At 73.5% G+C, this 57,671-nt stretch carries 42 protein-coding genes and 1 rRNA gene (1 of these 43 running past the window's edge); 12 read left to right on the top strand and 31 right to left on the bottom strand.

The features are described 5' to 3' along the window. The 4 genes in view from ACZ6NC_RS22345 to ACZ6NC_RS22330 are tightly spaced (at most 15 nt apart) and all read right to left on the bottom strand, a layout consistent with a single transcriptional unit that may run on beyond the window. Positions 1–725 carry the start of an IucA/IucC family protein gene (locus ACZ6NC_RS22345; protein WP_465735358.1) on the bottom strand. 1,111 nt of this gene lie to the left of the window's left edge, so 725 of the gene's 1,836 nt are visible here — the first part of the coding sequence; its start codon is at positions 723–725; its stop codon lies off the left edge, out of view. Continuing rightward, positions 703–2,115, bottom strand: a complete 1,413-nt coding sequence (locus tag ACZ6NC_RS22340) for a lysine N(6)-hydroxylase/L-ornithine N(5)-oxygenase family protein (protein ID WP_465735356.1) — start codon at positions 2,113–2,115, stop codon at positions 703–705. The genes ACZ6NC_RS22345 and ACZ6NC_RS22340 overlap by 23 nt, the downstream gene beginning before the upstream one ends. Before the next feature lie 15 nt (positions 2,116–2,130). Further along, positions 2,131–2,841 carry a GNAT family N-acetyltransferase gene (locus ACZ6NC_RS22335; RefSeq protein ID WP_465735482.1) on the bottom strand — a complete coding sequence of 237 codons (711 nt, stop codon included), beginning with the start codon at positions 2,839–2,841 and terminating at the stop codon, positions 2,131–2,133. After that, positions 2,733–4,568 (bottom strand): IucA/IucC family protein, encoded by a 1,836-nt coding sequence (locus ACZ6NC_RS22330; RefSeq protein ID WP_465735354.1) that lies wholly within the window; start codon positions 4,566–4,568, stop codon positions 2,733–2,735. Before ACZ6NC_RS22330 ends, ACZ6NC_RS22335 begins: the two co-directional genes overlap by 109 nt. A 333-nt stretch (positions 4,569–4,901) precedes the next feature. Between ACZ6NC_RS22330 and ACZ6NC_RS22325 the strand changes: the two genes are divergently transcribed. Together ACZ6NC_RS22325 and ACZ6NC_RS22320 are read left to right on the top strand one after the other, a co-directional pair. Further along, positions 4,902–6,092 (top strand): hypothetical protein, encoded by a 1,191-nt coding sequence (locus ACZ6NC_RS22325; RefSeq protein ID WP_465735352.1) that lies wholly within the window; start codon positions 4,902–4,904, stop codon positions 6,090–6,092. A gap of 38 nt (positions 6,093–6,130) precedes the next feature. Further along, positions 6,131–7,285: a trypsin-like serine peptidase gene (locus tag ACZ6NC_RS22320; RefSeq protein WP_465735350.1), complete on the top strand. Its 1,155-nt coding sequence runs from the start codon at positions 6,131–6,133 to the stop codon at positions 7,283–7,285. A 79-nt stretch (positions 7,286–7,364) separates the two neighbouring features. On the opposite strand, the gene hflX is transcribed toward ACZ6NC_RS22320, so the two are convergent. The 5 genes from hflX to miaA all read right to left on the bottom strand — a co-directional run bounded on the left by hflX (position 7,365) and on the right by miaA (position 14,312). Beyond that, a complete protein-coding gene (gene hflX / locus ACZ6NC_RS22315) occupies positions 7,365–8,867 on the bottom strand; it encodes a GTPase HflX (protein ID WP_465735348.1) in 1,503 nt (500 codons plus the stop codon). A gap of 148 nt (positions 8,868–9,015) precedes the next feature. After that, complete coding sequence (locus tag ACZ6NC_RS22310; RefSeq protein ID WP_465735346.1) at positions 9,016–11,379, bottom strand: RelA/SpoT family protein; 2,364 nt, start codon at positions 11,377–11,379, stop codon at positions 9,016–9,018. Positions 11,380–11,552: 173 nt separating this feature from the next. Then, a complete protein-coding gene (gene dapF / locus ACZ6NC_RS22305; RefSeq protein WP_465735344.1) occupies positions 11,553–12,470 on the bottom strand; it encodes a diaminopimelate epimerase in 918 nt (305 codons plus the stop codon). A 158-nt stretch (positions 12,471–12,628) separates the two neighbouring features. Continuing rightward, positions 12,629–13,138, bottom strand: a complete 510-nt coding sequence (locus ACZ6NC_RS22300) for a hypothetical protein (protein ID WP_465735342.1) — start codon at positions 13,136–13,138, stop codon at positions 12,629–12,631. Positions 13,139–13,367: 229 nt separating this feature from the next. Next, positions 13,368–14,312, bottom strand: coding sequence for a tRNA (adenosine(37)-N6)-dimethylallyltransferase MiaA (miaA, locus tag ACZ6NC_RS22295; protein ID WP_465735480.1), 945 nt, complete (start codon positions 14,310–14,312; stop codon positions 13,368–13,370). A 209-nt stretch (positions 14,313–14,521) separates the two neighbouring features. Between miaA and ACZ6NC_RS22290 the strand changes: the two genes are divergently transcribed. Continuing rightward, on the top strand, positions 14,522–14,803 hold the full coding sequence (locus ACZ6NC_RS22290) for an antitoxin (RefSeq protein ID WP_465735340.1): 282 nt from the start codon (positions 14,522–14,524) through the stop codon (positions 14,801–14,803). A 63-nt stretch (positions 14,804–14,866) separates the two neighbouring features. Here the strand turns inward: ACZ6NC_RS22290 and ACZ6NC_RS22285 are convergent, their stop codons facing one another. Both ACZ6NC_RS22285 and miaB read right to left on the bottom strand, forming a co-directional pair. Further along, complete coding sequence (locus ACZ6NC_RS22285) at positions 14,867–15,565, bottom strand: class III extradiol ring-cleavage dioxygenase family protein (RefSeq protein ID WP_465735338.1); 699 nt, start codon at positions 15,563–15,565, stop codon at positions 14,867–14,869. 76 nt (positions 15,566–15,641) lie between these two features. Further along, positions 15,642–17,141 (bottom strand): tRNA (N6-isopentenyl adenosine(37)-C2)-methylthiotransferase MiaB, encoded by a 1,500-nt coding sequence (miaB, locus tag ACZ6NC_RS22280; RefSeq protein WP_465735336.1) that lies wholly within the window; start codon positions 17,139–17,141, stop codon positions 15,642–15,644. A 116-nt stretch (positions 17,142–17,257) separates the two neighbouring features. Here miaB and ACZ6NC_RS22275 point away from each other — a divergent pair, with 116 nt between their 5' ends. After that, positions 17,258–18,277 carry a TAXI family TRAP transporter solute-binding subunit gene (locus ACZ6NC_RS22275; RefSeq protein WP_465735334.1) on the top strand — a complete coding sequence of 340 codons (1,020 nt, stop codon included), beginning with the start codon at positions 17,258–17,260 and terminating at the stop codon, positions 18,275–18,277. Here ACZ6NC_RS22275 and ACZ6NC_RS22270 read toward each other — a convergent pair. Further along, positions 18,274–19,731 (bottom strand): sensor histidine kinase, encoded by a 1,458-nt coding sequence (locus ACZ6NC_RS22270; protein WP_465735332.1) that lies wholly within the window; start codon positions 19,729–19,731, stop codon positions 18,274–18,276. The two genes, ACZ6NC_RS22275 and ACZ6NC_RS22270, sit on opposite strands and share 4 nt — an antisense overlap. Positions 19,732–19,737: 6 nt before the next feature. Further along, positions 19,738–20,490, bottom strand: a complete 753-nt coding sequence (locus ACZ6NC_RS22265) for a response regulator transcription factor (protein ID WP_465735330.1) — start codon at positions 20,488–20,490, stop codon at positions 19,738–19,740. Between the two features lie 384 nt (positions 20,491–20,874). Here ACZ6NC_RS22265 and ACZ6NC_RS22260 point away from each other — a divergent pair, with 384 nt between their 5' ends. From ACZ6NC_RS22260 to ACZ6NC_RS22240, 5 genes are all read left to right on the top strand, one after another. Beyond that, positions 20,875–21,648: an amino acid ABC transporter ATP-binding protein gene (locus ACZ6NC_RS22260; protein WP_465735328.1), complete on the top strand. Its 774-nt coding sequence runs from the start codon at positions 20,875–20,877 to the stop codon at positions 21,646–21,648. Between the two features lie 176 nt (positions 21,649–21,824). Further along, entirely contained in the window at positions 21,825–22,730 is a 906-nt protein-coding gene (locus tag ACZ6NC_RS22255) for a glutamate ABC transporter substrate-binding protein (protein WP_465735326.1), read from the top strand. A 50-nt stretch (positions 22,731–22,780) separates the two neighbouring features. Then, positions 22,781–23,431: an amino acid ABC transporter permease gene (locus ACZ6NC_RS22250; RefSeq protein ID WP_465735324.1), complete on the top strand. Its 651-nt coding sequence runs from the start codon at positions 22,781–22,783 to the stop codon at positions 23,429–23,431. Next, on the top strand, positions 23,428–24,279 hold the full coding sequence (locus ACZ6NC_RS22245; RefSeq protein WP_465735322.1) for an amino acid ABC transporter permease: 852 nt from the start codon (positions 23,428–23,430) through the stop codon (positions 24,277–24,279). Before ACZ6NC_RS22250 ends, ACZ6NC_RS22245 begins: the two co-directional genes overlap by 4 nt. Positions 24,280–24,446: 167 nt before the next feature. Then, positions 24,447–26,201 carry an FAD-dependent monooxygenase gene (locus ACZ6NC_RS22240; protein WP_465735320.1) on the top strand — a complete coding sequence of 585 codons (1,755 nt, stop codon included), beginning with the start codon at positions 24,447–24,449 and terminating at the stop codon, positions 26,199–26,201. Here the strand turns inward: ACZ6NC_RS22240 and rny are convergent. From rny to ACZ6NC_RS22205, 7 genes are all read right to left on the bottom strand, one after another. After that, positions 26,182–27,636 (bottom strand): ribonuclease Y, encoded by a 1,455-nt coding sequence (gene rny, locus ACZ6NC_RS22235; protein ID WP_465735318.1) that lies wholly within the window; start codon positions 27,634–27,636, stop codon positions 26,182–26,184. The genes ACZ6NC_RS22240 and rny overlap by 20 nt on opposite strands. Before the next feature lie 187 nt (positions 27,637–27,823). Further along, positions 27,824–28,813, bottom strand: coding sequence for a recombination regulator RecX (gene recX / locus ACZ6NC_RS22230; RefSeq protein ID WP_465735479.1), 990 nt, complete (start codon positions 28,811–28,813; stop codon positions 27,824–27,826). Between the two features lie 7 nt (positions 28,814–28,820). Further along, positions 28,821–29,936 (bottom strand): recombinase RecA, encoded by a 1,116-nt coding sequence (gene recA, locus ACZ6NC_RS22225; protein WP_465735316.1) that lies wholly within the window; start codon positions 29,934–29,936, stop codon positions 28,821–28,823. Between the two features lie 154 nt (positions 29,937–30,090). After that, positions 30,091–31,509 (bottom strand): AI-2E family transporter, encoded by a 1,419-nt coding sequence (locus ACZ6NC_RS22220; RefSeq protein ID WP_465735314.1) that lies wholly within the window; start codon positions 31,507–31,509, stop codon positions 30,091–30,093. Between the two features lie 49 nt (positions 31,510–31,558). Then, positions 31,559–31,753, bottom strand: a complete 195-nt coding sequence (locus ACZ6NC_RS22215) for a DUF3046 domain-containing protein (protein ID WP_396323813.1) — start codon at positions 31,751–31,753, stop codon at positions 31,559–31,561. A gap of 31 nt (positions 31,754–31,784) precedes the next feature. Next, positions 31,785–32,339, bottom strand: a complete 555-nt coding sequence (locus ACZ6NC_RS22210; RefSeq protein ID WP_465735312.1) for a GNAT family N-acetyltransferase — start codon at positions 32,337–32,339, stop codon at positions 31,785–31,787. 43 nt (positions 32,340–32,382) lie between these two features. Then, positions 32,383–33,975, bottom strand: a complete 1,593-nt coding sequence (locus ACZ6NC_RS22205) for a S8 family serine peptidase (RefSeq protein ID WP_465735310.1) — start codon at positions 33,973–33,975, stop codon at positions 32,383–32,385. Positions 33,976–34,204: 229 nt separating this feature from the next. Here ACZ6NC_RS22205 and ACZ6NC_RS22200 point away from each other — a divergent pair, with 229 nt between their 5' ends. Further along, on the top strand, positions 34,205–38,971 hold the full coding sequence (locus ACZ6NC_RS22200; protein ID WP_465735308.1) for an ATP-dependent helicase: 4,767 nt from the start codon (positions 34,205–34,207) through the stop codon (positions 38,969–38,971). A gap of 185 nt (positions 38,972–39,156) precedes the next feature. Here ACZ6NC_RS22200 and ACZ6NC_RS22195 read toward each other — a convergent pair whose 3' ends face one another. The 9 genes from ACZ6NC_RS22195 to ACZ6NC_RS22155 all read right to left on the bottom strand — a co-directional run bounded on the left by ACZ6NC_RS22195 (position 39,157) and on the right by ACZ6NC_RS22155 (position 52,455). Next, positions 39,157–39,441, bottom strand: a complete 285-nt coding sequence (locus ACZ6NC_RS22195; protein ID WP_465735306.1) for a hypothetical protein — start codon at positions 39,439–39,441, stop codon at positions 39,157–39,159. A 54-nt stretch (positions 39,442–39,495) separates the two neighbouring features. Continuing rightward, a complete protein-coding gene (locus ACZ6NC_RS22190; protein ID WP_148642736.1) occupies positions 39,496–39,864 on the bottom strand; it encodes a helix-turn-helix domain-containing protein in 369 nt (122 codons plus the stop codon). Positions 39,865–40,214: 350 nt separating this feature from the next. Then, positions 40,215–40,691 carry a CinA family protein gene (locus tag ACZ6NC_RS22185; RefSeq protein ID WP_465735477.1) on the bottom strand — a complete coding sequence of 159 codons (477 nt, stop codon included), beginning with the start codon at positions 40,689–40,691 and terminating at the stop codon, positions 40,215–40,217. Positions 40,692–40,777: 86 nt separating this feature from the next. Then, positions 40,778–41,416: a CDP-diacylglycerol--glycerol-3-phosphate 3-phosphatidyltransferase gene (gene pgsA / locus ACZ6NC_RS22180; RefSeq protein ID WP_465735304.1), complete on the bottom strand. Its 639-nt coding sequence runs from the start codon at positions 41,414–41,416 to the stop codon at positions 40,778–40,780. After that, positions 41,413–42,897, bottom strand: coding sequence for a 30S ribosomal protein S12 methylthiotransferase RimO (rimO, locus tag ACZ6NC_RS22175; RefSeq protein ID WP_465735302.1), 1,485 nt, complete (start codon positions 42,895–42,897; stop codon positions 41,413–41,415). The genes pgsA and rimO overlap by 4 nt, the downstream gene beginning before the upstream one ends. Before the next feature lie 107 nt (positions 42,898–43,004). Continuing rightward, the gene (locus tag ACZ6NC_RS22170) at positions 43,005–43,862 is read right to left on the bottom strand and encodes a helix-turn-helix domain-containing protein (protein WP_465735300.1); all 858 of its coding nucleotides are present in this window, start codon (positions 43,860–43,862) and stop codon (positions 43,005–43,007) included. Between the two features lie 264 nt (positions 43,863–44,126). Further along, the gene (locus ACZ6NC_RS22165) at positions 44,127–46,856 is read right to left on the bottom strand and encodes a DNA translocase FtsK (protein WP_465735298.1); all 2,730 of its coding nucleotides are present in this window, start codon (positions 46,854–46,856) and stop codon (positions 44,127–44,129) included. 127 nt (positions 46,857–46,983) lie between these two features. After that, positions 46,984–47,619: a response regulator gene (locus tag ACZ6NC_RS22160; protein WP_465735296.1), complete on the bottom strand. Its 636-nt coding sequence runs from the start codon at positions 47,617–47,619 to the stop codon at positions 46,984–46,986. A gap of 321 nt (positions 47,620–47,940) precedes the next feature. After that, positions 47,941–52,455, bottom strand: a complete 4,515-nt coding sequence (locus ACZ6NC_RS22155; protein WP_465735475.1) for a HAMP domain-containing protein — start codon at positions 52,453–52,455, stop codon at positions 47,941–47,943. A gap of 574 nt (positions 52,456–53,029) precedes the next feature. Here ACZ6NC_RS22155 and ACZ6NC_RS22150 point away from each other — a divergent pair. Both ACZ6NC_RS22150 and ACZ6NC_RS22145 read left to right on the top strand, forming a co-directional pair. Continuing rightward, complete coding sequence (locus tag ACZ6NC_RS22150) at positions 53,030–55,591, top strand: SpoIIE family protein phosphatase (RefSeq protein WP_465735294.1); 2,562 nt, start codon at positions 53,030–53,032, stop codon at positions 55,589–55,591. A 383-nt stretch (positions 55,592–55,974) separates the two neighbouring features. Further along, positions 55,975–56,538 (top strand): acetate uptake transporter, encoded by a 564-nt coding sequence (locus ACZ6NC_RS22145; RefSeq protein WP_465735292.1) that lies wholly within the window; start codon positions 55,975–55,977, stop codon positions 56,536–56,538. 102 nt (positions 56,539–56,640) lie between these two features. Here ACZ6NC_RS22145 and ACZ6NC_RS22140 read toward each other — a convergent pair whose 3' ends face one another. Together ACZ6NC_RS22140 and rrf are read right to left on the bottom strand one after the other, a co-directional pair. Then, a complete protein-coding gene (locus tag ACZ6NC_RS22140; RefSeq protein ID WP_465735290.1) occupies positions 56,641–57,489 on the bottom strand; it encodes a phosphatase PAP2 family protein in 849 nt (282 codons plus the stop codon). A gap of 95 nt (positions 57,490–57,584) precedes the next feature. Then, positions 57,585–57,671, bottom strand: a 5S ribosomal RNA gene (rrf, locus tag ACZ6NC_RS22135); the annotation flags it as partial.

Here is a 57,671-nt window from a genome sequence, read left to right as displayed (position 1 = left end):
TCCCACTGCCAGGGGTGGACGGGCAGCAGCAGGTAGTCGTCGGCGTCCAGGCCGCGGGCGCGCAGGCCGGCGCGCAGCGCGTCGGGGTCGTCGAGTTCGCGGGCGTACAGCTGGCCGGGCTCGGTGAGGCCGGGGACGCCGCGGTACTGGGCGAGCCGGCGGTGGACGGCGATCCAGGGCAGCGGGAGCGGGGTGCGTGCCTCCGGGGCCCAGCGCGCGGTGTCGGAGGCGGAGAAGCCGATCCGGCCCTTGTTGGGGACGATCCAGGGGTGGCCGCCCTGCCGGCCCTCCAGCTCGGTGTGGCCGAGGTCGGCCAGTTCGGCGGCGGTGAGTGCGGTGGCGAGCTGGTGGGTGTCGGAGATCAGGGTGGCGGTGAGCTCGCGGACGAGGTGGCCGGTGGTCTCGCCGTGCAGCCCGAGGGTGTGCCGGGCGTACGGGAGGAAGCGCAGCGGGTCGAGGCCGTCCGGCCGGGAGCAGCGCACCGAGTCCTCGGCGACCTGCCAGCTGCCGTAGGCGCCGCGGCGGGCGGTGAAGCGGTATTCGGCCTCGGGCAGCGGGAGCAGGTACTCACCGTCGGTGGCGCCGGCGACCGGGGTGATCAGTTCCTCGTAGGCGAACTCGCCGAGCATCTTGGCCAGCAGTGCGCGGCCGGCCCGCCGCCAGTGCCCGGCGGTGAGCTGCGGGGGCAGGTACAGCGGCGGTTCAGCGGCCGGCGGTTGCGGCACGGGACAGCTCCTGGGGGCGAGGGACGGTGGTGGTGGCGGGGCCGGTGGGCGGAGCGGGGGCGGGGGCCGCCGGCTCCGGCGGGGCGAAGGCGGTCCACACGGTGCGGGCGGGCAGCCGGTGGACGGTCCGGCCGGTCACGGCGTTGAGGATCACCGCGGCGCGGTGGGCGCCGAGGCCGAGGTCGGGGGTGCCGACGCCGTGGGTGTGCAGTTCGGCGTTCTGTACGTACAGCCCGCCGGTGAGCTCGGGAAGGGTCGCGACCCGGTGGTGGAGGTCGACCCGGTAGCGCCCGGCGCCGTCCCAGTCGATCAGCTCGGCGAGCGGTTCCAGGGCGGCCGGGCGGGCGGCCCGGTAGCCGGTGGCGAGCACCACGGCGTCGGTGCGCAGTACGTGCTCGGCGCCGGAGTCGGTGTGCCGGCAGCGGAGTTCCAGCCCGCCGCAGGGCCCGGGCCGGGCGTCGGTGACGGCGGTGCCGGGGGTGATCTCGACCGGGTCGGCGTCGATCCGGCGGCCGATGGTCCGCTCGTACAGGTGGTCGTGGATCTCGGCGAGGGTCTCGGCGCTGGCGGCCTTGTGCAGCTGCCACTGGGCGTCGACCAGGCGGTCGCGGACCGGCTCGGGCAGGCCGTGGAAGTAGCGGGTGTAGTCGGGGGTGAAGTGCTCCAGGCCGAGTTTGGAGTACTCCATGGGGGCGAGGGCCCTGGTCCGGGTGAGCCAGCGCAGCCGGACGCCGTCGCCGGCGTGGCGCCGCAGCAGGTCGAGGAAGACCTCGGCGCCGGACTGCCCGCTGCCGACCACGGTGATGTCGCGGGCGCCGTCCAGGGCGGAGCGGCGGTCCAGGTAGTCGGCGGAGTGGAAGGCCCGCGGGTGGCCGGTCAGGCCGGCGAAGGCCTCGGGCAGGACCGGCCGGGTGCCGACGCCGAGCGCGAGATTGCGGGCGTGCACCTCTTCGCGCCGGCCGGTGGCGGTGTCCAGCAGCTCGGCCCGGTACCGGTCCCCCTCCCAGTGCAGGGCGGTGACGACGGTGGCGAACCGGCAGTTGGCGAGCCGCTCGGCGGCCCAGCGGCAGTAGTGGTCGTACTCCCGGCGGGGCAGCTGGAAGCGCTCGGCGAAGTAGAACGGGAAGAGCCGGTCCTGTTCGCGCAGGTAGTTGAGGAAGGACCAGCGGTTGGTCGGGTCGACCAGTGAGACCAGGTCGGCGAGGAAGGGCACCTGCATCCGGGCCCCGTCGACCAGCATCCCGGGGTGCCAGCGGAACTCCGGGCGCTGGTCGCAGAAGAGGGTGCGCAGGCCCGGGACGGGCTCGGCGAGCGCGGCGAGCGAGAGGTTGAAGGGGCCGATGCCGACACCGAGCAGGTCGTACGGCTCGGGCTGGGGTGGGGTGTCCATGGGGTGGGCGGTGTCCTAGGCGGGGTTCGGGGCGGAGGGGAGCGGGCCTCGGCGGTCGCGGTCGCGGACCATCAGGGCGGCCCGTTTCCCGGGCAGGTCGAGTTCGGCGGCCGGCACGAAGCCGGCCCGTTCGAAGGCGCGGACGGAACGCCGGTTCCGGACGTCGGGTTCGGCCACCACCCGCTCGCACTGCGACCGTTCCCGCAGGACGCGGTCGGCCAGCGCGGCGAGCAGGGTGGCGCCGAGGCCCCGCCCCCGCCGGTCGGCGGGGCCGAGCAGCAGGTGGACGCCGGTGTCGTGGGGCCGGGCGGGGTAGTACCCGGCGAGCGGGTCGAGGTCGGCGCGGTAGACCTCCCAGTAGCTCATCGGGGCGCCGTCGAGCAGGCCGAGGCAGGGTGCGCTGTGCCCGTCGCCGTCGAGCTGGGCCCGGACGTGCCGTTCGGTGGTGGCGGGCGGTCCGGCGAGGTCCCAGAAGGCGGCGATCTCCGGGTCGTTCATCCAGCCGGCGAGCAGCTCCAGGTCGGCGGGCAGCCGGACCGGGCGGAGCCGGAACTCGCCGGCGACGGTGGGCATGGCGCCCCAGCCGGCGGCCTCCTCGGCCAGGCTCGCGGCGGAGGTCACGCGCCGGCCACCGGGTTGGGGATGTCGACGTAGACGGACTGGGTGGCGACCGGGCCGACCAGTTCGTCCATGCCGTTGATCCGGGTGAGCAGGTTGGCCTTGCAGGGCAGGGTGGCCGCGTCCAGCAAGAGGGCGGGCAGTACGGAGCCGGTGGCCGCGACCCGGGGGCTGCCGAGGAAGCCGCGCAGCGCGGCCAGCAGCACCGCCTCGTCGGCCAGCCGCTGGGAGCCGAGGGCGCCGATCAGGCCGAGCACGTGGTTGATGCCGAGGTAGTAGGCGAAGTGGTGGTCGATCACCTCGTCGGCGAGGAAGGTGTCGCTCTGCGCGCCGAGGCCGGGCAGCCGGCCGGTGAGCCGCTCGGCGGCGCTCTGCCGGTAGTAGAAGCCCTGGTTGTCGCGGTAGCGCCCGCCGGTCGGCCAGCCGTCGGCGTCGAGCAGCACGAGGCTGTTCTGCTGGTGCGCCTCCAGCGCGATGCCGGCCTGTCCGTCCAGCCAGAGGATGGGCAGGACGACGGCGTCCAGGTAGCGCAGGAACCATTCGGCGGCCACGGTGGCCAACGGGCGGCCGCAGCGGGCGGCGAGGGAGCGCAGGGTGTCGCCGAGCCGGGACGGCACGGTGTCGCCGGTGCCGAGCGGCTGTTCGGCGACCAGCCCGGCGACGCAGAGTGCGCGGTCGCCGGGGGCGAAGGGCTGGGCGCGCAGCACGGTGTCCAGGCCGCCCGGGTCGCCGAGGGCGGGGTGGTCGACGCCGATCCAGGCCGGGTCGCGGACGATGTCGAAGCCGGGGTGGGTGGCCCGCCACTCGGCGGCCAGGCCGCTCTCCAGCAGCCGGTGCATCTCCAGGCCGCGGTGCAGCTCCTTGCGGAGGTTCTCCCGGCGGGAGTTGGTGATCCGCAGGCCGAGTGAGAGCTTCAGCATCCAGGGCGTGCCGGGCTGGTAGACGGTGCGCACCGAGGAGGTCGGGTACCAGGGTGCGCCGGCCGGGCCGAGGTCGTGCAGCAGTCCGTCGGCGAGGAGTCCGGCGACGGCCGGGCGCAGCGCCAGCTCGCGGGCCTGCCAAGGGTGCAGCGGCAGGGCTGCGGTGCCGGGCGGTACCAGGGCCGGGTCTCCGAGGAGCCCGGCGGTGATCCGGTCGGCGCTCTCGGTCACGGCGGAGCCGGCGGCGAGCAGTTCGCGGTCGACGGCGTACCAGTGCAGTTGGAACGAGCCTTGCAGCTCCGGGGAGTAGGCGGCGCTCTGGGCGGGGCCGAGGCCGTCGCGGCTCTTCGGGGTGGGGTGCAGCGGGTGGCCGAGCAGCAGGGACTGTTCGGCGGCGAGGAAGTGCGAGCCCTCCGGCCCGCCGCGGGCGGCGGCGGTGCGGTGGTGGGCGAGGATGTCGGCGGTGCGGACGACGGAGTCGGCGACCCGGGCGGCGAGGTCGGCGACCTGGCCGGGGTCGGGACGGGCGGCGGCCGCGGCGGCGAGCAGCGCGGCGGTGGTGACGGCGTCCACCGGGGCGTCGCGGGGATCCCCCGCCGCGGTGTCCTCGCCGGCAGAGAGGGTAGCCGGGCCGAAGCGGTGCCAGCCGGCCTGCGACCAGTGGCGGACGGGTGCGGAGAGCCGGGCGGCGCCGCCGAGGACGGCGATCCGCAGGCGCCCGTCAGGGCCCGGCGTGGCGCCGGTCTCCCGGGCCCAGCAGCGCAACAGGGCTTCCAGGGCTCCCTGTTCGGCGGCGACGGCCGGGTCCGGGTGCAGCAGCGGGTCGGGTTGCGCCGGGCCGGCCACGGAGAGGCGGGCCGGGGCGGGCCGGGGCGCCGGGACGTCGGGCGGGGCTCCGGTGAGGGCGGTGCTCAAGGCTGCTCCTTGGGGCGCGTGGGGTGCGGACGCGCGCGGGTGGTGGAGAGGGTCTGGCGGGCGCTCGCACCGTCGCGTCAGGTAAGGGTTACCTATCCCTGACGGGTGATCACAAGGGCAGCTCACTCGTCCGAGTGAAGAGCGGTGATTGTTCACCCCTGAGGCGGGAGGCCCTGCCGTGGCAACGAGCCGACGGGGGGTTCGTCACAGCTCGGTGACCTCCGGTCAGCTCCGGAACCCGGGGGTCGGCCCGTGTCGTCCTGGTGTCCAGTGGGAGACTCCAGGGCGGCGGGCCGCCGCCGGAACAGGACTATCCAGGGGGAAGCGAACACCATGCCATCGATCCACCGGTCAGCCATGGCCGCGGCCCTTGCCGCCGGAACCCTGCTCGCCGTGAGTGCCTGCGGCCCGGACGGCCCCGCCGGCGACGGGGGCACCGCCGCACCGCCGCCGGCCTCGGCGAGCGCCACCGCCTCGGCCGCCGCCGCGGGGGGCGGCGGCGTGATCGGCGGCCTCACCCTGCCCTCGGGCATCCCGACCAGCCTGCTGGAGGGCCTGCCGAAGAGCTGGGACGACCTGAAGAAGTGGAAGTTCGAGGACTGGGACGCCTGGGCCTCCAAGCACGTCTTCAACAACCCGATCGTCAAGGACTTCTGGAACCCGGACAAGATGGGCGACTCCAAGCCCGCCGACCCGGCGCCGCCCACCGCCAAGCCCGCCGGCGACGCCGGGGTGACCGACCCCGAGCCGCCCGTGGTCAAGGCGACGCCGGTGGCCCGCCCGTACACCAAGCAGCCCTCCGGCAAGGTGTTCTTCAGCGCCGAGGGCGGCCGCGGCAACTGCTCGGCCACCGTGATCGCCGACCCGGCGCACCCCGGCAAGAGCAACCTGGTCTGGACGGCCGGGCACTGCGTGCACCCGGGCAAGGGCGGCGACTTCTTCAAGGACCTGGTCTTCGTCCCCGCCTACAACAACTCCGGTGCCTCCAGCGGCGGCAAGAAGGCCCCGCTGGCGGAGCTGGCGCCGCTGGGCACCTGGTGGGCCAAGGACGTGGTGACCTCCCCGCAGTGGACGGTCGAGGGCGGCGGCACCGGTGACGCCGCCAACCAGTACGACTTCGCGGTCATGCGGGTGCAGAACCAGAACGACACCGGCAAGTCGCTGGAGGAGACGGTTGGTTCGGCCGTCCCGGTCTGGTTCGACGCCCCACGCGACCAGCTGAGCGTCTCGGCCGTCGGCTACCCGCTCTACAAGCCCTTCGACGGGCAGGAGCTGTACAAGTGCGACGGCGGCAAGCCGGTCCGGCTCTCCTTCGACCCGAAGCGCCCGTCGATGCACACCATCGGCTGCACCATGACGCAGGGCTCCAGCGGCGGCGGCTGGTTCGCCCCGATGCCGGACGGCAGGCTCGCACTGGTCAGCAACACCTCGATCGGCACCCAGGACCACACCTCGCTGAGCGGCCCGTACCTGGAGACGGTCGCCAAGCAGGCCCTGGACTACATCTCCCGGAAGCAGAAGTAGCCGCCTTCGCAGGAACCGACCGACGGGGAGAGATCACCATGCCACCGATCACCACGGCCGGGCCCGGCCGCCGGGCCGCGACGGCCGGAGCCGCCGTGCTCGCCGCGCTCGCCCTCACCGCGACCGCCTGCGGGCCGGACAACGAGAAGAGCAACGAGGCCGCGGGCACGCCGTCCGCGACCGCCGCCGCCACCGGGCCCGGCAAGCCGGGTGCCGCACTGCCCAGCAGCCTCCAGGACCTGGCCAACTGGAAGCTCGACGACTGGGCGAGGTTCATCAGCGACAACGCCTTCGTCAACGAGGTCGCCCAGGGCTTCTGGTCGATCGCCAAGATGGAGAACGCCAAGGGCCGGGCCACCCCGGAGTACTCGCACACGGCGGCCGGCAGCACGGTCGAGCGGGACACCCCGCCGGCCGCCATCCCCGCCAAGCCGCAGCCGCACCCGTACAGCCCGGCGACGGCCGTGGTCGGCAAGATCTTCATGACCGCGCCCGAGGGCGACTCGATGTGCTCCGGCACCGTGGTATCCGACCCGGCCAACCCGGGCCGGAGCAACCTCGTCTACACCGCCGCGCACTGCCTGCACGACGGCAAGGGCGGCACCTGGCTGAAGGACATCACCTTCGTCCCCGGCTACAACCGGGACGGCCAGGCCAGCCGGGGCAAGCAGTACAGCGAGCAGCAGGTCTCCCCGTACGGGCGGTGGACGGCGGTCCGCGCGCTGGTCTCGCCGACCTGGGTGAAGGAGAACGGCGTCGGCCCCAACTCCCAGTACGACTACGGGATCATCCGGGTCCGCAACGAGAACGGCTCCGGCAAGTCGCTGGAGGAGACGGTCGGCAGCTCGATCCCGGTCTGGTTCAACGCCCCGCGCGAGCAGATCACCTCGGCCTTCTCCTACGGCTACCCCGCCGAGCGGCCGTTCGACGGCATGGAGCTCAACCACTGCGACTCCGCGATCCGGCCGGTCAAGCTCTCCTTCGACCCGGCCCGCCCGCCGATGTACGTGATCGGGTGCACCATGACCGGCGGCTCCAGCGGCGGCGGCTGGTTCATCACCAAGGACGGCAAGCCGAACCTGATCAGCGTCAACTCGATCGGCAACCGCAACCCGTCCGAGTACATGGCCGGCCCCTCGCTCCAGGAGCAGGCGCGGCAGGCCTTCGACTACTTCTCCAAGAACGCGAAGTAGGCCTTGCGGCAACGCCGACGGCCCCGGTCTCCTGAACGGAGAGCGGGGCCGTCGGCGTACTGCTCAACCCTGCGGAGCCTCAGCCCTGCAGCGCGACCGAGAAGCGCTCCAGCTCGGCGGCCAGCTCGGCCTGCACCTTGGCGTGCAGCAGCGTGCCCTCCGCGGTGTGCTCGGTCGAGATCAGCTCACCCTCGGCGTGCACCCGGGAGACCAGGCCACCGTGGGTGTACGGGACGAGCGCCTGCACCTCGACCGCCGGCCGCGGCAGCTCGTCGTCGATGAGCTTCAGCAGCTCCGCCATGCCCAGCCCGGTGCGGGCCGACACCACGATGGCGTGCGGCTCGCGGCGCAGCAGGCGCTGGAGCACGTGCGGGTCGGCCGCGTCGGCCTTGTTGATCACCACGACCTCCGGCACGTTCTGCGCGTCGACCGAGACGATGACCTCGCGGACGGCGGCCAGCTGCGTCTCCGGCTCGGGGTGCGAGCCGTCCACCACGTGCAGGATGAGGTCGGCGTCGGCGACCTCCTCCATGGTGGAGCGGAACGCCTCGACCAGGTGGTGCGGCAGGTGCCGGACGAAGCCGACGGTGTCGGCCAGCGTGTAGAGCCGGCCGCTCGGGGTCTGCGCCCGGCGCACGGTCGGGTCCAGGGTGGCGAACAGCGCGTTCTCCACCAGGACGCCCGCGCCGGTGAGCCGGTTGAGCAGGGAGGACTTGCCGGCGTTGGTGTAGCCGGCGATGGCCACGGACGGCACCTGGTGGCGCTTGCGCTCCTGGCGCTTGGTGTCGCGGCCCTTCTTCATCTCGGCGATCTCCCGGCGGAGCTTCGCCATCTTCTCGCGGATCCGGCGCCGGTCGGTCTCGATCTTGGTCTCACCGGGACCACGGGTGGCCATGCCGCCGCCGGACGAGCCGGAGCCACCACCACCCATCTGCCGGGAGAGCGACTGACCCCAGCCTCGCAGCCGCGGCAGCATGTACTGCATCTGCGCGAGCGAGACCTGCGCCTTGCCCTCACGGGACTTGGCGTGCTGGGCGAAGATGTCCAGGATCAGGGCCGTCCGGTCGACGACCTTGACCTTGACCACGTCTTCCAGGTGGATCAGCTGGCCCGGGGTGAGCTCACCGTCGCAGACCACGGTGTCGGCGCCGGTGGCCGCGACGATGTCCCGCAGCTCCTTCGCCTTGCCGGAGCCGATGTAGGTGGCGGCGTCGGGCTTGTCACGGCGCTGGATGACGCCGTCCAGCACCTGGGAGCCGGCCGTCTCGGCGAGCGCGGCGAGCTCCGCCATGGAGTTCTCCGCCTCCTCCAGAGTGCCGTCGGTCCAGACGCCGACGAGCACCACGCGCTCCAGGCGGAGCTGGCGGTACTCGACCTCGGTGACGTCTTCGAGTTCGGTGGAGAGGCCGGCGACCCGGCGCAGGGCGGCACGCTCGCTGCGGTCGTACTGGTCGCCGTCGTAGTGGTGGCCGAGGTCCTCGTCGATGGCCGCGAGGTCCTCGTCCATGAGGGCTTCCGCCCGCAGACCGTCAAGGCGGCGCGGGGCGTCGGCGTGGTCGCGGGCTTCGAACGTGGAGGTCATTCTGTCCTTTGGCTGGCTGGTACGGGAGGCCTGTCTGCGTGACCGTACCGACGGTCACACCCGGAGTCTGCCCAGCTGCCGCCCCGTCTACCGCTCGGGCGAGATGTGAGCTACCCCTCGGGACCGCGGCCCCACACAGGCAATTCTCTCAGTGCCCCGTGAACGCCGCGGACCGGCCGTGAATTCCCCACGATGTTCGCACGCCCGGTGCGGCCGGGGCATCCCCATTTTCCGGTCCGGAGACCGGGCCGTCCGCCGGCCCGCCCTCGATTGCCGGGCCGCCCTCGGCCGCGGGCTCCGCCTCCCCCGCCCGGGGCCGCGCGCCGCCGCCGCCCGCCGGGGCGTGCGGGCGGCTCACGTCGTACACCCCGGAGACCCGCAGCATCGCCCGCATCACCGCGGCCAGCGCGGCCGGCTCGGGCAGCTCGACGGTGTAGGTGTGCCGCACCCGCAGCTCCTGCGGCGGCTCGACCTCGGCCGAGACGATGCCGACACCCTCCCCCGAGATCGCCGCGGTGAGGTCGGCCAGCAGCCGGGGCCGGTTGAGCGCCTCGGCCCGCAGGGTGGCCCGGTAGCCGGAGGGCGGCGTGCCGTCCGGCTGCCAGTGGATCTCCAGCACGCCGCGCCCGTCCGCCCGCATCCGCTCGCCCGCCGGGCAGCCGGTGCGGTGCACGGCGACGGCGCCGCCGCGGATCGCGAAGCCGCTGACCTCGTCCGGCGGCACCGGGGTGCAGCAGCGAGCCAGCCGGACCGGCGCCCCGGGCCGGCCGGCCACCGCCACCGGGGCGGCACCGCGCTCGGCGGCCCGGTGCGCGGGCGGCGCCGGCTGGCCGGCCGAGGGGCCGGTGCGAACCACCGGGAGCCGCGCCGGGTGGTCGGCCAGCCATCGTTCGATGGCCAGCCGGGCGGCCGGGGTGCGGGCGTGGGCCAGCCACTCGGGCGCGGGTCCCGAGGGGTGGGCGGCCGGGTCCCCCTGCTCGGTGAGGATGGCCAGTCGGTCGCCGTCCTGGAGGACGGTGGAGAGCGAGGCGAGCCGGCCGTTGACCCGGGCGCCGATACATCGGTGGCCGGTCTCCTCGCCGAGCAGGTAGGCGGCGTCCACACAGCTGGCGCCGGCCCGCAGCTGAAGCGTTTCCCCGCTCTCGGTGACGACGGTGATCTCGCGGTCCCCGGCCAGGTCGGCGGTGAGCGCGGACCAGAAGGCGTCCGGGTCGGGCGTCTCCTGCTGCCACTCCAGCAGCCGGCTGAGCCAGCCCGGCCGGGCCGGGTCGGTGCGGTCCAGCTCGTCCGTGCCCTGGTCGGCGCCGCCGGCCCCGGGCTGCCGGGGGTCTCCGAGGGCGACCACGCCGGTCTCCGCGACCTCGTGCATCCGCCGGGTGCGGACCAGCACCTCGACCACCGTGCCGCCCTCCAGCGCCACCGCGGTGTGCAGCGACTGGTACAGGTTGAACTTGGGGGCGGCCACGAAGTCCTTGAACTCGCCGGGCAGCGGCGTCCAGCAGGTGTGCAGCTCGCCGAGGACGGCGTAGCAGTCCGCGTTCTCCTCGACCACCACCAGCAGCCGTCCGAAGTCGGCGGGCTGAGGCCCCTGCGGCCGCCCGTCGGGGCCGGGCGCGGCGGCCCGCTTGAGCAGCACCCGGTGCAGCGATACGCAGTGCCGGGGGCGGACGGTGACCTCGGCGGCCACCCCGGCCTCGGCGAGCTGGCGGGCCAGCGTCCGGGCGAAGGGTTCGAGCAGGGCGTCCGGTTCGGCCTCGTGGCCGACCTGCAGGGCACGCGCGCGGGCGTACTCCTCCGGGTGGAGGGTGGCGAAGACGATGTCCTCCAGCTCCGCCTTGAGCACCTGGATGCCGAGCCGCTCGGCCAGCGGGATCAGCACGTCCCGGGTGACCTTGGCGATCCGGACCTGGCTGGCCGGCCTCATGTGCCGGATGGTGCGCATGTTGTGCAGCCGGTCGGCGAGCTTGATCACCATCACCCGGACGTCGTCCCCGGTGGCGACCAGCATCTTGCGGAAGGTCTCGGCCTCGGCGGCCGCGCCGAAGTCGACCTTCTCCAGCTTCGTCACCCCGTCGACCAGGTAGGCGACTTCGGGGCCGAACTCCTCACCGACCTGAGCGAGTGTCAACTCGGTGTCCTCGACCGTGTCGTGGAGCAGCGAGGAGACCAAGGTGGTCGTCCCGGCGCCGAGTTGGGCCAGGATCATGGTGACGGCCAGCGGGTGGGTGATGTACGGCTCGCCGCTCTTGCGTTTCTGCCCGCGGTGGCTGGCCTCGGCCAGCCGGTAGGCGCGGCCGAGCAGGCCGAGGTCGGCCTGCGGGTGGTGCCGGCGGTGGGCCTGGACGAGCGGTTCGAGGGCGTCGGGCACCGGCGTGCGGCCGGTGGCCAGCAGCGCGGCGCGCCCGGCCCGGCCGAGTGCGGCCCGCCCTAACCCCCCCAGGGGCCGCTTGGGCCCGGTTTGCCGTGCGGACGTCGGCTGCCCCGCAAGGGGCTGCCCGGCTTCGATGGTCATCGTCGGCACCTCCGGCAGCGTCACCGGCTGCTCCCCTCCGAGGGGCGCTCGACCCGGTGATCCATGCTACCGAGCAGAGCACGTTCCGCGATGCCCTGCTTCCCGTCCGTGAGCCGGATCACCCGAACGGGGGGATTCGTCGCTGCACGAAATGGGCAAACCGCCCGCGCCCGTCAGCCTCGGGCGGCCTGGACGGTCGCCAGCCACCGCGGGTCGAGCTCGCCGCGGGCCACGATCACCGCCGGGCCGGTCATCTCCACCCGTCCGTCCGGGTGCTCGGTGATCAGCACCCGGCCGCCGGGCAGGTCCACGGTGTAGGTGACGGCCTCGCCGGTGACCGCCGGATCGGCGCCGTCCCGGCGGGCGGTGGCCACCGCGACGGCGCAGGCGCCGGTGCCGCAGGAGCGGGTCTCGCCGGAGCCGCGCTCGTGCACCCGCATCGCGACGTGCCGCGGCCCGCGGTCCACCACGAACTCGACGTTGACGCCCTCGGGGTAGGCGCCCGCGGGGCTGGTGAGCGGCGCGCTGTACAGGTCGCCGGCGTGGTCCAGGCTCTCGACGAAGGCGACCGCGTGCGGGTTGCCCATGTTGACGTTGCGGGCCGGCCAGCTGCGCCCGCCGACCGTGACCTCGATCCCGTCCGGGCCGGGCAGCAGCGCGCGCCCCATGTCGACGGTGACCTCGCCGGGGGTGCCGTCCTCGGCGTCCTCGGCGACCCGGGCCGTCCGTACGCCGGCCCGGGTGGCGATGGCCACCTCGCCCGGCTCGGCCAAGCCGGCCTCGACCAGGTAGCGGGCGAAGACCCGGACGCCGTTGCCGCACATCTCGGCGATCGAGCCGTCGGCGTTGCGGTAGTCCATGAACCACTCGGCCCGGTCGGCCTGGTCGGCCGCGGCCGGGTCGGCGGCCGAGCGCACCACGCGCAGCAGACCGTCGGCGCCGATGCCGGCCCGGCGGTCGCACAGCAGGGCGACGGCCTCGGGGCCGATCGCCAGCTTGCCGTCCGGGTCGGGCACGATGACGAAGTCGTTCTGGGTGCCGTGCCCCTTGAGGAAGGACAGGCCGGCCGACTGCTGGGAGGTGTCGCTCACGCTGCCGATGATACTGAGCCGCCGGCCCGGCCGGCCGGGCGGACCACCAGCCGGACGGCGTCCGCCGGCGCAGGTCGGTGCAGGTCCGGCGCAGGTCGGTGCAGGTCCGGCGCAGGTCGGTGCAGGTCCGGCGCAGGTCGGTGCAGGTCCGGCGCAGGTCAGCGCAGGTGGACGACCCGCCACAGGGCGAGCGCGCAGGCGGCCAGCACGATCAGGGTGTAGATCACGATCGCCTTCCACCCGGCCCGCTGGCCGGAGCCGCGGCGCGGCAGGCCCGGCCACTTGTACCCGGCGTGCCGGGCGGCCATCGCGCCCCAGCCGACCGAGGCCGCGGTGAGCAGCAGCCCGAGCATCCCGACCATCGCCGAACCGGCCCCGGCCGAGCCGAAGGCCAGCGGGAAGGCGAACATCAGCGAGCCGGCGGTGGCCAGCAGCGCTATCGGCAGCGTCTGCCACCAGCGCAGCCGGCGGCGCGGGCGGATCTCCCGCTCGTGCACCGCACCGGCAGGGGCGCTGGTGTCCAGCGCGGGCAGCGCGACCGCGTAGGAGGTGGGCCCGTCGAGGCCGGTCAGCACGGGCAGATCCGGCATGGTCGACGCGTCGAGGTCGTCGGCCTGTGCGGTGGTGATCCCGCTCTGGCCGGTTTCGGGGCCGGTACCCGTCGACACGCGGCCTCCCCTGACAGTTCGACACGAGTGCGGACTCGCGGCCGGGCACGGTCGGCCCGCCCGGGCCGACCCTTATGACCTCGATGATGGCATGTCCAGGGAGGCGTTCCGGGCCTGACCGGGGTCATCGGGTGATCCGTGGCCATCACGTGATCCGGCCGTAACCGCGGGTTCTTCCTGCACGCCCACCTGCGCGCGCAAGTGCACCGCCGGAATGGCCGGATACCGCCTACGACAGGGCCGATTCCTGACGGCCGATCAGCTCCAGCGAGCGGGCGAGCAGCTCGGCGGGGTCCGCGCCGGCCGGGCGGGAGAGCCAGTGGATGCGGTCGTCGCGGCGGAACCAGGACTCCTGACGGCGGGCGAACCGCTTGGTGGCGCGGACGGTTTCGGCCCGCGCCTCGTCCTCGGTGCACTCGCCGGCGAAGTGGTCGAGTACCTGCTGGTAACCGAGCGCCCGGGAGGCGGTCCTCCCCTCGCGCAGGCCGAGCTTCTCCAGCTCCCGCACCTCGTCCGGCAGGCCGGCCTCCCACATCCGGTCGACCCGCAGGGTGATCCGCTCGTCCAGCTCGGGCCGGGGTACCGCGACGCCGATCTGCACCGCGTCGTAGACGGCGGTGTTGCTCGGCAGGTTGGCGGTGAACGGCTGCCCGGTGATCTCGATGACCTCCAGCGCCCGGACGATCCGCCGTCCGTTGCCGGTCAGGATCGCCGCGGCGGCGGCCGGGTCGAGCTCCGCGAGCCGCTGGTGCAGCGCGTACGGGCCGGCCTGGTCGAGTTCGGCCTCCAGCCGGGCCCGGACCGCCGGGTCGGTGCCGGGGAACTCCATCTCGTCGATCGCCGCCCGGACGTACAGCCCGGAGCCGCCGACCAGGACGGGGGTGCGGCCGGCCGCGAGCAGCCGGTCGATCTCGGCCCGGGCGAGCCGCTGGTACTCGGCGACGGACGCGGTCTCGGTGACGTCCCAGATGTCCAGCAGGTGGTGCGGGATGCCGCCGCGCTCGTCGAGCGTGAGCTTGGCGGTGCCGATGTCCATGCCCCGGTAGAGCTGCATCGAGTCGGTGTTGATCACCTCGCCGCCGAGGCTGTGGGCGAGGGCGACGGCCAGGTCGGACTTGCCGGCGGCGGTCGCGCCCACCACGCAGACCACGGGGGGTCGGGCCACGCGGGGCACGGCGGCACGGGGCTGGACGGGGCCGGACTGGACGGCGCTGGAGCTGCTCACCGGACCAGTCTCGCAAAACCGCCGCCCCGCCGGAGACCTCCCCGCCCGGCCGATCCCATTGAGCGATGATATGACCGTTTCCGCCCATTTTCCCGGTTGAGAACGGTTCGGCCGCGAGAGACGTTGAGCAGGACACAGAGAGGAACGGTGAGAACGCCATGGGTCTGATGGACAACCTCAAGGGCAAGGCCGAGGAGCTCAAGGAGAAGGCCAGCGAGCTGGCCGGCAAGCACAGCGACCAGATCGAGCACGCGGTCGACAAGGCCGGTGGCGCCATCGACAAGGCCACCAAGGGCAAGTACAGCGAGAAGATCGAGCACGGCACCAGCAGGGCCAAGGGCGCGGTCGACGACTTCGCCCACAAGCCCAAGGACCCGGGCCACGGCACCACCCCCGGCACCCCCGGCACTCCCGGCGACGGGCAGAGCCCGACCCCCTGAGCCCGACTCCCTGAGCCCGGCCTCCCGAGCAGGCCTCCGGGTCGGCTCCCCGTCAGCTCCGAGTCAGTTCCAGGACGCCACGAGGTACCCGACCCCGTACGGCGCGTCCTGGTAGCCCAGGCGCGCGGAGAGGCCGGCGCCCTCGGCGGCGCCGGCCAGCACCTGCCAGGGGGCGCGGCCCTCGGCCTTCAGCTCGGCGGCCAGGCCCGCGTCCAGGGCGGCCAGGGCGGCCAGGTCCGCCGAGCCCAGCGCGTCGGCGAGCGCCGCGTCGAAGCCCTCGGCCCGGTCGTCCAGGTAGCCCGGCGCCTTCAGTGAGCGGCAGGCGCTGCCGTCGCCCATGACCAGCAGCCCCACCCGGTCGGCCAGCCCGGCCAGGCCCTGGCCGAGGCCCAGCATCCGGTCGGCGGGCGCGTCGGCGGGCACCGCGCAGGCGTGCGTCGGCAGGGTCGCCCCGGCCCGCTCCAGCAGCCAGGCGCCGACGGTCAGCGAGGGCGCCAGCTCCGGGCCCTCGACCCGGCCGGCCGGCAGCTTGGCCACCAGCGGCACCCCGTAGCGGTGGAAGGAACCGGCCCCGCCCTCGGTCCACACCTCGGCCTCCGGCCCGGTGCCGACCACCACGACCAGCTCCGGCCCGGCCGCGAGCAGCGCGGCCAGCGCCTCGTCGCAGGCCGCGCGCAGCGGCTCCAGCTCGGCGGCCGCCCCGGCGGCGACCTCCGGGACGAGCAGCGGCGGGCAGGGGCAGACGGCGGCGGCAACCAGCATGCGGATCACTCTAACGAAGAACGACAGCGGCCCGGCGGGAGCAGGAGCTCCCACCGGGCCGCCCGGTGAACAGCGGTCAGTCGCCGCAGCAGCCGCCCGCCGGGGCGGCCGACGGCAGCACGGCCGGGGCGCCGATGCCCGGCAGCCCGAGCATCACTCCGGCCGGCTTGGCGGCGGGCTTGGCCTGGCGCTTCTCCCAGGCGTCACCCGCCCGGGTGCGGCGCACCGCGAGCGCCGGGCCCTCGGCCAGCAGGTGGTGCGGGGCGGCGTAGGTGATCTCCACCGTGACCGTGTCGCCGGGGCGGACGGGCTCCGACGGCCGGGTGAAGTGGACCAGCCGGTTGTCGGGGGCGCGGCCGGAGAGCCGGTCGGTCTTGTCGTCCTTCTTGCCCTCGCCCTCGGCGACCAGGATCTCCAGGGTGCGGCCGACCTGCTTCTTGTTCTCCTCCCAGGAGATCTCCTCCTGGAGCGCGATCAGCCGGTCGTAGCGGGCCTGCACGACGGCCTTCGGCACCTGGTCCTCCATCTCGGCGGCCGGGGTCCCGGGGCGCTTGGAGTACTGGAAGGTGAAGGCGTTGGTGAAGCGGGCCTCGCGGACCGTGTGCATGGTCTGCTCGAAGTCCTCCTCGGTCTCGCCGGGGAAGCCCACGATGATGTCGGTGGAGATCGCGGCGTCCGGCATCGCCTCGCGCACCTTTCGGATGATGCCGAGGAAGCGCTCCTGCCGGTACGAGCGGCGCATCGCCTTGAGCACGGTGTCCGAGCCGGACTGCAGCGGCATGTGCAGCTGGTGCATCACGTTCGGGGTCTCGGCCATCGCGGCGATCACGTCGTCGGTGAAGTCGCGCGGGTGCGGCGAGGTGAAGCGGATCCGCTCCAGGCCCTCGATCTGCCCGGCGGCGCGCAGCAGCTTGGAGAAGGCCTCGCGGTCGCCCAGGTCGGAGCCGTAGGCGTTGACGTTCTGGCCGAGCAGGGTGACCTCGATGACGCCCTCGCCGACCAGCGCCTCGATCTCGGCGAGGACGTCGCCGGGGCGGCGGTCCTCCTCCTTGCCACGCAGCGCGGGGACGATGCAGAAGGTGCAGGTGTTGTTGCAGCCGACCGAGATGGCCACCCACGCGGCGTACGCGGACTCACGGCGGGTGGGCAGGGTGGAGGGGAAGGTCTCCAGCGACTCCAGGATCTCGACCTGGGCCCTGCGCTCGACCGCGGCACGCTCCAGCAGCGCGGGCAGGTGCCCGATGTTGTGGGTGCCGAACACCACGTCGACCCAGGGGGCCTTCTTGACGATGGTGTCGCGGTCCTTCTGGGCCAGGCAGCCGCCGACGGCGATCTGCATGCCCTTGTGGCGGCTCTTGACCGGCGCCAGCTGCCCGAGGTTGCCGTACAGCTTGTTGTCGGCGTTCTCGCGCACCGCGCAGGTGTTGAACACGACCAGGTCCGGGTCGCCCTCCTGCCCGGCCTTCACGTATCCGGCGTCCTCCAGCAGGCCCGACAGCCGCTCGGAGTCGTGGACGTTCATCTGGCAGCCGTAGGTCACGACCTTGTAGCTCTTCAATCCGCTCTCACCGCTCACCAGACCAGGGTACGGGCAGCCGCGAAACGCTTTTCCCCACCGGTCCCCACCCGTCCACGGCCACCGCCGCGCGTCCGCCCCTCCCGTTCGGTGCGCGCGCCTGGCACTATCCCTCCATGGCCCCCAGCTCCGCGCCCCGAGTCGGCGCAACCCTCCGCGCGGCGGCGCGCAGCCCGCTCTGGCGGGCGGTGCTGGCCCTGGTGCTGGTGGCGGCGGCCCTCGGCGGCTGGTGGCTCTCGGCCGGCCGATCCCCGGACTACCCGCGCGGGGCCGTGGGCTTCGCGACCGGCGTGCGGGGCGGGGTCTACGACCGGTACGGGCAGCTGCTGGAGGCCCACGTCGGCAAGGCGATGCCGGGGGTGCGGCTGCAGCTGGACAACTCGGAGGGCTCGATCGACAACCTGGCCCGGGTGACCAGCGGCCAGGACGACTTCGCGATCGCCACCGCCGACGCCGTCGCCCAGTACTCCGGGCCCGGCAAGGACCGACTGCGGGCGATCGCCCGGCTCTACGACGACTACCTCCAGCTGGTGGTGCCCGCCTCCTCACCGGTGCACCGGACGGCCGACCTGAAGGGCCTGCGGGTCGGCGTCGGCCAGCCCCTGTCCGGGGTGAACCTGGTGACCCGGCGGCTGCTCTCCTCGGCCGGGCTCGACCCGGACCGCGACATCCGCCCGGCCATGCTCGGCGTCGGCGACGCCGCCGAGCGGCTGCGCGAGGGCAAGCTGGACGCCTTCTTCTGGTCCGGCGGGCTGCCGACCGGCGCGCTCACCGGCCTCTCCGAACAGTTCAAGATCAGGATCGTGCCGCTCGGCGACCTCGCCGAGGCCGTCCACCGGGTCGAGGGCGGCGGTACCGACGCCTACCGGGCGGCCACCATGCCCAAGGGCACCTACCCGAACGCGGAGCCCAAGGAGGCCGTCGCCACCGTGGCCGTGCCCAACCTGCTGATCACCCGGGACGACGTGGACACCGACCTGGTCCAGGGCATGACCCGGGCGGTGATTGACAGCCGCGACCAGATCGGCTCCGAGGTGCACGCCGCCCAGCTGGTCGACCTGCGCACCGCCGTCTACACCGACCCGCTCCCGCTGCACGAGGGCGCGGCGCGCTACTACCGCTCGGTGAAGCCCTAGGAAGTGCCGCCCTGGCCCTTGCGGGGCTTCTCCGCCCGCGGCACCGCCAGGGTCACCGCGAGACCGGTCGGCTGCACCGGCGCGAAGGTGAGCGAGCCGCCGGCGGCCTGGAGGAGGGTCCGGGCGATGGAGAGGCCGAGGCCGGAGCCGTCCACGTTCTGATGCCGCGCGCTGCGCCAGAACCGGTCGCCGGCCCGGGCCAGCTCCTCCTCGGCGAGACCGGGCCCGGCGTCCGAGACGGTCACCGCGACCTCGCTGCGCCGCACCGCGACCAGCACCCGCACCCGGCTGCCGGCCGGGCCGAACTTGAGCGCGTTGTCGATCACCGCGTCCAGCGCGCTGCCGAAGCCGATCGGGTCGGCCATGCCGAGCGCCAGTGCCGGCCCCTCCCAGCCGAGCTCGATCGCGTGCTGCTCCGCCACCGGCCGCCAGGCGTCCGCCCGGGCCAGGGTGAGCGCGGCCAGGTCGGTCGGTTCGGGCTCCGGGCGGGCGTGTTCGGCGGTGGCCAGCCCGAGCAGGTCGTCCAGCACCCGGGCGAGGCGGACGCCCTCCTCGCGGACCCTGCCGAGCTCCTCGTCGTGGCCTTCGGGCAGCTCAAGGCCCAGTACCTCGACCCGCAGCAGCAGCGCCGCCAGCGGGTTGCGCAGCTGGTGCGAGGCGTCCGCGACGAAGGCCTTCTGCTGGTCCAGGGCGAGCACCACGTGGTCGGCCATCTCGTTGAACGAGCGGGCCAGGCGCTGGAGTTCGGGCGGGCCGCCGCCGGGCGCCACCCGGGCGTTCATCCGGCCGGTGGCGATGTCGTGGGTGGCCCGGTCCAAGGTCCGGACGGGGCGCAGCACCCACTCGGTGAGCCGGACGGCGAGCAGCACCGCGACGATCATGGCGGCGGCCTCGCCGGCCCCGATCACCAGCCAGCGGTGCAGTATGCGGGTGCGCAGCGCGCCGGTCGGGGACTCGCTGAGCACCACCGCGACCACGTCGCCGTCCCGGACCACCGGCGTGGCGATGGTCAGCGTCCGGTCGGAGGTCCACGGCCAGACCTGCGGCGGGTTGTGGCTGCGCCGCCCGTCCAGCGCCTCCTGGAAGGCCTGCTCGCCCCAGCCGGCGACCGGCACCCGCCAGTCCGCCGGGGCGGTGGCGATCGGGACGCCGTCACGCTGGAAGATGCCGAGCCGGACGCCGTACAGCTCGTGGTAGCGCGCCACCTCGGCGTCCAGCGCGTGGCGGCGGCTGAGGTCGCCGGGCGCGGGCTCCAGGTCGCCCTTGAGGGCGGAGTCCAGGGCGGAGACGCCCGAGGTGGGCAGGTCCTGGGCGAACCGGGCCGCGTCGTCGAGCCGGTCGACCACCACCCGGCTCTGCTCGGCGGCCGCGACCGCCGCGGCGAGCGGCAGCCCGAGGGCGGCCAGGACGCAGAGCATCAGCGCGATCAGAATGCCGAGCAGGCGGGTACGCACGAACGGTCAGTGCTCCGCGGGGGCCTGGGGAGCGTCCGCGGCGGCGGCCGGGCACTCGGGGATCAGCCGGTAGCCGACGCCCCGGACGGCCTCGACCAGGCCGGGCAGGGCGAGCTTGGTGCGCAGCGAGCCGATGTGCACCTCCAGGGTGCGGCCGTTGCCCTCCCAGCCGCTGCGCCAGACCTCGCTGAAGATCTGCTCGCGGCGGTAGACCACGCCGGGGCTCTGGGCGAGCAGCGCCAGCAGGTCGAACTCCTTGCGGGTGAGCGGCACGTCCCGGCCGTCGACGCTGACCCGGCGGCGCTCGCGGTCGATCAGGATGCCGCGCGACTCCAGCGGCCCCCGCTGCTGCGGCACGGTGTCGGGTGCGGGCGCCGAGACGGCGGCGGGCGCGGCGCCGCGCCGGGCCACGGCGTGTATCCGGGCGAGCAGCTCGCCCATGTCGTACGGCTTGGTGACGTAGTCGTCGGCGCCGAGGTTGAGGCCGTGGATCCGGGAGCGGATGTCGGCGCGCGCGGTCACCATGATCACGGGCACGCCGCTGCCGGCCCGGATCCGGCTGCAGACCTCGAAGCCGTCCCGGTCGGGCAGCCCGAGGTCGAGCAGGACCACACGGTACGGCTCGTTGCCGTCCGGTACCAGCGCGTCGAGCGCCTCGTGCCCGCTGCGGGCGTGCCTGACCTGGAAGCCGTGGCGTCCCAGCACCGCGACCAGCGCGGCAGCCACGCGTTCGTCGTCCTCGACGAGCAGCAGTCGCATCGTTCCTCCTCTCCCGGACGGTCCCCGGGGTGTCGCGTGATGTTCACGGGCCCCACCGGGCAGGTCCCGGTCCTGCGCAGTATGGGCCAGCGGAGCGCCGGACGCCAGGCTCGGCCATGTCCCGGACCCCTGCGGGACGGCCTGAGGCGGGGCGGGTGCCCGCTGTCACCGTGCCCTTGGTGGGGTCTCGTGAACAGCCCGCGCCCGGCGTGTGGCCGGATCGTGATCCTCAAGTTCCGCTCAGATCGGCTGACGTGACATCGTCAGCGCTCCTATGGTCACCCCACCGGGGGCTGCGGCTCCGCCGGCCTCGGCCCCCGGCTTTCTATCACCATTGCCGCCCAAGGGAGTTCAGCTCTCGGGCCGAACCAGGGAGCAGGCGCGATGACCGAGAGCCTCACCAAGGACTCCAGCGCCGCAGCCACCCCCCTGGTGGTGATGCGTGGGGTGAACAAGCACTTCGGCGCCCTGCACGTGCTCCAGGACATCGACCTGGAGATCAAGCAGGGCGAGGTGGTGGTCCTGATCGGCCCCTCCGGCTCGGGCAAGTCCACGCTCTGCCGGACGATCAACCGGCTGGAGACCATCGATTCCGGCACGATCACCATCGACGGCCGCCCGCTGCCCGCCGAGGGCCGCGAGCTGGCCCGGCTGCGGGCCGAGGTCGGCATGGTGTTCCAGAGCTTCAACCTGTTCGCGCACAAGACGGTGCTGGAGAACGTGGTGCTCGGCCAGGTCAAGGTCCGCGGGATCGCCCGCGACAAGGCCGTGGCGACCGCCAAGGAGCTGCTGGAGCGCGTCGGCGTCGGCGCGCAGGCCGCGAAGTTCCCGGCCCAGCTCTCCGGCGGGCAGCAGCAGCGCGTCGCGATCGCCCGGGCGCTGGCGATGAACCCGAAGGTGATGCTCTTCGACGAGCCCACCTCGGCGCTCGACCCGGAGATGATCAACGAGGTGCTGGAGGTCATGCGCCAGCTGGCCGCCGACGGCATGACGATGGTCGTCGTCACCCACGAGATGGGCTTCGCCCGCTCCGCCGCCAACCGCGTGCTCTTCATGGCGGACGGCCGGATCGTCGAGCAGAACACCCCCGAGGCCTTCTTCACCGCGCCGCGCAGCGACCGCGCGAAGGACTTCCTCTCCAAGATCCTGCACCACTGACCGTCCCCGGCCTCCCGGCCTTCCCGGACGTCCCGGAGCCTCCGGGTCTTCCCGACCTACCGGGCCGGCGTTCGTCAGCGGTGACAAGGACGCCGCCGCCGACCACGCCGACCCGGCCAACTTTCTGTCGCCAGAGCCCGGTTGACCCGTGGCCCAGCCCGAGGAGAGCTACCCTCATGAAGACCCGTCGCACCTTCGCCGTCGCGCTCTGCGCCATCGCGCTGACCGCCACCGCCGCCTGTGGCAAGGACGGCACGCCCGGTGACGCCGCCGCCGCCAGCGGCAGCAACGCCCCGAAGCTGCCCACCTACACGGTCAAGACCGACGCGAAGGTGGACTCGCAGGTCTTCGCCGAGGCCAAGAAGCGCGGCCAGCTGGTCATCGGCGCCAAGGCCGACCAGCCCTTCCTCGGCTTCGAGGACGTCGCCAGCGGCGACCGCAGCGGCTTCGACATCGAGATCGCCAAGATGATCGCCGCCGACTTCGGCTTCACCCCGCAGCAGATCAAGTGGGTGACCCTGGTCTCCTCGCAGCGCGAGCCGGCCATCTCCAAGGGCCAGATCGACTTCTACGTCGGCACCTACAGCATCAACGACGAGCGCAAGAAGTCGGTCTCCTTCGCCGGCCCGTACTACATCGCCGGCCAGGACCTGCTGGTGAAGTCGGACAACACCGCCATCACCGGCCCGGAGTCGGTCAACGGCAAGAACGTCTGCACCGCCACCGGCTCCACCTCGATCAAGAACATCCAGCAGTACTCGCCGAAGATCACCCAGTTCGACACCTACTCGGCCTGCGTCGAGAAGCTGATGTCCGGCGAGGTCGACGCCGTCACCACCGACGACGCGATCCTCAAGGGCTACGCCTCCAAGTTCGCCCCCAAGCTCAAGGTGGTCGGCAAGCCGTTCACCACCGAGAACTACGGCGTCGGCCTGAACAAGGACGACGCGACGCTGCGGGCCGCGATCAGCGACGCCATCAAGGCCCACCAGGACAACGGCGACTGGAAGAAGGCGTACGACGCCACCCTCGGCCTCTCCGGCTCGGCCGCGCCCACGCCGCCGGCCCTGGAGCGTTACTGATCCGCCCGTTGACCAACGTTCCTGACCACTCCTGAGAGGAGGGCCGCCGGATGGGTTTCCTGTTCGAGGACGACAACTTCACGCTGTTCCGCGACGGCTTCCTGCAGACGATCGAGCTGAGCGCGCTCAGCGCGCTGCTCGCCCTGCTGCTGGGCACCCTGCTGGCGGCCTTCCGCGTCTCTCCCATCCCGGTGCTGCGCGCCTTCGGCACCGGCTGGGTGACGCTCTTCCGCAACACCCCGCTGACCGTGCTGTTCTTCGCCGTGACCTTCGGGCTCCCGCCGCTGGGCGTGCACTTCAGCCACCTCACCTTCGCGGTGCTGGCACTGGGCTCCTACACGGCCTCGTTCGTCTGCGAGGTGCTGCGCTCCGGCATCAACACCGTGCCGCTCGGCCAGGCCGAGGCGGCCCGCAGCCTCGGCATGACCTTCGGCCAGACGCTCACCCAGATCGTCCTGCCGCAGGCCGCCCGCACCGTGCTGGCCCCGATGAGCAGCGTCTTCATCGCCCTGCCGAGGAACTCGGCGATCGCCGGCGCGTTCAGCGTCGCCGAGCTGTACAGCGCGCAGCAGACGTTCGTCGACCGCGGCTACTCGATCTTCGCGATCTTCTTCTGGGTGGCCTGCGCCTATCTGGTGATCAGCGCCGGCGTCGCCCTGCTGTTCCGCTTCCTGGAAGACCGACTGGCGGTGGCCCGATGAGTGCCCTCTTCACCCGCACCTCCACGGCCAGCGTCCTCTACGACGCCCCCGGCCCGCGGGCGCGCTCGCGCTACCGGATCTTCGGCGTGCTGTCGCTGGTCGCGATCGCCGGGCTGCTCTGGTACGCCGTCACGGCCCTCGCCGACAACGGCCAGTTCGACGCCCAGCTCTGGGACGTGTTCCAGTACAACTCCGTCCAGCAGCGCATCGTCGACGGCCTGGTCTCCACCCTGGAAGCCTTCGGGCTGGCGGCACTCTTCTCCCTCGCCCTGGGCGCGCTGCTCGCCGCCGGCCAGCTCTCCGACCACAAGCCGGTGCGCTGGGCGGCCGTCTCCTTCGTCCAGTTCTTCCGGGCGATGCCGCTGCTCATCCTGATCGTCGCGCTCTACTACGCGTTCTTCGCCAAGCAGCCGATGTGGGCCCTGGTGCTCGGCCTCACCCTCTACAACGGGTCCGTCCAGGCCGAGATCATCCGCAGCGGCGTCAACGCCGTCCCGCGCGGCCAGGGCGAGGCGGCGTACGCGCTCGGCCTGCGCAAGACCCAGGTGATGACCACCATCCTGGTGCCGCAGGCGGTCCGCTCGATGCTGCCGACGATGATCGGCCAGCTGGTCGTCACCCTGAAGGACACCTCGCTCGGCTTCATCATCACCTACAACGAGCTGCTGTTCGTCGGCAAGGCGATCGCCAGTCAGCCGATCAACGCGGCGGGCTTCCCCTACATCCCCGTGGTGCTGGTGATCGGGCCCATCTACATCGCGCTGTGCCTGCTGCTGACGGCGCTCGCCCGGTGGATCGAAGCACGCGGCCGTCGCGGCGCGAACCGGCGCACATCGGCTGCTGCTTGACGGACACGCAGGTGAACTGTTGCATTGCTCTTCGTGACACCATCCGGGACCATCCTCGCGGCATATGACGCCACCCCGTCGGCCTGCCCATGCCCGGAGGTCCCGGACGGCTCCGCACCGGCCGGCGGCCACCGCGCACCGGCCCGCCCGCGCCCGGAGGTCCCGGCATGGACCCGGTGATCGTGGTCGGGGCCGGGCCGGTCGGCCTGGCCCTGGCCCTCGCGCTCGCCCGGCACGAGGTACCGACCATAGTCCTCGACGAAGGCTCCGGGCTCTGCCCCGAGGGCCCGCGCAGCGTCGTCCTCGGGGCCGACACCGCCGCCTTCCTGACCCGGATCGGCTACCCGCGGGCCGTCTCGGACGCCGCCCAGTGGGACGCCTTCACCATCTGGCGCCGCCGCCAGGAGGTGCTCCGGATCGACCTCACCGACGCCCCCGTCCTGCACCTGCCCCAGCACCGGCTCCAGCGCGGCCTGCGTGACGCGCTCACCGGCACCCCGCTGGTCCGGCTGGTCCCGCTGAGCCGGGTCACCCGGCTCGAACAGGACCGCGACGGCGTCAGCGTCCACACCCGCAATCCCCAGGACGGCACCGAGACCTGGTGGCGCGGCAGCCACCTGGTCGGCTGCGACGGCGCCCGCTCCACCGTCCGCAAGCTGCTGAAGATCCGCTTCCCCGGGCGGCCGGCCGTCGACCGCAACGCCATCGCCACCGTCCGGGTCGACCTGCCCTTCACCGAGGCCCGGCTGCACCGCGAGCCGCCGTGGCGCGGCGACCGCGAGGCCTCCGCCCGCCCGCTGCCGGACGGCGTCTGGCGCCTCGACTGGCGGCTGCCCCCGGGCAGACCGGCACCCACCGAACCGGTCGACCCGCACGCCACCTGGCCCGGCATCGTCACCGGTGACACCCTGCTCACCCGGGTCACCGCCACGCTCACCGGCTGGTGCGGCGAACTCCCCCGGTACGAGCTGCTCGCCGCCGCCGACCACACCGCCCAGCAGCGCCTCGCCGCCCGATTCCGCAGCGGCCGCTGCTTCCTCGCCGGCGACGCCGCCCACCTGCACGGCGCCCTCGGCATGCAGAACCTCGCCGACGGGCTCCGCGACGCCGACAACCTCGCCTGGCGGCTCGCCCTCGCCTGGCACCTCCACTCCGGCGGCCCCCAGCCCGGCGGCTCGCTGCTCGACGGCTACGAGTCCGAGCGGCGCGGAGCGGTCGGCGCCCGGCTGCGGGCCGTCGACCAGGCCATGCCGCTGCTGCGCCCGCTGCGCGGCTGGCAGGCCACCCGCCGCTCGCTGATCAGCGGCTCGTTCCGCAAGCACGCCCCGCTGCTCGCCGACGGCCAGCTCGGCACCGGACGCTTCGGCGGCGCCCCCGCCTACCCGGCCGCCCCCTCCGGCGTCCCCGGGCGGGTACCGGTCCAGCGCGGCGCGCGCGGCAGCACCTCGCTCAGCGAACTGCTGCCCGCCACCTCCCCCGGCGTCCTCGTCCCGGACCTGCCGGTGCTCGCCACCGACGGCACGCCGGACCAGCTGCACGCCCGGCTCGGCTCGACGTTCCTCCTGCTGCTGGTCGCCCCCGGCACCACGGTCTGGTCCGCCGAGCACTGGCTGGGCGCCGGGCTGATGCCCCGGCTGGCCGAGGTCGCCGCGGCGCTGCCGGTGCCGGCCGAGGTGCTGGTCACCGAGGAGTACCCGGGCGCCGGGCCGCACACCGTGCTGCTGATCCGGCCCGACGGCCACCTGGTCGGCATCACCCAGGGCGCGGCCGCCGAGGACCTCCAGGCGCTGGCCGACGGGGCCCGGGGCGGGCCGCAGCCGCTGACCGGCGGCGCGGAGCCCGCCGAGCCCGCGGAGACCGCGGAGCCCGCCGCCGAACCGGCCGCCCCGCCGGTGGACTCGCCTAGCGGGCCACCTCGGTGACCCGGCTCTCCCGGACCACCGTGACCCGGATCTGCCCCGGGTAGGTCAGCTCCTCCGCCACCTGCTTGGCGACCTCACGGGCGATCACCTGCGCCCCGAGGTCGTCCACCTCCTCCGGCCGCACCATCACCCGCACCTCGCGGCCGGCCTGCATCGCGTACACCTTGGCCACCCCGTCGTGTGCCCGGGCGATCTCCTCCAGCCGCTCCAGCCGGCGCACGTACACCTCCAGCGACTCCTTGCGCGCGCCCGGCCGGCCGCCCGAGCAGGCGTCGGCGGCCTGGGTCAGCACCGCCTCGACCGTCCGCGGCTCCACCTCCCCGTGGTGCGCCGCGATCGCGTGCACCACGTCCGCCGACTCGCCGTGGCGCCGGGCGAACTCCGCGCCGATCGCGGCATGGCTGCCCTCGGCCTCGTGCGTCATCGCCTTGCCGATGTCGTGCAGCAGCGCCGAGCGGCGCACCGGCTCCGGGTCCACCCCGAGCTCGGCGGCCATCATCCCGGCCAGGTGCGCCGACTCCACCAGGTGCCCGAGCACGTTCTGCCCGTACGAGGCCCGGTAGCGCAGCGTGCCGAGGGTACGGACCAGCTCCGGGTGCATCGCACCGACCCGCACCGCCAGCAGCGCGTCCTCGCCGGCCCGGACGCAGCGGCGCCCGACCTCCTCGCGGCTGCGCTCGTGGAGGTGCTCGATCCGCATCGGGTGGATCCGGCCGTCCTCGACCAGCTGCTCCAGGGTCAGCCGGGCGGTCTCCCGGCGGACCGGGTCGAAGCAGGAGAGCTGCACCGAGGCCGGGGTGTCGTCGATGATCAGATTGACGCCGGTGACCGCCTCGAAGGCGCGGATGTTGCGGCCCTCACGGCCGATGATCCGGCCCTTCATCTCCTCGTTCGGCAGCCGGAACACCGACACCGCCGTCTCGGCGGTCTGCTCGGCCGCCAGCCGCTGGACGGCCCCGGCGACGATCCCGCGGGCCCGTCCCTCGCCCTCCTCCTTGGCCGCCCGCTCGATCTCCCGGACGGTCACGGCCGCCTCGCGCCGGGCCTGCGCCTCGGCCTCCCGGACGAGCTGGGCCCGGGCCTGGCCGGCCGAGAGCCCGGCGACCCGCTCCAGCTCCGCCGACCGGCGCCGCACCAGCTCGGCGGCCTCGCCCCGGGCCTGCTCCAACGCGGCCGAACGCTCGGCGAGTTCGCCCTCCCGGGCACGGAGCCGACGCAGCTCCTCGGTCAGCCGCTCCTCGCGCCGGTCGAGTTCGGCCCGCAACTGCTCGGCCTGCTCCTCGGCCCACCGCCGGGCCCGCTCGGTCTCGGCCATGGCGCGCCGCTGCGCGTTCTGGAGGCGTCTGATCATCAGCCAGGCCGACACCACGACGGCGATCAGCACCACCGCCGAGAGCAGGGAGGCGACCGTTCCGGTGCTCAGCGCGATCCTCATCCTGGCCACTCCCCGTCCCTGCACGGCACGCCGTCCGGGACCAACCGCGACCGGGCCCGGGCACGGCTGCCCGAGGCGCGGCCGAGGCGTGATCGACGCGCTCCCGCACTGAGTGCGAGGCTAAGCGCAGGTTACGAAACGGTCAAGACTGGCCTGGGACTTGGCCAACTCCCGCACCGCGCCGCCGTCACTCCCACCCGTCAGCGGGTGCTCCGTCCACGTCCTCTTCCTCCGGGCCCGCCCCCGAAGCCTCCTCGTCCAGCGCCTCCCGGACCACCCGGAAGGCCAGGCCCTCGGAGTAGCCGCGCCGGGCCAGCACGCCGACCAGCCGGCGCATCCGGGCCTGCCGCTCCAGCCCACGGGTCGCCCGGAGCTTGCGGTCGACCAGCGCCCGGGCCGCCTCGGTCTCGTCGTCGTGGTCGAGCTGCGCGACGGCCTGCTCGACCAGCTCTCCGGCCACGCCCTTGGTCCGCAACTCCTGAGCCAGCGCCCGCCGGGAGAGACCCCGGACGGCATGCCGGGACTCCACCCAGGCCTGCGCGAAGGCCGCGTCGTCGATCAGCCCGACCTCCTCCAGCCGGGTCAGCACCTGATCGGCGACCTCGTCCGGAATCTCCCGCTTGCGCAGGGCGTCGGCGAGCTGCTTGCGGCTCTTGGCCGCTCCGGTGAGCAGCCGCAGGCAGATGTCCCGCGCCCGGGCCTCGGGATCGGCCGGCTCCTCCGCCCTGGCCGCCCGCGCCGCCCGACGCGGCTCCTCGGCCGGGCCCTCGCCGCCCCGCGCCCCCGACGCCGCATCGTCCGCCCGGGCCCGGCCACGGGCACGACGGCCGCGCGCCCCGGCAGCGGGGGAGGTAGGGGCGGCCGCACCCCCGTGACCGGCCGCCCCTCCCCCGGCCCGGTGGCCGGGGGGCTCCTCCTGCGCCAGCGCCGAACGACGCCGGCGCCGCCCGGTGGGCAGCTCGGACGCGGCCATCAGACCGAGCCCGCCGTCCGGCTCTCCCGGGCCCGACACCGGGCTCAGACCCGATGCCGGCCGCGAGACCCGTACCGGGCCCGGCTCCGGTGTCGGACCCGGCTCAGGCTCCGGCTCCGCCACTGCGGCGAACCAGTCCGGCGGGCCGTAGTCGTCGTCATCCTCCGGGCCCGCCGGGCCGCCGCCCACCATGTCGTGCTGCATCAACGGTTCAGGCCTTGGTGGCCGCCGCCGTCTTCTTCGCCGCGGCCGTCTTGGCGGCGGTCGCGGTGATCGGCTTGGCAGCGCCGTCGGCGGCCGGCGCCTCGGCCTCGACGGCCGGCTCCTCCGTCTTCGGGCCGATGCCCAGCTTGCTCTTGATCTTCTTCTCGATCTCGTCGGCCAGCTGCGGGTTGTCCTTCAGGAAGTTGCGGGCGTTCTCCTTGCCCTGGCCGAGCTGGTCGCCCTCGTAGGTGTACCAGGCGCCCGACTTGCGGATGAACCCGTGCTCGACGCCCATGTCGATCAGGCCGCCCTCGCGGCTGATGCCCACGCCGTAGAGGATGTCGAACTCGGCCTGCTTGAACGGCGCCGCGACCTTGTTCTTGACGACCTTGACCCGGGTGCGGTTGCCGACCGCCTCGGTGCCGTCCTTCAGGGTCTCGATCCGGCGGATGTCCAGCCGGACGGAGGCGTAGAACTTCAGCGCCCGGCCACCGGTCGTGGTCTCCGGCGAGCCGAACATGACGCCGATCTTCTCGCGGAGCTGGTTGATGAACACCGCCGTGGTGTTCGACTGGTTCAGCGCACCGGCGATCTTGCGCAGCGCCTGGCTCATCAGCCGGGCCTGCAGACCGACGTGCGAGTCGCCCATCTCGCCCTCGATCTCCGCGCGCGGGACCAGCGCCGCGACGGAGTCGATGATCACCAGGTCGATCGCGCCGGAGCGGATCAGCATGTCGGTGATCTCCAGGGCCTGCTCACCGGTGTCCGGCTGGCTAACCAGCAGGGCGTCGGTGTCCACGCCGAGCTTCTTGGCGTACTCCGGGTCGAGCGCGTGCTCCGCGTCGACGAAGGCGACCGTACCGCCGGCCCGCTGGGCGTTGGCCGCCAGGTGCAGGGTCAGCGTGGTCTTGCCGGAGGACTCGGGGCCGTAGATCTCGACCACCCGGCCACGCGGGATGCCGCCGACCCCGAGGGCGACGTCCAGTGCGGTGGATCCGGTGGAGATCACGTCGATCGGCTCGTTGGCCTTCTCGCCCAGGCGCATCACCGAGCCCTTGCCGAACTGCCGCTCGATCTGAGCGAGCGCGGTCTCAAGGGCCTTCTCGCGGTCCGTACCTGCCATGGCTTCCACCCTCGGGTTCTGTGCTGTGCGCTTCATCGTCCTCGACGCTAGCGCGTCCCACTGACAAACGGCCCTGACCGGGCTCGGCCTGTGGAAAACTCCTCGCCGGAGAGTACAAAGAACATCTGTTCGATTCAAGCCTCACCCGTTCGAACTACCGCTCCCCGCTCGTGCCCTCCGAGCCCCGATCCGCCTCGGACCGCTGGTCAGCCCCCTGATCGACACTCCGGCCCGCGCTCCGGCCCGCATCCCAATCTTCACTCCGGCCTTCACTCCGGCCTTCGCTCCGATCGCCGCCCGGCCCGGACCCCGCCCCGACCATCCGCCGCAGCCGCCGCGCCGCCTCCCGGCGCAGCTCCCGCCGGGCGCGCCGCTGCGCCCCCCGGTCGATCCGCGGATCGGTGGCCACCTCGTACCGGCGCACATACGTCCCGACGAACCCCTGCAGTGTGGCCGCCGCCGGGATGGCGATCAGCGCGCCCACCGCCCCGAGCAGCGCCGCGCCCGCGATCACCGCGCCGAACGCCACCGCCGGGTGCACGTCCACCGTCTTCGCGGTGATCCGCGGGTGCAGCAGGTAGTTCTCGACCTGCTGGTAGACCACCACGAACACCAGCACCCAGAGCGCGTCCACCGGCTCCACCGTGAGCGCGACCAGCACCGGCAGCGCGCCAGCCAGGTACGTCCCGATGGTGGGCACGAACTGCGACATGACGCCCACCCAGACCGCCAGCGCCGCCGAGTACGGCAGGTCCAGCAGCGCAAACATCACCCAGTGCGCGAGCGCCGACGCCACCGCGAGCAGCGCCCGCGAGTAGAGGTAGCCGCCGGTCTTGGCCAGCGCGATCTCCCAGGCCCGCAGCACCTCGCCCTGCTTGGCGGGCGGCAGCAGCGAGCAGACCGTCCGGCGCACCCGGGGGCCGTCGGCGGTGAAGTAGAAGGTGAAGAGGCCGACCGTGAAGGCCTGGAAGAGCCCGCCGATCAGGGTGGAGGAGACGCCCCAGACGTTGTCGGCGGCCTGCTGGGCGTAGGTCTCGATGGCGCCCGAGTCCTTGAGCAGCTTCTTCTGCAGCTCGTCCAGCGAGAGGTCCTGGTGGAAGGTCCGGTTGACCCAGTTGATCAGGTTGTCCAGCAGGTGCGGCAGGTCACCCGCGATCTTCGCCACCTGGTCGACCAGCAGGGTGCCGAGCGCGGCCAGGAAGCCCGCCACCGCGATCGCCACCGCGACGAAGACCAGGAAGGTGCCGACGCCCCGGCGCACCCCGCGGGCCGCCATCCGGTCGACGGCCGGCTCCAGCGCCAGCGAGAGGAAGAAGGCCACCAGCAGCATCACGAAGAGGTCGATCAGCTGGTGGAAGGCCCAGTCGGCGAGCTGGAACAGCCCGACCATGAGCAGTGCCAGCACCATCGCCCGGGGCAGCCAGCGCGGCATCCCGGTGCCCCAGAGCCCGTCGGCCGCCCCCCGGGCCGGCTCCGCCGCGGGTACGGATGCGGATGCGGGCGGCGGCCCCGCGGCCTCGTCGACGGCCCGCGCCGACCTGTCCGAATTCTGCGGTTCTGCGCTGCTTGTCACTCGGACAGTCTGTCCCATGCCCGACACCCGTCCGAGCACGGGCACCCGCTCAGCGCAGCTGCGCCGACACTCCCTGGGTGTCGCAGACCACCCGCCAGACGTCCTTGGCCTCCCAGCCCGCTTCCAGTGCCTGACGCACCGTCCGCCCACCCAGCTCGGTCATCACGTGGTCGGTGGCGAAGGACTCCGCGTACACCTCGCCGAAGTGCGCGTACATCCGCCGCCAGAACTCCGTCAGCCTCATGCCCACCAGTATCCCGGACCGCCGCCAAGCTCTAAGGCCGCCAGTCGGCCGCCTCCAGCGCGTACTCGACCTCGCCCAGTTCGGTCCCGGGGACGGGCTCCGGGTAGTCCTCGTGGAAGGTGCGGACGTAGCGGAGGCCGGTCTTCTCCATCACCCGCCGCGAGCCGCCGTTGACCGCCATCGTGTACGCCACCACCCGGCGCACGCCGAGCCCGGTGAAGCCGTGGCGGACCAGCGCCCGCGCGCCCTCGGTGGCGTAGCCGTGCCCCCAGGCTGCCCGGCGCAGCCGGTACCCGAGCTCGACCTCGCCCCGGTCCGCCGGATCCGTCGGGCGGAACTCGAACCACCCCAGGAAGGCCCCGCCGTCCCGCTCCTCGGCCGCCCACCAGCCGAGGTCGCCGTACCGCTCGTAGTGCGAGTGGTAGAGCGGCAGCAGGGTGCCCTCGACCACGTCGCGCGGGGTGGGGCGGCCGCCGGTGAGGTAGCGCATCACCTCGGGGTCGCCGTCGAGCTCCACCAGGCGGTCGGCGTCGGCGGCGGTGAAGCGGCGCAGTACCAGCCGCTCGGTGGTGAGGTGGACGGTCATGGTCCGATCCTGCCCCGCCCCGGCCGCGCCCGTCACCGGGTTTTCAGTGCGGCAGCGCGAGCGCCCCCGCGCCGTAGTACTGGCGGTCGCCGCAGCCGAGCGGCCCGGGCGGGCAGGCGGCCGCCGCGGTGGCGGCCAGCAGGGCGGCGAGCCGGTCCGAGCCCCAGTCCGGGTGGAGCGCGGCGGCCACCGCGACCGCGCCGGTGACGTGCGCCGCGGCCATCGAGGTGCCGGCCAGCGCGGCGTACTGCCCGCCGGGCCAGTCGGAGACGATCGCGCCGTGCGCGCCGGCGTCCGGGTCCCCGCCGGGGGCGGCCAGCGAGACCTTGCCGCGCCCGTAGTTGGAGTACGCCGACGGGCCGCCGTCCCGGTTGACGGCGGTCACCGTGACCACCCCGGGCAGCTCGCCGGGCAGCCGGATGCACTCGGTGCCGAGGTAGCGGGACTGCGCCGGGCCGGAGGTGCGGTCGTTGGGGCTGCGCTCGTCGGTGCGGGAGGCGCCGAGGTCCTGCCCGTCGTTGCCGGCCGAGGCCACCACCACCGCGCCCTGCCGCCGGGCGTAGCCGACCGCGCGGTCGACGGCCTCGGTCAGCGCGGCCTGGTCGGGGTCCTGCGGACAGTTGTACTTCCACGGGTCGGCGAAGTAGCTGTTGTTGATCGCCTTGGCGCCGTGGTCGGCGGCCCAGAGCATGCCGCAGACGATGTTCTCCGCGTAGTACTGGCCGAGCGGGCCTAGCAGCCGGACGGCGGCGATCCGGACGCCCGGCGCCACGCCGCTGACGCCGTGGCCGTCCCGGGCGGCGCCGACGATCCCGGCGACGTGGGTGCCGTGGCCGCTCTCGCCGACGCCGAGGTCGGGCCGCCAGGCGCCGGTCCGGGCGTCGGGGCGGCCGTCGGCGCAGGAGGCGGAGCTCTTCGGGTCGACGGCGGCGCGCAGGTCCGGGTGGCTGTCGTCGACGCCGGAGTCGAGCACCGCGACCAGCACCTTGCGCAGCGCGTCGGCGGAGGGAGCGCCGGGGCCTGCGGCGGGGCTGCGCAGCAGGGTGGGTGAAGCGTCGCCGGCCGGGGCACCGGAGGCGCCGAGCATGGCGAGGTTCCAGGCGTCGCGCTCGCCCGGGTCGGCCACGGTGGCGGTCTCGTCGTCGGCTCCGTCGGCTCCGTCGGCGCTGCGGCGAGCGCCCGCGCCGAGGCCGCCGTCGGTGCTGCGGCCGCCGTCGGTCCGGTCGGCGTCGGCCCCCGCGCCGAAGTCCCCGGCGCCGTCCAGCGGCCGGGGCGGGCTGGGCACCGGCGCGGTCCGGGTGGCGCCGACCGCGGCCACGCCGGGCCGGGCGCGGACCTTGTCGGCGAAGCCGCCGGGGGCGTACGCGAGCACGGCGCCGATCTGTGGGTACTCCTGGACGACCTGCCCGCCGGCGGCGCGCGCCTCGGTGCCTGCCTTGGCGGCGCCGGCGGCGTCCTCCTGCTCGGCCAGCACCAGGTAGCTGAGGTAGGAGCGGCCGGGCCCGGCCACGTACGGGACGGCGCCGCCGACCACCAGCGCGGTGAGCAGCATGGCGAGCAGTGCCCGGAGGGGGCCGCGGGCCCGGTGCGGTCCGGCCTGGGCGGGACCGCTGCCGGACGGGTGCGCCTGCGCCATGGCACGGTCTCCGCTCGTCGGTCCCGGTCGGTCGCGGGAGCTCCGGTGATCACGGGGGGCTGGTTGTCATGGAAGAGCCCTGGGTCTGAATCATCACCATATGAGTGGATTGTCCTCTTTGCCTTTTTTAACTGCACCGGGCGGCACCCGGGCAACGTCCCGACCGCCCACCGCCCGCCCACCGCCCGCCGGCCCGCCCGTTGTCGGTGCCACCCGGCACCATGGGGGCATGGCGCCACAGACCGACCCCCAGCCGCCCACCGACCCGCTGGCCGGATTCGCCCCGGCCACCCGGGCCTGGTTCACGGGCGCCTTCCACGCGCCCACCACCGCCCAGGCCGAGGCCTGGCGCGCCATCGGGCAGCAGACGGACGTCCTGGTGGTCGCCCCCACCGGCTCCGGCAAGACGCTCGCCGCCTTCCTCTCCGCCCTGGACACCCTCAGCAGCACCCCGGTGCCCGCCGAGCCGAAGCGCCGCTGCCGCGTCCTCTACATCTCGCCGCTCAAGGCCCTCGCCGTCGACGTCGAACGCAACCTCCGCGCCCCGCTGGCCGGCCTCCGCCAGGCCTCCGTCCGCCTCGGCCTGCCCGAGCCCGACGTCCAGGTCGGCATCCGCTCCGGCGACACCCCGGCCGCCGACCGCCGTCGCTTCGCCACCCACTCGCCGGACATCCTGATCACCACCCCCGAGTCGCTCTTCCTGCTGCTCACCTCCGCCTCCCGCGAGGCGCTGCGCGGCATCGACACGGTGATCCTGGACGAGGTGCACGCCGTCGCCGGCACCAAGCGCGGCGCCCACCTCGCGCTCTCGCTGGAGCGGCTGGACGAGCTGCTGGAGCGCCCGGCCCGCCGGATCGGCCTCTCCGCCACCGTCCGCCCGGTCGAGGAGGTGGCCCGCTTCCTCAGCCCGCAGCGCGGCGCCACCATCGTCCAGCCCGCCGCCGCCAAGGAGTTCGACCTCTCGGTGGTCGTCCCCGTCCCCGACCTGGACGACCTGCCGGCCGCCCCCGCCGCCGACGGCGACCCTCAGCGACCGGGGGCATCTCCCGGGGGCGCCTCGATCTGGCCGCACGTCGAGGAGCGGATCGTCGACCTGGTCCAGGCCCACCGCTCGACCATCGTCTTCGCCAACTCCCGCCGCCTCGCCGAGCGGCTCTGCAACCGGCTCAACGAGATCGCCGTCGAACGCGCCACCGGCGAGCGGCTGCCCGAGGCGCACTCCCCGGCCCAGCTGATGGCCGAGTCCGGCGTCGCCAAGGGCGCCCCGCCGGTCATCGCCCGTGCCCACCACGGCTCCGTCTCCAAGGAGCAGCGCGCCCTGGTCGAGGAGGAGCTGAAGGCCGGCCGGCTGCCCGCCGTGGTCGCCACCTCCAGCCTGGAGCTGGGCATCGACATGGGCGCCGTCGAGCTGGTCGTCCAGGTCGAGTCCCCGCCCTCGGTCGCCTCCGGCCTCCAGCGGGTCGGCCGGGCCGGCCACCAGGTCGGTGCCGTCTCCACCGGCGTCTTCTTCCCCAAGTACCGGGGTGACCTCGTCCAGTCCGCCGTGGTCACCGAGCGGATGCGGGCCGGCCGGATCGAGGCGCTGCGCATCCCGCGCAACCCGCTGGACGTGCTGGCCCAGCAGCTGGTCGCGATGACGGCGCTGGACACCTGGCCGGTGGACGACCTGCTCGCCCTGGTCCGCCGGGCCGCGCCGTTCGCCACCCTGCCGCAGTCCGCCTTCGACGCCGTGCTCGACATGCTGGCCGGCCGCTACCCCTCGGACGCCTTCGCCGAGCTGCGCCCCCGCCTGGTCTGGGACCGGGTGGCCGGCACCGTCACCGGCCGCCCCGGCGCCCAGCGGCTCGCCGTGACCTCCGGCGGCACCATCCCCGACCGCGGCCTGTTCGGCGTCTTCATCGCGGGCAGCACCCCGTCCGATTCGAAGAGCGGCAAGAAGGGCGGTGGTGGGCGACGGGTGGGCGAGCTGGACGAGGAGATGGTCTACGAGTCCCGGGTCGGCGACGTCTTCACCCTCGGCACCACCTCCTGGCGGATCGAGGAGATCACCCACGACCAGGTGCTGGTCACCCCCGCCCCCGGCATCCCCGGCCGGCTCCCGTTCTGGAAGGGCGACACCCTCGGCCGCCCGCTCGAACTCGGCCGCGCCCTCGGCGCGTTCACCCGCGAGCTGGGCGCCCTGGAGCCCGCAGCCGCCACCGCCCGGCTCAAACTGGCCGGCCTGGACGACTGGGCGGCCGGCAACCTGCTCGACTACCTCGCCGAGCAGCGCGCCGCCTGCGGCCACCTCCCGGACGACCGCACCATCGTGGTCGAGCGCTTCCGGGACGAGCTGGGCGACTGGCGGATCGTCATCCACTCTCCGTTCGGCGCCCAGGTGCACGCCCCCTGGGCACTCGCGCTCGCCGCCCGGCTGCGCGAGAAACACGGCCTGGACCCGCAGGTCATGCACGCCGACGACGGCATCGTCCTCCGCCTGCCCGACGCCGACCTGCTGGCCACCGACTTCGACTTCGGCAGCCCTTCCGCGAAGCCCGTCACCGACGACGCCCCGGTCGGCGCCGACGCCGCCCTGTTCGACCCGGGCGAGATCGAACAGCTCGTCACCGACCAGGTCGGCGGCTCCGCCCTGTTCGCCTCCCGCTTCCGCGAGTGCGCCGGCCGCGCCCTGCTGCTCCCCCGCCGCAGCCCCGGCCGGCGCACCCCGCTCTGGCAGCAGCGCCAGCGCGCCGCCCAGCTCCTCGAAGTCGCCTCCGAGTACGGCTCCTTCCCGATCGTGCTGGAGGCCGTCCGGGAGTGCCTGCAGGACGTCTTCGACGTGCCCGGCCTGGTCGAGCTGATGGGGGATCTCGAATCCCGCGCCGTCCGCCTGGTCGAGGTCACCACCACCGAGCCGTCCCCGTTCGCCCGCTCGCTGCTCTTCGGCTACGTCGCCCAGTTCCTCTACGAGGGCGACTCCCCGCTCGCCGAGCGCCGCGCCGCCGCCCTCTCCCTCGACTCCCGGCTGCTCTCCGAACTCCTCGGCCAGGCCGAACTGCGCGAGCTGCTCGACCCGCAGGTCCTCGCCGAGCTGGAGGCCGAGCTCCAGCGCCTCGCCCCCGAGCGCCGGATCAGGGACGCCGAGGGCGTCGCCGACGCGCTGCGACTGCTCGGCCCGCTCACCGAGGCCGAGCTCACCGCCCGCGGCGCCGAGCCGCTCTGGGCCCTGGAGCTGGAGGCCGCCCGCCGGGTGATCGCGGTGCGGATCGCCGGCGAGCAGCGCTGGGCCGCCATCGAGGACGCCGGGCGCCTGCGCGACGCCCTCGGCACCCCACTGCCGGTCGGCGTCCCCGAGGCCTTCACCGAACCGGTCAAGGACCCACTGGGGGACCTCCTCGCCCGGCACGCCCGCACCCACGGCCCGTTCACCGCCGCCGAGGCCGCCTCCCGCTTCGGCCTCGGCACCGCCGTGGTCGTCGGCACCCTGGCCCGGCTCACCGCCGCGGGCCGGCTCGTCCAGGGCGAGTTCCGGCCGGTCGAGGGCCACACCGCCACCGTCGAGTGGTGCGACGCCGAGGTGCTCCGCCGGCTGCGCCGCCGCTCCCTCGCCGCGCTGCGCCAGGAGGTCGAGGCCGTCCCGCCGCGCGCCCTGGCCGCCTTCCTCCCGCAGTGGCAGCACCTGGCCGGCCACCGGCTGCGCGGCCCCGACGGCCTGCTCCGGGTGGTCGAGCAGCTCCAGGGCACCGCCCTGCCCGCCTCGGCGCTGGAGAAGCTGATCCTCCCGGCCCGGCTCTCGGACTACTCCCCCAACCTGCTGGACGAGCTGATGGCGGCCGGCGAGATCGGCTGGTCCGGCGCCGGTGCCCTGCCCGGCAAGGACGGCTGGATCAGCCTGCATCTCGCCGAGACGGCCCATCTGCTGCGCCCCGAGCCCGTCCCGCCGGCCGTCACCCCCGTGCACACCGCCCTGATGGAGGCGCTGGCGGGCGGCTACGGGCTCTTCTTCCGCCAGCTCGTCGCGCATCTCCCGGACACCCCCGAGCCCGAGCTCGTCGAAGCCCTCTGGGACTTGGTCTGGGCCGGGTACGTCAGCAACGACACCCTGGCCCCGCTACGGGCCCTGCTCGGCTCGGGCCGGACGGCCGGAGCGACCGCCCACCGGGCGCCCCGGGCCACCCCGCGCGGCCGCTACGGCGGCGCCGGCCGCCCGTTCGGCCGGATCGGCGGCGCCCTGCGCAGCGGACCGCCGACGGTGGCCGGGCGCTGGTCGCTGCTGCCCGCCTTCGACGCCGACCCGACGGTCCGCGCCACCGCGCGGGCACAGAGCCTGCTGGACCGGCACGGCCTGCTCACCCGGGGCACGGTGGCCGCCGAGCGCGTCCCGGGCGGCTTCGCCGGGGTGTACCGGGTGCTGGCCGCGATGGAGGAGCGCGGCCGGGCCCGCCGCGGGTACTTCGTGGAGGGGCTGGGCGGCGCCCAGTTCGCCATGGAGGGCGCCGCGGACCGGCTGCGGTCGGTCAGCGGCCGGCTGGAGCGGGCCCGGGCCACCGAATGGGGGGCGGGCCCGGCGGCCGAGCCGCCGCAGGTGCTGGTGCTGGCCGCCGCCGACCCGGCCAACGCCTACGGCGCCGCACTGCCGTGGCCCGAGCCGCCCGGCACCCCGGACGGTGACACGAGCGGGGCGGAGGGGGCAGCGGGGCCGGAGGGGGCCAAGGAGAGCCGGGCCGCCAAGGCACACCGGCCCGGCCGCAAGGCGGGCGCCTTGGTGGTCCTGGTCGACGGCGAGCTGGCGCTCTACATCGAGCGGGGCGGCAAGTCCCTGCTGGCCTGGCCGGAGGACGAGGCCACCCGCGCGCTGGCCGCCTCGGCCCTCGCCTCGGCCGTCCGCGGGGGCGCGCTCGGCAGCGTCACCGTCGAACGGGCCAACGGTGAGCCCGCCCTCGGTTCGGCGCTCGGCGCCGCCCTGGAGGAGGCCGGCTTCCACGCCACCCCGCGCGGCCTGCGGCTGCGTCCCTGACCGCCGGCCCCCACCGCCAGCCCTGACCGACTGCCCCCGGCGACGGCCTCAACCAACGGCCGCAAGCGACAGCCGGGCACGACGAAGGCCGCGAGGCGGGAACCCACCTCGCGGCCTTCGCACCGCGGCACTCCTGTCACCCGGGAGATCGCGGAAGAGCTCGCCCCGGACGTCGTCCGGGCACGTCACCCGATCGGAGGCTCCGCCTCCACCCGGACCGCCCGCTCACCCGTACGGCCTGGCAGCGGCCCGGTGGACCACCGGTCGGCATGGACCGGGATCAGCCCGAGCCCCCAGCCGCCGGCTGCGAGCAACCCCAGCGCGGCCCCGTCGGCCAACTGTCCCTGGACCACCAGGACCCACCAGCCGAGCCCGCCCGCGACCACCACCAGGCCTGCACGCAAAGGCCGGGGCATCAACCGCCCCAGCCGTATTCGGGCTTCGGCGTACGCCGTCACAGGTCTTTGCACGACCGCCCTCCTTCGCTCGCCCCGGGCACCAGGCGCCCGGGCACCGAGGCCAGGTCAGGCGGCGACCACGTCCATCGCGGCAGCCTTGGGCGAGAGGTTCGCCCGGTCGGTGCCGGGGGCGGGCAGCGGTACCGGTTCGAGCACCGGCCTCAGCAGTTCACCTTCGGAGAGGGTGGCCATCGCCGCAAGTTCGGCGAGCGAGAGTTCGTCACTGACCTCGCGCATGACCTCGGACATACGGACGTCGAGTGCGTCGCAGATCGCGGAGAGCAGCTCCGAAGAGGCCTCCTTCTGTCCCCGCTCGACCTCGGAGAGGTAACCGAGCGAAACCCTGGCGGCCGCCGACACCTCGCGGAGTGTGCGGCCCTGGCGCTGGCGCTGCCGACGCAGTACATCGCCCAGTAGGCGACGGAGCAGGATCATCGGTGCCTCCCTCCTCGGACTGCGGATCGAGATGTCACGCCCCCACCGTACCGCCTTGCCCGCTTCGCGTGCGGGGACCATGGTCGTGTTCACTCTGGGCTGCAAGGCTGTCCCCTCCCCTGTTTCGGTGTCGCACCCGGGTCGGCGGGCACCTCGTCGTACCCTCCGTGCGGCGCCCGGGCACCGCCAAGCCACTCGTTCGCCACCTGGTTTCTGCCCAACCAGGCCCTTGGATGTAACACGATCCTCCAGCTACGCCATACCCGTACGCCAGTTCGGGAGATCTCGGTTCGATGGAGATCTTGTCGGGCGAAGCCTCTGTGACGCCTCCACGATGGGTGAGCGACGGGTCAGTGCGTGGGCGCACCGGACGGAAGCCGCCCGACGAGCAGCTCCAGAGCGGCGGTCACCGCCCCGTGACGGATTGTGGCACGCTCCCCCGACAACCGGGGCGAACTGACCAGACTTCCCCCCGGACCGGCGACCGCGAGGTGTACGGTGCCCACCGGCTGCCCGTCCTGCGGGTCCGGCCCGGCCACCCCGGTCGTCGCCACCCCGTAGGTGGCACCCAGCAGCAAGCGCACGCCCTCGGCCATCTGCCGCGCCACCACCGGGTGGACCGGCCCGTGCACGGCCAGCAGGCCCTCGTCGACGCCGAGCACCGACGCCTTCAGCTCGGTCGCGTACGCGGTGACCGACCCGCGGAAGGTCGCGGACGCCCCGGGGACGTCCACCAGCGCCGCCGCCAGCAGCCCGCCGGTGAGCGACTCCGCCACCGCCACCGTGCTGCCCTCCGCGCGCAGCGCGGCGTGCGCCTTCACCGCCAACGCGTAGTCCGCCGGGGCGCCCGCCCCGCCGTCCACCGCGCCCGGTTCCTCGCACTCCACCCGGCCGTCCACCCCGTACTCCCCCGTCACCGGCTCGCGCGCTCCGCCGCCAGCCCCTCGCGGCGCAGACGCAGCGCCTGTCCGATGTAGTCCAGCGCGGTGCCGACGGTCAGCAGCACCGCCAGCCCCATCAGCACGGCCCGCGCGGTGGCGAGCCAGCCGGTCAGCTCCAGGACGTACATGCCGACCGCGATGCCCTGGGTGAGCGTCTTGAGCTTGCCGCCCCGGCTGGCCGGGATGACCCCGTACCGGATCACCCAGAACCGCATCAGGGTGATGCCGAGCTCGCGGGCCAGGATGACCGCCGTGACCCACCAGGGCAGGTCGCCCAGCACGGAGAGCCCGATCAGCGCCGAGCCCATGATCGCCTTGTCGGCGATCGGGTCGGCGATCTTGCCGAAGTCGGTGACCAGGCCCTTGCGCCGGGCCAGCTCGCCGTCGAACAGGTCGGTGATCATCGCGACCGCGAACGTGGCCCAGGCCACCGCCCGCCACTTGGGGTCGTGCCCGCCGTCGGCGAAGAGCAGCGCCACGAAGACCGGCACCAGCAGCAGCCGGAGCATCGTGAGCATGTTGGCGATGTTCCAGATCCCCGGCGCCGGCGGCACCGCGGCCGCCGGTCTCCCCGGGTGGGCCGCGGCCGGGGCGCCGGGCCCCTTGGTCATTCCCCGGCTCCCGGGGCCTGGCCGACCCGCACCTGCTCCAGCGCCTCGGCGACCAGGTCGACGCCCTCGCTGGCGACCACCCGGGCCCGGTGGAACTGGCCGATCTCGGGGTTCTCCACGCCCGTGAGCGTGGTGAGGCCGTCCGTCTCGGGAGCCTGGTGGGCGGCGCGGCCCTCGACGAGGTCGCCCTCCACCGACTCGATCAGCACCTCGACCTCGGTGCCGATCCGCTGCTCGGCCCGCTGGGCGGTCATCTCCTCGGCGAGCCGGCTGAGCCGGCTGAGCCGGTCCGCCACCACGTCCTCGGGCAGCTTGCCCTCGTAGGTCGCGGCCTCGGTGCCGTCCTCGTCGGAGTAGCCGAAGACGCCGATCGCGTCCAGGCCGGCGTGGGTGATGAAGCGTTCCAGCTCGGCGAAGTCCTGCTCGGTCTCACCGGGGAAGCCGACGATGAAGTTGGAGCGGGCGCCGGCCTGCGGAGCCTTGCCGCGGATGGTCCCGAGCAGCTCCAGGAACTGGTCGGTGGAGCCGAAGCGGCGCATCCGGCGCAGCACCGCGGGCGCCGAGTGCTGGAACGAGAGGTCGAAGTAGGGCACCACGTCGGTGGTGCCGGTCATCGCGTCGATCAGCCCGGGCCGCATCTCGGCCGGCTGGAGGTAGGAGACCCGGACCCGCTCGACGCCCTCGATCGCGGAGATCTCGCCGAGCAGCGTCTCCAGCAGGCGGATGTCGCCGAGGTCCTTGCCGTACGAGGTGTTGTTCTCGCTGACCAGCACCACCTCGCGGACGCCCTGCGAGGCCAGCCACTGGGCCTCCTGGAGCACGTCGGAGGGGCGGCGCGAGATGAACGAGCCGCGGAAGGCCGGAATGGCGCAGAAGGAACATCGCCGGTCGCAGCCGGAGGCGAGCTTCACCGAGGCCACCGGGCTGTCGTCCAGCCGCTTGCGCAGGGTGCGCGGCCCGGAGGCGGGCGCGAGGCCCTCGGGGAGGTCCTCCGGCGCGGTCTCGGCGGCGCCGTGGCCCGGCAGGGCGACCTCGGCGGCGGCGGCCTGGCGCTCGACCGGGCTCAGCGGCAGCAGCTTGCGGCGGTCTCGCGGGATGTGCGGGGCGTGGTGGCCGCCGGAGAGGATGGTCTGGAGGCGGTCGGAGATGTCCGAGTAGTCGTCGAAGCCGAGCACGCCGTCCGCCTCGGGCAGCGCGTCCGCGAGCTCCTTGCCGTACCGCTCGGCCATGCAGCCGACCGCGACGACGGCCTGGGTGCGGCCGTGTCCCTTGAGGTCGTTGGCCTCCAGCAGGGCGTCGACGGAGTCCTTCTTGGCGGCCTCGACGAAGCCGCAGGTGTTGACGACGGCGACGTCGGCGTCGGCGGCGTCGTCGACCAGCAACCAGCCGTCGGCCTCCAGTCGCCCGGCGAGTTCCTCGGAGTCCACCTCGTTGCGGGCGCATCCGAGCGTGACAAGGGCGACAGTACGGCGTTCAGGCATAGGGCCAAGATTAACGCGCGGCCGCCGGGGCCGTTCGCCCCGGAGGCCGCGCGCCTCGGATTACCGGATCTTCACCGGACCTTCGCCGGGCCGGAGCCCGCTCGTGGTCAGCCCGCCTGCGGGTCTCCGGGGGTGTACGTGACGTGCACCACCTGGCCGTTCTTGCCCGCCGGGCCGAGGTCCTTGCCGTTGACGTACACGTGCACGGCACCGGCGTTGCCGATCACCAACTTGATCTGCTTGGGGTCGGTGAAGGTCTGGTCCTGACCCTCCTCGATGTTGTTCTGGAACAGCGACTTGCCGGTGCCGTCCAGTGCCGAGACCCAGCTGGTGTCCTTCTCGGCGACCAGCTTCACGGTCACCTTGTCGGCCGGGGCGGCCGCGATCGCCGCGACGCTGGGCGCCGGGGCGGGCGGCTGCACGCTCGGCGAGGGCGCCGGGGCGACCGAGCCGGTGCCGGAGCCGCTGGGCAGCGGCGCGCTGGCCGAGCCGGTGGTCGAGCCACCGGTCTTGCCGCTGACCAGGTTGAAGCCGATCAGGACGACCACCGCGAAGATCGCGGCGACCATCGCGGCCGTCCAGTTCGGCCGGCCGCGGCCGGGGACCTTGATCGGCCCGCTGTCGATCAGCTGGGTCGGGCGCTTGGTGGCGGGGGCGCCGCCGTGCGCGGCGTCGTACTGCGCCACCAGCGCCTCGCCGTCCACACCGACCGCCCGGGCGATCGAGCGGATATGGCCACGGGCGTAGAAGTCGCCGCCGCAGCGGGCGAAGTCATCCTCCTCGATGGCATGCACGATCGGCACCCGCACGCGGGTGGCGGTACTCACCTGGTCCACCGTGAGTCCGGCGTCGATCCGGGCAGCGGACAGCACCCGGCCGATGCTCACGGCATCGGCCGCCTGCTCCGCGCCGTCGGAGGACTGGGCGGACGACGGGGCGTTCTCGCGGGACTTGCCGATGGTCACGGGGCACGCCTTTCGAGCGGATGGCCACCTGCTGGGGAACAGTCTAGGGGCGGGAGCGGATCGTTTCTCAAGCGGAACAGGCCCGAATGCGCACACCCGCCCGAACCAGGTCCCGACCGGCCACTGAGCGGCCGTCAGGGCGGGGGCCGCCGTTCACCGAGGCCGTCCCTTTCCGCCCTGTGACGCGGTGTGCGTACGTTCGGTTCCGTACCTCGCGCCTACCCTCCTCCGAACGAGTGAACACCCGCCGGAGGCACGGAGCGGTCAGCCGCGGATGCCGAGGATCACGCCGTCCAGCTCGTCCGGTTTCACCAGCACGTCGCGGGCCTTGGAGCCCTCGCTCGGGCCGACGATCCCGCGCGACTCCATCAGGTCCATCAGCCGGCCGGCCTTGGCGAAGCCGACCCGGAGCTTGCGCTGGAGCATCGAGGTGGAGCCGAACTGGGTGGAGACGACCAGCTCCGCGGCCTGGATCAGCAGGTCCAGGTCGTCGCCGATCTCCTCGTCGATCTCCTTCCTCGGCCCGCCGCCGACCGTGACGTCGTCCCGGTAGACGGCCGTCAGCTGGTCCTTGCAGTGCTGGACGATCGCGGCGATCTCCGCCTCGGTGACGAACGCGCCCTGCATCCGGACCGGCTTGCTCGCACCCATCGGCAGGAAGAGCGCGTCACCCTTGCCGATCAGCTTCTCGGCGCCCGGCTGGTCCAGGATGACCCGCGAGTCGGCCATCGCCGAGGTCGCGAACGCCAGCCGGGATGGCACGTTGGCCTTGATCAGACCGGTGACCACGTCGACCGAGGGCCGCTGGGTCGCCAGTACCAGGTGGATGCCGGCGGCCCGGGCCAGCTGGGTGATCCGGACCACCGAGTCCTCGACGTCGCGCGGGGCGACCATCATCAGGTCGGCCAGCTCGTCGACGATCACCAGCAGGTACGGGTACGGCTTCAGCTCGCGCTCGCTGCCGAGCGGCGGGGTGACCTTGCCGGCCTTCACCGCCGCGTTGAAGTCGTCCACGTGCCGGAACCCGTACGCGGCGAGGTCGTCGTAGCGCAGGTCCATCTCGCGCACCACCCACTGGAGGGCCTCGGCGGCCTTCTTGGGGTTGGTGATGATCGGCGTGATCAGGTGCGGGATGCCCTCGTACGCGGTCAGCTCGACCCGCTTCGGGTCGACCAGGACCATCCGGACCTCGTCCGGGGTGGCCCGGGCCAGCACCGAGGTGATCAGGCAGTTGATGCAGGACGACTTGCCCGCGCCGGTCGCGCCGGCCACCAGGATGTGCGGCATCTTGGCGAGGTTGGCCATCACGGTGTGGCCCTCGACGTCCTTGCCCATGCCGACGACCATCGGGTGGGTGTCCTCGGCGGCCGTGCGCGAGCGCAGCAGGTCGCCGAGGTTGACCATCTCGCGGTCCCGGTTGGGGATCTCGATGCCGACCGCGGACTTGCCCGGGATCGGGCTGATGATCCGGACGTCCGGGCTGGCCACCGCGTACGCGATGTTCTTGGCGAGCGCGGTGATCCGCTCCACCTTGACGGCCGGGCCCAGCTCGACCTCGTACCGGGTGACCGTCGGGCCCCGGGTGAAGCCGGTGACCCGGGCGTCCACCTTGAACTCGCCGAAGGTGCTGGTGAGCTGCGCCACCACCTCGTCGTTGAGGGCGCTGCGGGCCTTGGCCGGGCCGCCCCGATCGAGCAGGTCGAGCGAGGGCAACGCGTAGGTGATGCCCTCGGAGAGCTGGAGCTGCTCCATCCGCACCGGCGCGGGGCCGTGCTCCTCGGGTGCGCCCGGGCCGGCACCGGCACTGCGGGCGGCCGGGACGGCGGGCTCCTCCGGCGGGGCGGTGCGGTCCTGCACCTGGTGCATCATGTCCGCCACCGCCGAGGAGGCGGGCACCCCGTAGACCAGGGCGCCGTCCAGGTCGGCGGCGGCGCCGGCGGCGAGGTCCCGGGTGGCGTACGGGTCGTCCAGGTCCTTGACGAACGGATCCTTGACGAACGGGTCCCCGGCCGCCGTGCCGGGGACGGCGGAGGCCGGCTCCGGGTCGTCCAGGTGCTTGCGCCGGCGGCGGCGCCGGCGGGCGGCCACCTCGTCCTGCGGGGTGTCGCCGTCGGTGTCCACGGTGAACGGCAGAGCGGACGGGTCGGCGTCCTCCGGCGGCTCGGTGGAGAACTCGCGCTCCGGCGTGCGCCCCTCGGCGAACCGGTCCTCCGGTCCGGGCTCGACCACGCCGAGCCGCACCCCGGCCGCGCGCAGCCGCTCGGGGATCCGGTTGACCGGAGTGGCGGTGGTCACCAGCAGGCCAAAGAAGGCCAGCAGCAGGAGGAGCGGCACCGCGAGCGGCGGTCCGGCGGCTGCCATCATCGGGGTCGACACGGCCCAGCCGACGATGCCGCCGGCCGCCCTTATCCGGGTCGCGCCGCTGCCCATCATGGGCGCGCCGCAGCCGATGTGGACCAGGCCGAGGACGCCGACCACCAGCGCGCTGAGGCCGATCATGATCCGCCCGTTGGCCTCCGGCAGCTCCGGGTGGCGCATCAGCCGGACCGCGACCGCCGCCAGCAGGAACGGCACCAGCACGTCCAGGCGGCCGAACAGCCCGGAAACCACGTTGGTGGCCGCCTCGCCGAGCCAGCCCTGCGGGCTGAACCAGGTGCCGGCGGCCGTGACCAGCGCCAGCGCGAACAGCAGCAGGCCGACGCCGTCCTTGCGGTGCGCCGGGTCCAGGTTCTTGGCGCCGTCGCCGAAGCCGCGGAAGACCGCGCCGACCCCGTGCGCGAGGCCGAGCCAGACGGCCCGGACGGCGCGGAAGAGTATCGGCCTCGGCGGGGGCGGCGGCGCCGGAGCGGGCTTGGCCGCGGCCTTCTTCGCCGGGGCGGCCTTCTTGGCGGCCGTCTTCTTCGCGGGCGGCTTGGCCGGAGCCTTCGCCGCGGCCTTCTTGGACGGTCCCGGACTCGAACTGCGTGCCGCGCTTCCGGGCGTACGTGTGGCCATGGCTCAGCAGCCTACCGGGGCCGACCAGCCGTGCCCACGCGCTCGGTACGGGGTGCCCGGACGTGTCGCAGACACACCGTCATGCTGATCCGGTTTCACCCGGACGGGGCAGGCGGGCGGCTGCCGCCTACTCCACGCCGGGGCGCAGCGCGTCCAGGGCCCTGCGCAGGCCCGCCAGCTTCCGCTCCAGGTGCGCCGCGGTGGCGGCGACCCCGCCGTCCTCGGCGCCGTCCAGCTGCTTGACCAGCGCCTCGGCCTGCTCCTCCACCGACGCCAGCCGCGCGGACAGCTCGCCCAGCAGCGGACCGCCGATGGCCGGCTGCTCACCGCCCGCCTCCAGCTGCAGGCGCAGCAGTGCGGCCTGCTCCTTGAGCTGGCAGTTCTTCATGTAGAGGTCGACGAAGACCGACACCTTGGCGCGCAGCACCCACGGGTCGAAGGGCTTGGAGATGTAGTCCACCGCGCCGGCCGCGTAACCGCGGAAGGTGTGGTGCGGCCCGTGGTTGATCGCGGTCAGGAAGATGATCGGGATGTCCCGGGTACGCTCGCGCCGCTTGATGTGCGCGGCCGTCTCGAAGCCGTCCATGCCGGGCATCTGGACGTCGAGCAGGATCACCGCGAAGTCGTCGGTGAGCAGCGCCTTGAGCGCCTCCTCGCCGGAGGCCGCGCGCACCAGCGTCTGGTCCAGCGCGGAGAGGATCGCCTCCAGCGCCAGAAGGTTCTCCGGCCGGTCGTCGACCAGGAGGATCTTCGCCTTCTGCATTACGGCCCGCCCTCCTGTTGCCTGCCTGCCTGGGGAAGGCACCCGCGTACTGCCCACCATTACCCCGGTCATGCTAGCCGCACCCCCTCGCCCGGCACACCGCTCCGTCAAGACTTGATCCGCAGCAGCGTGCACCCAGTGCCCCGGCGCACGCTCAGCAGTGAGTCGCCATCCGGTCACTGTTCGCAACGATCGGTGACCCTACCCGGTTCCCGCCCCTCCCCGCCAGCAAACAGCTCGCCCCCGGGGCGTGAACTCCGGAGCGGGCCGGGCGCTGCACGCCCCCGCCGGTCATCTCGGTCCGGCGGGGCACCATGGCGGCTACCCCTTCCGGACCGTCAGCCACTCGTGCATCACCGTCAGCAGGTGGTCGGTCTCGACCGGCTTGGTGATGTGGTCGGTGGCCCCGGCCTCCAGGGACTTCTCCCGGTCGCCCTTCATCGCCTTGGCGGTCAGCGCGATGATCGGCAGGCCGGCGAACTGGGGCATGCGGCGGATCGCCTCGGTGGTCGCGTAGCCGTCCATCTCCGGCATCATGATGTCCATCAGGACCAGCGCGACGTTCTCGTGCTGCTCCAGCATCTCGATGCCCTCGCGGCCGTTCTCGGCGTAGAGGACGGTCAGGCCGTGCTGTTCCAGGACGCTGGTGAGCGCGAAGACGTTGCGGACGTCGTCGTCCACGATCAGCACCTGTTGGCCGTCGAAGCGGGTGTCCACCCGTCCGCCCGGGCGGACGGCGGGGCCGACGGCCGGCGGGCGGCCCACGGCGGAGGCGTCCAGGGCGGCGGCGCGGCGGCGTTCGACGGCACCCCGGCGGCGCTCCTCGGCGAGCTCGCGGACCTCCTGGGCCCAGTGGTCGGCCGGGTTCTCGCCGACCGGGACGGGCGTGCCGGCCGGGGTCACGGCGACGGCGGCGCGCACCGCCGGGGTGTTCGGGGCCGGCAACGGCGCACCGCCCGGGGCATCCGCGGCCTCGGTGCGCAGCGGCAGGTAGAGGGTGAAGGTGGAGCCCTTGCCCAGCTCGCTCTCGGCGTGGATCTCGCCGCCGAGCAGACGGGCGATCTCCCGGCTGATCGAGAGCCCGAGGCCGGTGCCGCCGTACTTGCGGCTTGTGGTGCCGTCGGCCTGCTTGAACGCCTCGAAGATCTCCCGAAGCTTGTTGCCGGGGATGCCGATGCCGGTGTCGGAGACCGAGAAGGCGATCAGCTCGTCGTCCGGTCCCTGGATCGCGCCGGCCTCCAGCAGCCGCTCCCGGACGTGCTGCGGGACGTCGGCGCCGGCCTGGCTGATCGAGAAGTCGACCGCTCCGGTGTCGGTGAACTTGACCGCGTTGGAGATCAGGTTGCGCAGCACCTGCTGGAGCCGCTGCTCGTCGGTGTGCAGGGTGACCGGCAGCGCAGGCGAGACCCGGACGGCGAAGGCGAGGCTCTTGTCCAGAGCGACCGGCTGGAAGGTGGCCTCCACGTAGTCGACCAGCTGGACGAGGGCGATCCGGGCCGGGCGGACGTCCATCTTGCCCGCCTCGACCTTGGAGAGGTCGAGGATGTCGTTGATCAGCTGGAGCAGGTCGGAGCCGGCGCCGTGGATGGTGTCGGCGAACTCGACCTGCTTGGGCGAGAGGTTGCCCTCGTTGTTGTCGGAGAGCAGCTTGGCCAGGATCAGCAGCGAGTTGAGCGGGGTGCGCAGCTCGTGCGACATGTTGGCGAGGAACTCGCTCTTGTACCGGGAGGCCAGGGCGAGCTGCTCGGCACGCTCCTCCAGGACCTGCCGGGCCTCCTCGATCTCACTGTTCTTGATCTCGATGTCGCGGTTCTGCTGGGCGAGTTGCGAGGCCTTCTCCTGCAGCTCCTCGTTGGTCCGCTCCAGCTCCTCCTGACGCGCCTCCAACTCGGCGGACCGCATCGAGAGTTCGGCGGTCAGCCGCTGCGACTCCAGCAGCAGGCCCTCGGTCTTGGTGTTGACGCTGATGGTGTTGACGGTGACGCCGATCAGGTCGGCGATCTGGTTGAGGAAGTCCAGCGCGACGGTGGTGAAGGAGCTGAACGTGGCCAGCTCGATCACGCCCAGCAGCCGGCCCTCGAACAGCACCGGCAGCACCACGATGTGGGCCGGCGAGGCCTCCCCGAGGCCCGAGGCGATCTTGAGGTATCCGGGCGGCGCCTCCTTGAGGATGATCGCCCGCTTCTCCACCGCCGCCTGGCCGATCAGCGACTCACCGGGCCGGAAGATGGTCGGCATCGCCCGCCGCTGGTAGCCGTAGCTGCCGATCAGCCGCAGCACGGTGTCGTTCTCGTCGTCGTCCTCGGTGATCAGCTCGGCGGTGCGGCCGGCCGGCTGGGCGAGGAAGAAGGCGCCGTGCTGGGCGGAGACCACCGGCGTCAGCTCGGTCATGATCAGCGAAGCGACCGCCTCCAGGTCCCGGCGGCCCTGCAGCAGGCCGGAGATCCGGGCCAGGTTGGTCTTCAGCCAGTCCTGCTCCTGGTTGGTGCGGGTGGTCTCGCGCAGGTTGGCGATCATCTGGTTGATGTTGTCCTTGAGCTCGTCGAGCTCACCGGCGGCGTCCACGTCGATCCGCAGGCTCAGGTCGCCCCTGGTCACGGCGGTGGCGACCTGCGCGATCGCGCGCACCTGCCGGGTCAGGTTGTTGGCCAGCTCGTTCACCGACTCGGTGAGGTCCTGCCAGGTGCCGTCCACGCCGGGGACGCGGGCCTGGCCGCCGAGCCGCCCGTCGGTGCCCACCTCGCGGGCCACCCGGGTCACCTCGTCGGCGAACGCCGAGAGCTGGTCGACCATGGTGTTGATGCTGGTCTTGAGCTCCAGGATCTCGCCGCGGGCGTCCACGTCGATCTTCTGCGAGAGGTCACCGCGGGCCACCGCCGTGATCACCAGCGCGATGTTGCGGACCTGGCCGGTCAGGTTGTTCGCCATCAGGTTGACGTTGTCGGTCAGGTCCTTCCAGATGCCGGCCACGCCCGGCACCCCGGCCTGACCGCCCAGGATGCCGTCGGTGCCGACCTCGCGGGCGACCCGGGTCACCTCCACGGCGAAGGCGGAGAGCTGGTCGACCATCGTGTTCAGGGTGCCGGCCAGCGCCGCGACCTCGCCCTGCGCCTCGATGTCGATCTTCTTGGAGAGGTCGCCGCGGGCCACCGCCGTCGCCACCTCGGCGATGTTCCGCACCTGACTGGTCAGGTTGGACGCCATGAAGTTGACGTTGTCGGTGAGGTCCTTCCAGATGCCCGACACGCCGCGCACCCGGGCCTGGCCGCCGAGGATCCCCTCGGTGCCCACCTCGCGGGCCACCCGGGTCACCTCGTCGGCGAACGCCGACAGCTGGTCGACCATGGTGTTGACGGTGGTGACCAGCTCCAGGATCTCGCCGCGGGCATCGACGGTGATCTTCTTGGAGACGTCGCCGCGCGCGACCGCGGTGGTCACCTCGGCGATGTTGCGGACCTGGCTGGTCAGGTTGTTGGCCATCAGGTTGACGCTGTTGGTCAGGTCCTTCCAGGTCCCGGAGACCCCCGGCACGCTCGCCTGGCCGCCGAGGATGCCCTCGGTGCCGACGTCCCGGGCGACCCTGGTCACCTCGTCGGCGAAGGCCCCCAGCTGGTCCACCATCGTGTTGATGGTGTTCTTGAGTTCGAGGATCTCGCCCCGCGCGTCCACCTGGATCTTCTGCGACAGATCGCCCTTGGCGACCGCCGTCGTCACCTGGGCGATGTTGCGTACCTGATCGGTGAGGTTGTTCGCCATGAAGTTGACGTTGTCGGTCAGATCACGCCAGACACCGGCCGCGCCGGGCACCTGCGCCTGACCCCCCAGCCGCCCCTCGGTACCCACCTGGCGGGCCACCCGGGTCACCTGCTCGGCGAACCCCGAGAGCTGGTCCACCATCGTGTTGATGGTGTTCTTCAGCTCCAGGATCTCGCCCCGCGCGTCCACCTCGATCTTCTGCGAGAGGTCCCCGCGCGCCACCGCCGTCGTCACCTGCGCGATGTTGCGGACCTGGCCGGTCAGGTTGTCGGCCATGAAGTTGACCGAGTCGGTCAGATCCCGCCAGACCCCGGCAACGCCCGGCACCTGCGCCTGACCGCCGAGCCGGCCCTCGGTACCCACGTCCCGGGCCACCCTGGTCACCTGTGCGGCGAAGCCGTTGAGCTGATCCACCATCGTGTTGACGGTGTTCTTCAGCTCCAGCATCTCGCCGGCCACCTCGACCGTGACCTTGCGCGACAGATCGCCCTTGGCCACCGCGGTCGTCACCTGCGCGATGTTGCGCACCTGCGCGGTCAACCGGCCGGCCATGGTGTTGACCGAGTCCGCCAGGTCCTTCCAACTGCCCGAGACACTGCGCACCTTGGCCTGGCCGCCGAGCTTGCCCTCGGTGCCGACCTCGATCGCGACCCTGGTCACCTCGTCGGTGAACTCGGAGAGCTGGTCCACCAGCCCGTTGACCGTCCGGCCGATCTTCAGGTACTCGCCGCGCAACGGGTGACTCACCCCGTTGCTGTGCAGCGAGCGCAGCTCCATCTTCTGGTCGAGGTCACCCTCGGCGATCGACGCCAGCACCCGGCCCACCTCGGCCATCGGCCGGGCCAGGTCGTCGATCAGCGCATTGCAGTTGTCGACGGCGGCCATCCAGGCGCCCTCGCCCGCGCCGGTCTCCAGCCGCTCGTTCAGCCGGCCCTCCCGGCCCACCGCCCGCCGCACCCGCGCCAGTTCTCCGGTCAGGTGCTGGTTGCGCTCGGCAACCTCGTTGAACACCGCGGCGATCTCGGCCAGCGGCCCGTCGCCCGGCACGGTCAGCCGGCGGCGGAAGTTGCCGTCCCGCATCGCGGTCAGCGCGGCCAGCAGCTTGCGCAGCTCGGCCGGCTCGGCTCCCCGGTTGTGGTTCGCTCGCCGGCCGGCCGCGCTCCGCGGCGCGGCCCCGGACCGCGCACCACGCTGGGCGGGCGGCGTCGTACCGGTTGCGTCCTTGGTGGCCGAACTCAACGGGCCCCTCCCAGATCGTGAACTGTCCGGTGACCGGCCGCGCCCCCGTCCGGGGCCCGGAACCGGACACCGGCCCGGCGCAACTGCGTCCCAGCGGACCTCGTGGCCCACCGGAACCCACACGACCGTACTGCTCCGACCGGCCGCCGCGGACCCCCCAGTCTGGCAGGACTTGCGGCGGGTATACGGCTGGTTGCGCTCGGTTGGTGCCGACCCGGTGGAAACAGGTGGGCAGAATCACCCTTGGGTGCCTGTTTCGACGCCCCGCCCCCACGGGGAACCAACCGGAAAGTAGGGTGGAGCGCTGCACCGGGCCACGACCCGACCCAGCGCCGCCGCTCACCCCGCCGGCGCGCACGGGGAGTCGGCGCCACAACCCGGACAGCCAGGGCCAGAGCAGAGGAGAAGTGGCAACGTGGTCACCGCGCGCGCAGCCGCCACCTTCGAACCCGTCGGCCGGTCGGCCGGCGCCGCCCGCTCCTTCGTCCGGGACGCCCTGGTGGGCTGGGGCCTGCCCGAAGTCGTCGACGACGCCGTCGTGCTGGTCAGCGAACTCGTCACCAACGCCGTCGTGCACGCCGGCACCGCCGCCGAGGTCTGCTGCCTGCGCGAGGACGGGACCGTCCGGATCGAGGTCACCGACCACCACCCCGAACGCGGCCTGCCGTCCTTCGCCGACGTCCCCGTCACCGCCTCCGACCGCTACGCCGACCCCGACGGCGAGGGCGGCCGCGGCCTGTTGATGTGCTCCGCCCTCGCCGAACGCTGGGGCGTCGAGTACTCCGCCGGCCGCAAGACCGTCTGGTTCCGCCTCGCCCTGCCCGCCCACGTCGCCGGCACCCGCTACGCCGTCCCCGCCACCCCGGGCGGCGAACTGCCCACCAGCACCGGCCCGGTGCACGTCGCCGTGGTCCGACTCGACGACGACGGCCGCGTCCTCGCCTGGAACTCCGACGCCGAGGCGCTCTTCCGGCACCCCGCCGACGCCGTCCTCGGCCGCCCCTGGGCCGACCTCGCCGTCTGGCCGCAGGGCCCCGGCACCGGCCTCGGACTCGCCGCGACCCTGCGGCTGGCCCGCTGGGAGGGCAGCTACGGCCTGCGCCACGCCGAGGGCCGCACCGTCGAGGTGTACGGCCTGCAGGTCCGCATCCGCGACACCGAGGGCACCCCGTCCACCCTCTGCCTGCTCGTCCTGGAAACCGACCGGGCGGTGCTCCGCTCCCCCGCCCGCGCACTGCCCGGCGACAAGGCCGACCAGGCCGCCGGCCGGCTCGACCTGCTCGCCGGCCCCACCTCCACCGACGACCTCGACACCCTGCTCCAGCGCACCGTCGAACGCGCCCGCGACCTGCTCGACGCCGACGCCGCCTACGTCCTGCTCACCACCGAGGACGAGACCGAGTTCGAGGTCCGCGCCGCCACCGGCCTCACCACCGGCCACCGCCGGCACAGCCGGTTCCCCGTCGAGACCGGCAACCGCTACGACTCCGCCCGGCTGCCCTCCGTCCACGAGGACCTCGCCACCCGCCCGACCGGCCTCGCCCTGCTCACCGGCAGCGGCCTGCGCTCCCTGCTCACCGTCCCGCTCAAGGTCGAGGGCCGGCTGATCGGTTCGCTCGGCATCGCCGCCGCCGCGCCCGGCCGCTACGACAACGAGGACGCGCTGCGCCTGCAGTTCGCCGCCGACCGGGTCGCGCTCGCCGTCGAGAGCACCAGACTCACCGAGCTCGACCGGCTGCGCCGCGGCTCGCTCTCCTTCCTCGTCGAGGCCTCCGACCTGCTGGCCGGCACCCTGGAGCACGAGCAGACGCTCGCCCTGATGGCCCAGATGGCCGTCCCCACCCTCGCCTCCTGGTGCGCCGTCTACACCAACGGCGACCACGGCGCCGCGGCCTCGCTCGCCTTCGTCCTGCACGAGGACGAGGACCGCATCGACCCGCTGCGCGACCTGCTCGACAAGACCCCCGCCCCGGAGTCCGGCCCCACCCACGGCGTCCGCTTCTGGGCCGCCCCGGCCGACACCGCCCGGGCCGGCGGGCTGACCGACAACCCCGAACTCTCCGGCCTGCTCGGCGAGACCGTCGTCCTGCCGCTCACCGCCCGCAACCGCGTCATCGGTCTGCTCGCCCTCGGCGTCCCGGCCGGCGTCCGGTTCCGCCAGGAGATCCTGGAGCTCGCCGAGGACCTCTCCCGCCGGGCGGCCCTCGCACTCGACAACTCCCGCCTCTACTCCGAGCGCACCGCCACCAGCCAGGCCCTCCAGCGCAGCCTGCTGCCGCCGGACCTGCCCGAGATCCCCGGCGTCGAAGTGGACGTCTACTACCAGGCCGCCGGCGAGGGCAACGAGGTCGGCGGCGACTTCTACGACCTCTTCACCATCCGCGAGGGCACCTACGGCTTCGCCATCGGCGACGTCTGCGGCACCGGCCCCGAGGCGGCCTCCGTCACCGGTCTCGCCCGGCACTCGCTGCGCCTGCTCGCCCGCGAGGGCCTGGACGCCCCGCAGGTCCTCAGCCGGCTCAACGCGGCCATCCTGGACGAGGGTTCGCGCAGCCGCTTCCTCACCCTGCTGTACGGCGAGCTGACACCCCGCCCGGACGGCAGCACCGAACTGTCGCTGGTCTGCGCCGGCCACCCGCTGCCGCTGCGCCTGCGCACCGACGGCCAGGTCGACCGGGCCGCCACCCCGCAGCCACTGCTCGGGGTGATGGACGAACTCGACCTCACCGCCGAGCACTTGGTGCTCGCGCCCGGCGAGGTCCTGCTCTGCGTCACCGACGGCGTGACCGAACGCCGGGAGGGCTTGCGGATGCTGGGCGACGACGGCCTCGCCGAGGTACTGACCGGGTGCACCGGGCTGACGGCAGGCGCGGTGGCCCTGCGGGTGCAGCGGGCGGTCGAACGGTTCGCCCCGGAGCCGCCGTCCGACGACATGGCGATCCTGACCCTGCGGGTGCCGTCCCAGCGCAGGGGCTGAGCACTGCCGCGCTCGGGTTGGGCGGTATCGTCCGTGAGCTGCGCGCTGGAGTCGGTGGGCTGCGCGCTGGTGCGCCCGGGTTGAGCACTGCTGCCCGTACCGGGATGGCGCGGAGGCCAACCGTGAGCGTTCCACAGCTGACGGCGCCACAAATTGTGCGATTCACAAGGGTACAAGCTCGTTCGGCCGGGTACACCGATCTCACCGGGGAATCCCCCGGCGGGGACACGACCAGCGGTTCCTCCGCTGGACCGTCATTCTGACCGCAGCCGTCGCACGCTCCAGCCGTGCGCCCTCGGCGCGGTCGCGCGCATCCACCTCATCGAACATCCCTCGTGCGGTCGACCGCGCCCTGCGCGCGCCCAGAGTGAAAGGAGCCTCCGGTGAGCAACGAAGCTTCCGGGGCACAGAACGCCCGTTCCACCGGTGCCGACGCGGGTAACCTCGGTTACCTCGCCCTCGGCCTGACTCTCCTCGCCTACGGTCTTCTCTCCACCGGCCTCCTCAGCGGCACCGGGGTCGGGGACTCGGCACATCTCGCCCACCTCCTCGGCGGTATCACCCTGTTCATCGCCGGCCTCTGGCAACTCCGCGGCGGCGAGGGCTTCACCGGCACGGCCTTCACCGGCCTCGGCGCCTTCTGGGCCACCTGGTCGGCGGCCGGCGGCGCCGGCAAGAACGCGGCCGGCCTGTTCCTCCTGCTGTGGGCCCTGCTCGCCCTCACCCTCACCGCCGCCAGCTGGAACGCCGGCCTCTTCAGCCGCGCCGTCTACGGTCTGCTGACCGTCTCGCTGGTGCTCTCCGCCTTCGCCACCTTCAACACCTCCGGCGGCCTCGCCAAGTTCGCCGGCTGGGTCGCCGCGGCCTCCGGGCTGGTCGCCTGGTACTGGGCCACCGCATCGCTGACCAACAGCGCATGGGGCCGGGCCGTACTGCCGGTCAAGTAAGGTCCGGTCGAGCAAGGCCCGGTCAAGCAAGGTCCGACGCCGCAACACACGCGGGCCGGCCTCCCCGAGCGGGGAGGCCGGCCCACCGGCGTGTCCGTTCGGCTAACTACGGGTGCCCGCCCGCTCCCCGGCCGGCGCGTCGACCGCCGCCGGCCCGGTCCGGGCAGCCCGGCGGGTCCGACGCCGGGCGAAGGCCGCCTGGGCGGCATAGGAGAAGAGCAGGATCGCGACGGCGACCAGACCGTCCGCCCAGAAGTGGTTGGCCGTGACCACCACGACCGCGACGGTCAGCACCGGGTGCAGCACCACCAGCCAGCGGAGCGAACTCGTCGACACCCTGATCACCGCCACTGCGGCCAGCACGCACCAGGCCACGTGTACCGACGGCATCGCCGAGAGCTGCGCGGCGACCACCACCCCGCCGACCGCGCCCCCGTACACCGACTGCCCGTACTCCGCGGCCACGTCGACAAATCCGTTCTGCGGCAGCATCCGGGGCGGCGCCACCGGGATGAACTGCACGGCGAGGCAGATCGCCGTCGTGATCACCACGGTGTTCCGCACCCACGCGTACCGCTCGCGGTGCCGCACGAAGACCCAGGCCAGGACGGCGATCATCACAGCGAAGTGCATCGCGGCGTAGTAGTAGTTCGCCGCCTTCACCGCCACCGGGTACGGCGTCACCGCCGCCTGCCAGGACGCCTCGTCCGGCAACCCGACCGCCAGCTCCGTCCGGTGGATCCAGCTCGCCCGGTCCAGCGCGTGCTCGGTACTCATCAGGGACAGGTGCCCGACCAGTTGCCAGAGCGCGAACAGCGCCAGCAGCGTGCCGGCCTCCCGCAGCAACGCCGGCAACGGGCCGCGCCGCCACCTCGACGCCGCGTACGCACTCCCGTAGAGAGCGACCGCGGTGCCCCCGGCGGACTGCCAGGTAAGGGTCAGGTTCTGCAACGGTTCGTGCCTTCCGCCGAGCCGGGGTGTGCTGGCAGAGACGTTAACGCAAAAAGACCCCCTTCCGTCCGGAAGGGGGTCTTTTTGGAATGATTGTTCGGCGGCGTCCTACTCTCCCACAGGGTCCCCCCTGCAGTACCATCGGCGCTGTGAGGCTTAGCTTCCGGGTTCGGAATGTAACC

Source organism: Kitasatospora sp. NPDC041988, assembly GCF_055588525.1.
The sequence above is the reverse complement of the archived record's forward strand: the minus strand, read 5'-3'. Positions and strand labels throughout refer to the sequence as shown.

What these genes read in the sequence shown, in the direction of transcription:
- ACZ6NC_RS22200 (WP_465735308.1), top strand. Translation starts at nt 34,205, where the DNA reads ATGGCGCCACAGACCGACCCCCAGCCGCCCACCGACCCGCTGGCCGGA.
- ACZ6NC_RS22205 (WP_465735310.1), bottom strand. Translation starts at nt 33,975, where the DNA reads ATGGCGCAGGCGCACCCGTCCGGCAGCGGTCCCGCCCAGGCCGGACCG.
- hflX (WP_465735348.1), bottom strand. Translation starts at nt 8,867, where the DNA reads ATGACCTCCACGTTCGAAGCCCGCGACCACGCCGACGCCCCGCGCCGC.
- ACZ6NC_RS22265 (WP_465735330.1), bottom strand. Translation starts at nt 20,490, where the DNA reads ATGCGACTGCTGCTCGTCGAGGACGACGAACGCGTGGCTGCCGCGCTG.
- ACZ6NC_RS22215 (WP_396323813.1), bottom strand. Translation starts at nt 31,753, where the DNA reads ATGAGGCTGACGGAGTTCTGGCGGCGGATGTACGCGCACTTCGGCGAG.
- pgsA (WP_465735304.1), bottom strand. Translation starts at nt 41,416, where the DNA reads ATGACCAAGGGGCCCGGCGCCCCGGCCGCGGCCCACCCGGGGAGACCG.
- ACZ6NC_RS22285 (WP_465735338.1), bottom strand. Translation starts at nt 15,565, where the DNA reads ATGCTGGTTGCCGCCGCCGTCTGCCCCTGCCCGCCGCTGCTCGTCCCG.
- ACZ6NC_RS22155 (WP_465735475.1), bottom strand. Translation starts at nt 52,455, where the DNA reads ATGCGGGACGGCAACTTCCGCCGCCGGCTGACCGTGCCGGGCGACGGG.
- ACZ6NC_RS22255 (WP_465735326.1), top strand. Translation starts at nt 21,825, where the DNA reads ATGAAGACCCGTCGCACCTTCGCCGTCGCGCTCTGCGCCATCGCGCTG.
- ACZ6NC_RS22190 (WP_148642736.1), bottom strand. Translation starts at nt 39,864, where the DNA reads ATGATCCTGCTCCGTCGCCTACTGGGCGATGTACTGCGTCGGCAGCGC.
- ACZ6NC_RS22250 (WP_465735324.1), top strand. Translation starts at nt 22,781, where the DNA reads ATGGGTTTCCTGTTCGAGGACGACAACTTCACGCTGTTCCGCGACGGC.
- ACZ6NC_RS22245 (WP_465735322.1), top strand. Translation starts at nt 23,428, where the DNA reads ATGAGTGCCCTCTTCACCCGCACCTCCACGGCCAGCGTCCTCTACGAC.
- ACZ6NC_RS22320 (WP_465735350.1), top strand. Translation starts at nt 6,131, where the DNA reads ATGCCACCGATCACCACGGCCGGGCCCGGCCGCCGGGCCGCGACGGCC.
- ACZ6NC_RS22160 (WP_465735296.1), bottom strand. Translation starts at nt 47,619, where the DNA reads ATGCAGAAGGCGAAGATCCTCCTGGTCGACGACCGGCCGGAGAACCTT.
- ACZ6NC_RS22325 (WP_465735352.1), top strand. Translation starts at nt 4,902, where the DNA reads ATGCCATCGATCCACCGGTCAGCCATGGCCGCGGCCCTTGCCGCCGGA.
- ACZ6NC_RS22275 (WP_465735334.1), top strand. Translation starts at nt 17,258, where the DNA reads ATGGCCCCCAGCTCCGCGCCCCGAGTCGGCGCAACCCTCCGCGCGGCG.
- ACZ6NC_RS22165 (WP_465735298.1), bottom strand. Translation starts at nt 46,856, where the DNA reads ATGGCCACACGTACGCCCGGAAGCGCGGCACGCAGTTCGAGTCCGGGA.
- ACZ6NC_RS22340 (WP_465735356.1), bottom strand. Translation starts at nt 2,115, where the DNA reads ATGGACACCCCACCCCAGCCCGAGCCGTACGACCTGCTCGGTGTCGGC.
- ACZ6NC_RS22210 (WP_465735312.1), bottom strand. Translation starts at nt 32,339, where the DNA reads ATGACCGTCCACCTCACCACCGAGCGGCTGGTACTGCGCCGCTTCACC.
- rny (WP_465735318.1), bottom strand. Translation starts at nt 27,636, where the DNA reads ATGAGGATCGCGCTGAGCACCGGAACGGTCGCCTCCCTGCTCTCGGCG.
- ACZ6NC_RS22310 (WP_465735346.1), bottom strand. Translation starts at nt 11,379, where the DNA reads ATGACCATCGAAGCCGGGCAGCCCCTTGCGGGGCAGCCGACGTCCGCA.
- rimO (WP_465735302.1), bottom strand. Translation starts at nt 42,897, where the DNA reads ATGCCTGAACGCCGTACTGTCGCCCTTGTCACGCTCGGATGCGCCCGC.
- ACZ6NC_RS22290 (WP_465735340.1), top strand. Translation starts at nt 14,522, where the DNA reads ATGGGTCTGATGGACAACCTCAAGGGCAAGGCCGAGGAGCTCAAGGAG.
- ACZ6NC_RS22260 (WP_465735328.1), top strand. Translation starts at nt 20,875, where the DNA reads ATGACCGAGAGCCTCACCAAGGACTCCAGCGCCGCAGCCACCCCCCTG.
- ACZ6NC_RS22240 (WP_465735320.1), top strand. Translation starts at nt 24,447, where the DNA reads ATGGACCCGGTGATCGTGGTCGGGGCCGGGCCGGTCGGCCTGGCCCTG.
- recA (WP_465735316.1), bottom strand. Translation starts at nt 29,936, where the DNA reads ATGGCAGGTACGGACCGCGAGAAGGCCCTTGAGACCGCGCTCGCTCAG.
- recX (WP_465735479.1), bottom strand. Translation starts at nt 28,813, where the DNA reads ATGCAGCACGACATGGTGGGCGGCGGCCCGGCGGGCCCGGAGGATGAC.